Below are 55,088 nucleotides of genomic sequence, written 5' to 3'. Positions count from 1 at the left end.
TCCTTCGAGACCGGCTGGACCCCCAATTCCTCGAGCGGGGCGCTGCCCGCGGGCGTCGTCGCGCCGGGCGCGACCGCCTGCGCAGTGGGGGCGGCTTGCTGCGCGGCGCTTTCGCGGGCGCGATCGCCGATCAGCCCCGCCATGCCGACGAGCAGCAAGACCGTCAGCACACCCGCAATGCCGATCTGGAGCCGGCGCACCGAATCGCTGACCTGCACCGGCGGCGATTCGACGCCCGACCGGGCTGCGGTTGTCTTGTTAGTCATGCCGCCAGCCCCTTGCTTGCCAGCCATTCGGGATTGTAGAGCGTCGACAGATAGCGAAAGCCGCTGTCGCAGAGGATCGTCACGATCCGGTTGCCCGGCCCGAGCTTTCGCGCGAGCGCCATCGCGCCGGCGACATTTATCCCGGACGATAGGCCGAGGCACAGCCCCTCTTCGTCGAGCAGCTGGCGGACGATCTTCAGCCCCTCCTCGTCCGAGATGCGGAACTGCGTATCGATCGGCGCGCCTTCGAGGTTGGCGGTAATGCGGTTCTGGCCGATACCCTCGGCCACGCTCGACCCTTCGGGTTTCAACTCGCCGCACTGGTAATAATTATAGAGTCCGGCGCCGTGCGGATCGGTGAGCGCAACGGTGATAGTCTGGTCCTTGGCCTTGAGCCCAAGCCCCGTCCCCGCGATGGTACCGCCGGTTCCCGCGGCGCATGTGAAGCCGTCGATGCGCCCCTCCATCTGTTCCCAGATTTCCTCGGCGGTGCCGAAAATATGCGCCTTGCGGTTCGCGATATTGTCGAACTGGTTCGCCCAGATCGCATTGTCGGTTTCCTCGGCGATCCGGCGCGAGGTGTGGACGAAATGACCGGGGTTGGCGAAGGGCGCGGGCGGCACCAGCACCAGTTCGGCACCGAGCGCACGGATCGTCGCCATCTTCTCGGCACTCTGGTTGTCGGGCATGACGATGATCGTCTTGTACCCCAGCGCGTTGCCGACGAGCGCGAGCCCGATCCCGGTATTGCCCGCGGTTCCCTCGACGATCGTGCCGCCGGGGCGCAGGCTCCCGTTCGCCTCTGCATCGCGGACGATATAAAGCGCGGCGCGATCCTTCACCGATCCGCCGGGGTTTGCATATTCGCACTTGCCCCAGATTTCGCACCCGGTGGCTTTGCTCGGCCCTTCGAGCAACACCAGCGGGGTGTTGCCGATCAGCTCGAGGCTCGTTCTGGCAATGGTCATGGCCCTGATCTAAGGTGCAGCCCGCGGCGCCGCAAGACAGCTTCTCTAGGAAGCGCCATCGCGCGCCTTTGTCGACCAACGGAGCACGAACGCCGACGAACGGCATTTCGGGCGAAGCGCGGCGGGTTGCGTTTGTGACAGTATAACATTACTGCGAGCCCGAATTCACGTCACGAACAACAGGATCTCCCCTACATGCGACTGCTCTCCGCCGCCGGTCTCACCCTTGCTGTCCTGATTTCCGCCCCCGCCTTTGCCCAGGATACGGCGCCGCAGACCGGCGACGACGATTATCATACCGACCAGGCGATCGTCGTCACCGCGCCCTTCGTGCGCAGCCTCGACATCCTCGGCAACGTCTCGGTGATGGAAGGCGAAAAGCTGGCGCAGGACATCCGCGGCCAGATCGGCGACACCCTCGCCTCGCAGCCCGGCGTGTCGTCGAGCAGCTTCTCGCCCGGCGCCTCGCGCCCGATCCTGCGCGGTTTTTCGGGTGAGCGCGCCGCCGTGCTCGTCGACGGGCTCGGCGCGATCGACGCCTCCTCGACCTCGGCCGACCATGCGGTGTCGATCGACCCGCTGACCGCCGAGCGCATCGAAATCCTGCGCGGTCCCTCGGTCCTGCTCTTTTCGAGCCAGGCGGTCGGCGGCGCGGTCAATGTCTTCGACCGGCGAATCCCGCGCGGCATCCCCGAAGCGCCGCTCCATCTTGATGCGCTCGCAAGCTATGGCACCGCTGCCGACGACAAAAGCATCGGCGCGTCGGTCGACGTGCCGCTGGGCGAGCGCTTCGTCGTCCATGCCGACGGCAATTACCGCGATTCAAACAATGTCCGTGTCGGCGGGCTGATTTATGCACCCGAACTGCGTGCACATCTGCTCGACCTCGCCGCCGACGCAAACGCCGATGGCGACGCTGCCGAAGCGACGCGTCTGACCGATGCCGCGAACAGCCGCGGCAAGGTGCCAAACAGCCAGAGCACCAGCAAGAGCGCGGGCGTCGGCGCCGCCTTCATCGACGACGGCGGCTCGCTTGGCATCAGCTTCGGCTATCTCGAGGATGATTACGGCATCCCGCCGCGCGCCGACATCGACGAAGTGCCGACGATCAAGGCGCGGCAATATCGCGTCGACCTGCGCGGCGAGGTCGAGCTGGGCGACGGGCTGTTCGAAAAGCTGCGCGTGCGCGGCGCCTATGCCGACTATGCCCACACCGAATTCGACGATGGCGAGCCGGGAACGCGCTTCACCAACAAGGGGATCGAGGCGCGCGCCGAACTGGCGCAGAACGACCGTGGCGGCTGGCGCGGGGCGAGCGGCATCCAGTACAGCTTCCGCGACTTCGCGGCGATCGGCGACGAAGCGTTCCTGCCGGCGAACGAGACGACGCGCATCGCGGCGTTCACTTTGCAGGAACTCGAACGCGGCCCCGTCACGCTGGAGGGTGCGCTGCGCTTCGAAAATTCGAAGGTGACGGCAAACAGCATCGGCTTCGATCGCTCGTTCGACAGTTTTTCGGGTGCGGCGGGTCTGTCCTACCAGCTCGCCGACGGCCTGAAGGCGAGCTTCTCGGTCTCGCGCAGCGAGCGCGCGCCGTCGGCGGAAGAGCTGCTGTCGGACGGTCCGCACGCCGCGACGCTGACCTATGAGCGCGGCAACCCCGACTTCGCCAAGGAAACGAGCTGGGGCGGCGAAGCATCGCTGAAATTCAAGCGCGACGGCTGGTCGGCGGGGATCACCGGCTATGCGAGCTGGTTCGACAATTTCATCTATGAAACCGACACCGGCCTGATCGCCGATGACCTGCCCTTGTTCGAATTCCGCCAGAACAAGGCGCGCACCTGGGGCTTCGAGTTCGAGGGCGCCGCCCCGATCGCGCAGGTCGGCGGCTTCCACATCGCCGCCGATGCCACGGCCGACATGACGCGCGCGAAGATCGTCGACGGGCCCTATGTGCCGCGCATCCCGCCGCTGCGCATCCGCGGCGGGCTCGAAGCATCGAGCGAACGCATCGACGCGCGCGCCGAGGTCGAATGGACCGACGACCAGACCCGCATCGCGCCGTTCGAGACGGCGACGAAGGGCTTCACGCTCGTCAATGCATCGCTGACCTGGCGACCGCTGCCCGACACGAAGAATCTGTCGCTGACACTCGCCGCCGACAATATCTTCGACGTCGACGCCCGCCGTCACGCGAGCTTCACCAAGGATTATGTGCCGCTCGCCGGCCGCGATATCCGCATCACCGCCCGGGCGAGCTTCTGATATCGGCGCGCCCGGCGGCGGCCGGGTCCGGCGCCGCCGCCGGACCCGGCCACTGTCGAAGGTTCAAAAAGGCAGGCGCTGGCGCTTGTTCCAATAGATCGAGGTAGCCGCCGCATAGGCCCCGACCTTTTCCCAGACCGACTGGTCGACCTTTTCGATGTCGACCCCGGCGTTGACATAGCCTTGAACGATCAGGACGATCTGGTCTTCGGTCATGTCGCCCGACAGGTCGGGGTTCGCGCGGCCCGGCCCGAAATCGAGCGCCTTATCCACGATTTCCGTCTTCAGGTTCGCTCGGGCAATGGCGCCGATCAGCCATTCGCGCGAAATCCGCGCGAGGCTATAATCGAAATAATCGGCTTTCTGCGCTTCGGCGACCCCCTGGCTGGCGACGCAGCCATCGACGGTCTTGCGAAGCTGCTCGACCAGCGCGCTTCGCACGGCAGGATCGCCCTGCCCCACCATCGCTTCGCCAAGCGAAGCGCGGAAGGCCGGTGCCGATGCGGCGAACGGGCAGTCGAACTTTGCGCCTTCCTGCGCCGACGCCGCTCCTGAGATCGCCGCCAGCACCAAAGCCGCGCTTCCCGCCAAAGTCCTGAACATCAACCTGTTCCTTCCACCCCCACGGATCAATCCGTCAGGAGAGCATGGCCAAGCCGCCGTTCACATGCAAGGTCTGGCCGGTAACATAGCCCGCTTCCTTCGACGCGAGATAGACCACGGCGGCGGCGATATCGCTCCCCTCGCCCATCCGGCCCGCGGGGATGCGCTGATTCAGCGCCTCCTTCTGCGCCTCGGGCAGATCGTCGGTCATCGCGGTGGCGATGAAGCCCGGCGCGACGCAATTGGCGGTGACGCCGCGGCTTGCCAGTTCCTGCGCCAGCGCCTTCGTCATGCCGGTCACCCCCGCCTTCGACGCCGCATAGTTCGCCTGCCCCGGATTACCGGTCGCACCGACGACGCTGGTGATCGAGATGATGCGCCCGAAGCGCGCTTTCATCATCGGCTTGGCGGCGGCGCGCGCGAGACGGAAATTCGCTTCGAGATTGATGCGGATGACATCCGACCACTCATCGTCCTTCATCCGCATGATCAGGTTGTCGCGCGTGACCCCCGCATTGTTCACGAGGATATCGAGCCGCCCCAGCGCATCGACCGCCGCAGGAACGAGCGCATCGACCGCGGCTCCGTCGCCGAGATTGCACGGGAGCGCGACATGATCGCCGCCGAGCGTGTCGCGAAACGCGTTCAGCTTTTCGGCGTTGGAGCCTGAAACCGCAAGCCGCGCGCCCTGCGCCGCAAGCGCCTGCGCGATGGCCGAACCGATACCGCCAGAAGCGCCGGTGACGAGGGCGGTCATGCCGGTGAGATCGAACATGTTATTCTCCTGAAATCTGAAGCTTAGAGCGTTTTTAGCAGCGCCTCGATATCGTCCATCGAAATCACGCTGACCGTCTCCACCTCGCCCGACGCGCTGCGCTTGACCATCGGCGAAAGCACCTTGCCGCCGAACTCGACGAACTGTGCGACGCCGATCTCCTCCATCGCGCCGACGCTTTCGCGCCAGCGGACGCGGCTGGTGACCTGGCTGACCAGCAGGTCGCGAATCGTGCCGGCATCGCTGACCGGGCTCGCGGTGACATTGGCGACGACGGGTACAAACGGTGCGGCGGGCGGGTTCGTGCCCAGCGCTTCGGCCATCGCATCGGCGGCGGGCTGCATCAGCGGGCAGTGGAAGGGCGCCGACACGGGCAGCAGCACACCGCGCTTGATCCCGAAGTCCTTGACCAGCGCCACCGCACGCTCGACCGCACCCTTGTGGCCCGAGATCACGACTTGCGACGGGTCATTGTCGTTGGCGACGGTGCAGACCTCGCCCTCGGCCGCGGCATCGGCGAGCTTCTGCGCGGTGTCGATATCGGCGCCGAGCAGCGCCGCCATCGCGCCGACGCCGACGGGCACCGCCGCCTGCATCGCCTGCCCGCGCGTCTTGAGCAGCCGCGCTGTCGTCGAAAGGTCGAAGGCACCGGCGGCGCAGAGCGCGCTATATTCGCCGAGGCTGTGGCCCGCGACATAATCGGCCGTGGCGGCGAGCGTGACGCCGCCTTCCTTCTCCAGCACGCGCAAGGTCGCGATCGCGTTCGCCATGATCGCGGGCTGGGCATTTTCGGTAAGCGTGAGCTGGTATTCGGGGCCTTCGCTCATCAGCTTGAACAGCTTCTGACCGAGCGCCTCGTCGACCTCCTGAAACACTTCGCGGGCGACCGGCGATGCATCGGCGAGCGCCTTGCCCATGCCAACCGACTGGCTGCCCTGACCCGGAAAGATGAATGCGCGCATGACCCTGTCCCTATATCGTCGCCCCCGCGAAGGCGGGGGCCGCTGGAGGTTTATACTTCGCCGTCGGGTTAGGCCGACAACGGCGCCCGCCTTCGCGGGGGCGACGAGTGGGCGCCTATGCGCTCACCCCGCGCGATGCAAGCCGAAGGGTACGACCTTGTTCGCCGCGTCATGGCCGATGTCGGCGCGGCCGAGATACGGAATGCCGGTGCGGGCGCACCAGTCGCGGGCGATGTCCTCGGCCTCCACCCCGAACGGCCGGTCGTTCTCGGGCACGTCGCTGACGCGGCCGAGCCGGATCCCCGCGAGCCCGCGCGGCGCGAGATAGGTCGCGACATGAAAGAAGGCGCGGTCGAAGGCGTAGAGATATTCGCTCACCTCCTCGACAAGCAGGATATGCCCAGACAGATCGGGCTCGAGCGGGGTGCCGAGCAGCATCGACAAGGTCATCAGGTTGAACGCCGCGTGGCGTGCGCCGTGCCCGAGCCCCGGCTCGCACGCGGCGGGATCGCGCGCGACGAGCCAGTCGAGCGCGCGCGCGATCGCAGCATCGCCCCCGGTGCGGCGGATGTCGGCGACCATCGGCCCGTGCGCGACATGGTCGAAGCCGTCGCGATAGAGCGCGCCGAGCAGATTGCCCTGGTCGGAATAGCCGAGGAACGCCTTGCCGCGCGCCGCCGGAGTCATCGCAGCGACCGCATCCTCGGCGATGCGGCAGGCGCCATAGCCGCCGCGCGCAAACCAGATCGCCTCGATATCGGGCCGGTTCGCCATGTCGACGAGCGCCGCAAAACGGTGCCCGTCCTCACCCGCGAAATGGCCGTGGACCGCGAAACATTGCGGGTCGAATTCCAGCTCGACATCGGGATAACCAATGCTGGCGATCGCGCGCACCGCCTCGGCATCGTCGGGCAGGATGGGGGTACTGGGGGCGACGATTCCTATACGCATGAATCCCCCATATCCGTTCGCATCGAGCGAAGTCGAGATGCCCTTCAGCCTTGCGCCATCCCGACAGGTGTCTCGACCTCGCTCGACACGAACGGAAATCGGGGCGAGTGCCAGTTGCAAACCCTCCCTCAAGGCCATAACGCCGCGCCATGTCGGAAAACAAATCCTATTTCTTCTGCGGCGTCGGCGGGTCGGGAATGCTGCCGCTCGCAATGATCGTCGCGGCGCGCGGAAGCGCGGTCGCGGGCTCCGATCGCAGCCGCGACCAGGGGCGCTCGCCGGACAAGTTCGACTGGATCGAACGGCAGGGTATCGCGCTCTTCGCGCAAGACGGCAGCGGCGTCGCCGCAGGGCAGACACTTGTCGCTTCGGCCGCTGTCGAGGACAGCGTGCCCGATGTCGCCGCCGCGAACGCGCTCGGCTTGCCGCGCCTGACCCGCGCCGACCTCAATGCCGCGCTCTTCAACGAGGCCGAACTGGCGATCGGCGTCGGCGGCACCAGCGGCAAGTCGACCGTGACGGGGATGATCGGGTGGATTCTCGAAAGCGCGGGCCGCAAGCCGACGGTGATGAACGGCGCGGTGATGCGCAATTTCGCCAGCGACGCGATGCCCTTTGCGAGCGCGCTCGTCGGCGATGCCGCCACCTATGTCAGCGAAGTCGATGAAAGCGACGGGTCGATCGCGCTTTACCGGCCCGACGTTGCGGTGGTCACCAACATCAGCCTGGACCACAAGAGCCTCGAAGAGCTCCACCAACTCTTCGGCGACTTCGCCGCGAAAGCACGCGTCGCGATTATCAACGCCGACGACGCCGAATCAGCGCCGTTGCTCGTCGGCGCCAATGTCGCCACCTTCGGCTTCACGGACACGGCGCACGTGCGGGGCAGCGACTTCGAAGCCCTTCCCGATGGGTGCCGCTTTACCGTGAATGTCGAAAGCACCGCGCGCGCCGCGGCCCTGCGGATGCCCGGCCGCCACAATGCCGCCAATGCGCTCGCCGCGATTGCGGCGACGCACGCCGCCGGCGTTCCCGTCGCAGAGGCGGTGGCGGCGCTCGCAAGCTTCGCGGGCCTCGCCCGCCGCTATGAGGTGCTCGGTCAGGCGAACGGCGTCACCGCGATCGACGATTTCGCGCACAATCCCGACAAGGTTGCCGCGACCCTCGCCGCGGTCGCCGAACTGCCCGGCCGCGCGTTGCTCTTTTTCCAGCCGCACGGCTACGGCCCGCTCCGCCAGATGGGCGCCGAACTCGCGGCGAGCTTTGCGAAGGGCATGCGCGAAGGCGACAAGCTGTACGTCAGCGACCCCGTCTATTTCGGCGGCACCGTCGACCGCAGCGTCGGCAGCGAAAAGCTCGTCGCCGATATCGTCGCAGGCGGCGGCGACGCGGTGCATCTCGCCACCCGCGCCGAATGCGGCGCCGCGATGCTGGGTGAAGCGAAGCCCGGCGACCGCATCCTGATCCTCGGCGCGCGCGACGACACGCTGACCGAATTCGGACGCGAGTTGCTGGAAAAGCTCGGCCAAGCTTGATTTCCGCGCGCGAATCTGTATAGGCGCGCTCATCCGGGGCGAGGCCACGTTGCCATCGCCCCGTTTGCTTTGCACCAATACGCAAAGCCGGACGACAGCCGGAGGGGTTTCGCGATTGGCGCGGAATCAGCGATCGGCCAAATCGAAGGACGCAAACCATGCCGTTTTACGAGCATGTCTTTATCGCGCGTCAGGACCTGAGCCAGGCTCAGGTCGATGCGCTCGCCGAAGGTGTCGCGGGCATCGTGACCGAATATAAGGGGCAGGTCCACAAGACCGAAACCTGGGGCCTCAAGCAGCTCGCGTACAAGATCGCGAAGAACCGCAAGGGCCATTATGTGATGGTGTCGGCCGAAGTGTCGGGCGAAGCCATCGCCGAGATCGAGCGTCAGGCGTCGATCAACGAAGATATCATCCGCTGGCTCACCATCAAGGTCGACGAACTCGAAAAGGGTCCGTCGGTGATGATGCGCAAGCAGGAACGCCGCGGCGGCCGTGGCCGTGACCGCGACGGCGAAGAATAAGGATAACGACAATGGCACGACCCTTTTTCCGCCGCCGCAAGACCTGCCCCTTCAGCGCGAAGGACGCACCGGTCATCGATTTCAAGGACGTCCGCCTGCTCCAGGGTTACCTGTCGGAGCGCGGCAAGATCGTCCCGTCGCGGATCACCGCGGTGTCCACCAAGAAGCAGCGCGAGCTGGCGAAGGCGATCAAGCGCGCCCGCCACATCGGCCTGCTCCCCTACATTGTAAAGTAAGGAGCGCGGACCGATGGAAATCATCCTGCTCGAACGTATCGAGAAACTGGGCGGTATCGGCGATGTCGTCACCGTCAAGAACGGCTTTGCCCGCAACTTCCTGTTGCCCAACAACAAGGCGCTGCGCGCGAACGAAGCCAACCGCAAGCTGTTCGAAGCCAACCGCTCGAAGATCGAGGCCGACAACGCCGAACGCCGTACCGCCGCCGAAGGCCATGCCAAGGATGTCGACGGCAAGCAGGTCGTCCTGATCCGTCAGGCGTCGAACACCGGCCAGCTTTATGGTTCGGTCTCGGTGCGTGACATCGTCGACGCGCTGGTCGAGGACGGCGCCGCGAACATCACCAAGGCGATGGTCGAGCTCGAACGCCCGATCAAGTCGCTCGGCCTGTTCGACGTCAAGGTGAAGCTGCACCCCGAAGTCGTCGTGACCGTTCAGGTCAACGTCGCGCGCTCGCCGGACGAAGCCGAAATGCAGAAGCAGGGCATCGACGTGATCGCCGCCATGTTCGAGGAAGAACAGGCCGAAGCGGTTGCCTCGGCCCTCGAGCCCGACAGCGAAGACGAGTTCGAGGACGCCACGCCCCCGTCGGAGCTGGCTGCCGAAGCGCCCGCCGCGGACGAAGGCGAGGAAGCCTAAGCTCCCTCTCCTCTCGCAAGAGACAGGAAAGGCCCCGGGACAAGGTTCCGGGGCCTTTTTCTTTGCCGGCAGAACCGGGCTGGGCCGAACCCCGCCCCCTACCTAAAGCAAAGCCTCGATCGCTTCGGCGAGCGCGACGTCGCGTTCCGACAGTCCTTCTGCGTCATGCGTCGTCAGCAATATGTCGACCCGATTATAGACGTTCGACCATTCGGGATGATGGTCCATTTTCTCTGCAATGATCGCGACGCTCGCCATAAAGCCGAACGCCTGCGCGAAATCGTCGAACCTGAACCGGCGGGTGATGCCGTCGCGCACCGGCTCGTGGGTCCATTCGGGAAAGCGCGCGAACAGCGCCGCGCGCTCCGCATCGTCGAGTTTCCGGACCATCGCATTTTCTCCCGCTGGTAAAGGCCGAGCCGCCGCCATAAGGAAGGGCGCGATGAGCGACAAGAGTGCCACGACCCGACTTCCGCCCGGCTGGACGGGAACCGCCCCCGATGCCGATGCGATCTTCGCGATGGCCGAGGTGGCGCTCGAGACCATGCCCGCCGTCTTCAAGCCGCACATCCGGGACGTCGTGATCGAGATTGCGGAATTCGCCGACGACGAAACGCTTGCTTCGCTCGATATCGAGCATCCCTATGACCTCACCGGCCTGTACGAAGGGCGCCCGCTCACCGAGCGCAGCATCGACCAGAGCGGCGGGATGCCCGACCGGGTGACGCTCTACCGCATCCCCATTCTCGTCGAATGGATCGAGGGCGGCGAGCGCCTCGACTGGCTGGTGCGCCATGTGCTGATCCACGAGATCGGCCATCATTTCGGCTTTTCCGACGACGACATGCACGCGCTGGAAGACATGGCGTGACCGAGCTTTTGCGGCTCGACGGCGTGGCATGCATCCGCGGCGACCGGCTGTTGTTCGAGGGGCTGTCGCTGGCGCTGGGCCGTGGCGAAGCGCTGTGGCTGCGCGGACCGAATGGAGCCGGCAAGTCGAGCCTGATCCGGCTCGCCGCGGGGCTGCTGCGGCCCGCGGCCGGCACGGTAACGCGCCGCGAGCGCATCGCGCTGATCGACGAGGCCGCGGCGCTCGACCCCGAGCTGCCGCTGCGCAAGGCGCTCGATTTCTGGGCGCGGGTCGATACCGTCGACGGTCCTGCCGTCACTAGCGCGATGGACGACATGGCGCTGGCTTCGCTCGCCGAAGTGCCGGTCTCGATGCTCTCGACCGGCCAGCGCAAACGCGCCGCGATGGCGCGCGTCATCGCCAGCAGCGCGCCGATCTGGCTGCTCGACGAACCCGCCAACGGCATGGACGATGCGGCGCAGGCGCGGTTGGTCGCGGCGATCGCGAAGCATCGCGCCAACGGCGGCGCGGTGTTGCTCGCCTCGCATTTCACGCTCGGCATTTCCGATCTGGCCGAACTCGACATGGGCGCGCTCGCATGACGGCGCTCATCGCCCTGTTCTGGCGCGACCTGCGCCGCGCGTGGGGCAGCGGGGCGCTGTGGCTGCCGGTCGTCTTCTTTTTGCTCGTCGCGACCGCCTTTCCCTTCGCGGTCGGACCCGACGCGCCGCTGCTCGCGCGGACCGGCGGCGGGATGATGTGGGTCGCGGCCCTCCTCGCCGCGCTGCTTCCGATCGACCGCCTCGTGCGTCCCGATCGTGAGGCAGGAGTGCTCGACCAGCTGGCGGTGCGCGGTTTCGCCGACGAAGCGGTCGCAGCGGTCAAGATCGCGGCTCATGCCGTCGGCTTCGGCCTGCCCCTACTCGTCGCGCTGCTCCCCGCCGCCGCGCTGCTGGCGCAGGATGCGACGCGGGTCCACACGCTCGCAACGGGCCTTGCCCTTGCGATCCCGGCGCTTGCCTCGCTCGCGGTGCTGAGCGCGGCGCTGACCGCCAACCTCAAGGGTGGCAGCGCGATCGGCGGCCTGCTCGTTCTGCCGCTGGCGGTCCCGATGCTGATCTTCGGTGCGGGGATGCTCGACCCCTCGGGGCGCGGTGCGATGAAGCTGCTCGGCGCGGCGAGCCTGCTGTTGACGGTGATCGGCCCCTTCGCGGCGGGCGCGGCGCTCAGGGGTTTGCGCGAATAGGAGCGGCGCCCCCTCAATATCCCATCAGCGCGAGCACTTCCTTGCGGCTGCGCTCATCGTCGAGGAAGCAGCCGAGCAGGCGGCTGGTGACCATGCCCACGCCCGGGGTGCGGACGCCGCGCCCGGTCATGCAGCCATGCTGCGCGTCGATCACCACCGCAACGCCGTGCGGGTGCAAATTGTCCCAGATGCATTTGGCGACTTCGGCGGTCAGCCGCTCCTGCACCTGCAGGCGCCGCGCGAAACCGTTGAGCACGCGCGCGAGTTTCGAAATGCCGACGACCCGGTCGCGCGGCAGATAGGCGATCGACGCCTTGCCGGTGATCGGTGCCATATGGTGTTCGCAATGCGACTGGAACGGAATGTCGCGCAGCATCACGATCTCGTCATAGCCGCCGACCTCCTCGAAGGTGCGCGACAGATGGATCGCCGGATCTTCGGCATAGCCCTGGCAATATTCGAGCCACGCGCGCGCGACGCGCCGCGGCGTATCGACCAGCCCCTCGCGCGTCGGATCGTCGCCGGCCCATTCGATCAGCGTGCGCACCGCCCCCAGCACCTCGTCCGGGACCACGGGCTTGCCGTCCGCGCCCAGTTCCACCTTTGCCATCCACCCTGCCTTCACTGTTGCATCAATGCCGCACATTTCGGCGCGAAGCGCGCGATGCGCAACCCCGGTACGTCAATAATTTATCGGCCCCTGCCAAGTTTACGTTGCGGAATCTGCGCTTTTTCCATTTCGGGACTCGCCTGAATTTCCGACGGTTTTTGGCGTAACAAGTGACTTGACGCTTTCGTCAACTCGGCGCACCTTCGGGGCATTACAGAGTTCGCTCGAGCGGGCCGTAATCAGGAGATGCCGGCGTACTTCCCCGACGCCGGTGGGAGAGGACGATGACCAGCCTTGCTGGCAAGCGGGATACACGCAGGCACTTGGCCGTTCCGGCCCGGCGCGCTTTGCCACGTCTGGTCTCAGCCCCTCCCCTTTAGCACAATTCAGTTTGGGCGGCCCGCAGGCGCGGGTTCGAAAAAGGGAGGATGTTGATGAAGTTCAAGGCACTGATCGGTTCGTCGGTCGTTGCGATGGCGGTGGCGACACCAGCCCATGCGCAAAACGCGGACAACGAAAGCAGCAATGCGTACGGAAGCGAGATCGTCGTCACGGCGCAGCGCCAGGCCGAACGCCTGCAGGACGTGCCGATCGCGGTCAGCGCTTTTTCGGCCGAGGCACTGGAATCGCAGCAGATCGAGAATGCGTCCGACCTTCAGCTCACCCTGCCCAACGTCACCTTTTCCAAGGGCAATTTCACCGGCTCGAGCTTTACCATCCGCGGCATCGGCGACCTTTGCGTCGGCTTCAGCTGCGACAGCGCGACCGCTATCCATGTGAATGGTTCGCCGCTGTTCGGTACCCGCCTGTTCGAGACGGAATATTTCGACCTCGAGCGCATCGAGGTGCTGCGCGGACCGCAGGGCACGCTGTTCGGCCGCAACGCGACCTCGGGCGTCGTCAACTTCGTCACCGCCAAGCCCAAGCCCGGCGAGTTCCAAGCGTCGGTCGACGGCGAATATGGCAATTTCGATGCGTGGAAAGTCAAGGGGATGGTCAACGTCCCGCTGGGCGACACGCTGGCGGTCCGTGCCGCGGGCTTCTACCTGAAGCGCGGCGGCTATACGAAGAACCTGTTCGACGGCAGCCACATCGACGGCCGCGAAATGTACGCGATCCGCGGTTCGCTGCGCTGGGAGCCGGGCCCGGACACGACGCTGGACCTGATGGGCTATTATTTCCGCGAAAAGGATGACCGCCTTCGTATCCAGAAGCAGCTCTGCCAGCGCGATCCGACCGGCGTGCTCGGCTGCCTCAACAACCGCCGCGAATATGGCAAGGTCAACGGCAACGCGACCTTCCCCAGCGTGCTGGGCTCGCGCGAAGTGTTCGGCCTCAACGGCATTTCGCCCGCGCTCGGGCTTGGAACCGGCAGCCTCTACGGCGCCGACATCAACGCGACATCGGTCGAGCCGGCCGATGTGCGGACGGTCAACACCGACTTCACCCCCGAATATTTCACCGACGAAATCCAGGCGCAGGCGCATCTCGACCATAGCTTCGGGACGATCAATCTCGGCCTCACGGGTATCTATCAGCGCACGCGGATCGATTCGCGGCAAGACTACAACCTCGACGTCGCCAGCCGCGCGCCGCTGCAACAGGGCCTGAACTCGCTGGCCTTCCTCGCGGCCAACGGCATCCCCGGCCTGCCGGGTACGAACGCCTATTTTGCGCCGATCGCGGCCGCGCTGATCCCGAACGGACCGGCGGGCAATGTCTGCACGTCGAACACAAATCCGAACGGCCTCGGCGTCTTCGGCGGCGACGCCATCTGTGCGGCGACCCCCCTGTCCTTCGACCGCTCGGTCGCGAAGAACGAGAGCTGGGCAGGTGAAGCCATCATCACCAGCGACTTCGACGGACCGCTCAACTTCCTGCTCGGCGGCATCTATTCGCAGTCGAAGACGACCGACGGCGACTATTATGTCAATTCCTTCTCGATCGACTATTTCGCATCGCTGTTCGGCACCTTTACCGCGCTGTCGCGGGGCCTGCCGCCGTCCTACCTCGGCTCGCCCTACTTCCGGAACCATGACGAGGTGTTCAAGCTGACTTCCTACGGGATTTTCGGCGAGGCCTATTTCGAGGCGAGCGACCGGCTGAAATTCACCGTCGGCCTGCGCTACAACAACGACAAGAAGCGCGACATCTCGAACTCGACGTTGGCGAACTTCCTGGTGCCCTACTCCACGACCGGCGACATCTTCCAGTCGCCCTATTCGGGGACGTTCGACGCCGACACGGGCGCGACCGGGCTGCCGGGGCCGCAGCGGTTCCGCGACCGGACCTTCAAGTTCGACGAATTCACCGGCCGCGCCGTCGTCGACTTCAAGATCACCGACGACAATCTCCTCTATGCGTCCTACTCGCGCGGCTACAAGTCGGGCGGCATCAACCCGGCGCTGCAGGTGATCATTCCCGGCGTGACCGAAACCTTCGATGCCGAAATCGTCGACGCGTTCGAGATCGGTTCGAAAAACACCTTCGGCGGCGGCCAGCTGCAACTGAACCTGACGGGCTTCTATTATAAATATAAGGGCCTGCAGCTCAGCCGCATCGTCGCGCGCACCTCGCTCAACGACAATGTCGACGCCGACATCTGGGGCGTCGAGGTCGAAGGGATCGTCCGGCCCGACCCGGACTGGCTGATCAACCTCGGCTTCAGCTACCTCAACACCAAGGTTACCGACGACACGCTGTTCATCAACCAGCGCGATCCGTCGGGCGGCCTGCCGAATTCGGTGATCATCAAAGATATCGGCCAGGCGTTCAACTGCGCCATCGTCGCCAATGTCGGCGGCCAGGCCGCTGCCGATGCCTTCGTCACCGCGGTGAACAACGGCATCAACGCCAGCCGCGGGCTGACCGCAGCCAACGGCCTGCGCGGGCCGACCGCCTTCCCGTCGGACTCGGGGCTCGGTGCCGGCAGCGGAGCCTTCTCGAGCTGCGACGCGCTCGTTGCTGCGGCTGCGGGCACCGGCGGCGCGATCACCGCTTATGGCGGCGGCGTGCCGATCAGCATCAAGGGCAACAAGCTGCCGCAGGCGCCGAACGTCAAATTCTCGGCCGGTGTCCAGCACACGATCAACTTCGACAGCGGCATGTCGCTCGTCCCGCGCATGGATCTCACCTACACCGGCGACAGCTATGGCAATATCTTCAACGGCCGGGTGAACAAGGTGAAGGGATATGCGCAAGCCAATGCCCAGATCCAGCTCAACGGCAGGGACGACCGCTGGTATGTGCGTGGTTTCGTGCAGAATATCTTCGACAGCAACGCAACGACGGGTCTGTACCTGACCGACCAGTCGTCGGGCCTGTTCACGAACATCTTCACGCTCGAACCGCGCCGTTACGGCATCGGCGCCGGGGTCAAATTCTGACCCTGCGCACAGCGTAAACAAAAAGGCCCGGCCTCTCCATTGAGAGCCCGGGCTTTCTTTTTCCGCAGCAAGAAACCAAAAAGGGCGCGCCGGAACGACGCGCCCTTTTCTATTATCCGTCCCTTAGAAAGAAGCGCGAAGCTTCACACCATAGAAGCGCGGCGGCGCGGGATAGACCGCGAAGCTCGTGCCCTGCTCGGGAACCGGGAACGACGTGATATTATAATATTTGTTGAACAGGTTCTCGACATAGGCCTCGATACCGAACTTGTTGTCGTTGAAGTTCAGACCGACGCGCGCGTTGACGATCGAATAGCCGTCATTCTTCGTGAACGGCACGCCGAGCGGCGAGTTGAGCGTATTCGAGTCGCTGTTCGTCCGCGCATCGATGTGGACGAGACCGCCGACCGAGCTGCTGAGCTGCGGCGTCCAGGTCATTGCCGAGGTAATGACATGGCGCGGCGAATTGGTCAGCGGCTTGCCATTGTCGCTGCCCGCCAGCGGATCCTTCACCTCGGTGTCGAGGTAGGTGTAGCCGAACTGGAAGGTCAGGTCGCTCACCGGCCGGATGATCGTGTCGAGCTCGACGCCCTGCGAGATCACCTTGTCGAAGTTGCGGACCACGAAGCGCGTCCCTTCGAACGCGTTGTTCTGATAGCCCTTGAACGTCGAGTGGAACAGCGAGGCGTTGACCTGGAAGGCGTGGCCGAAATTGCTCTTCACGCCGACCTCGAACACGTCGGCCGTTTCGTTGCCGAATTCCAGATCGGTGATCTGCGCACCGTTGCCGCCCAGCAGCACGCTGTCGAACGAGCCGCGGTCGAGGTTGTAACCACCCGACTTGTAGCCACGGTCGTAACCACCATAGAGCAGGACATCGTCCGTGACCTTGAACGACAGCTTCGCCGTGCCGGTGAACTCGCTTTCGCTGCGGTCGCCGGTGTAGTTGCCGTTGAACTCCGAATTGACGGTCGGGTTGCAGGCATAGAGATAGACCAGCGGGAAGCGCGCACCAAGACCGGCGCGATAGGCGGCAGCGCCAGGGCTCTGCAGGAAGGAGCAGGCCGGAACAACCGAGTTCAGGTTGGCCTTGATGTCCTTGTTCTCGTGGTTGTAGCGCAGGCCGAGCGTCAGCGAGAGCTGGTCGGTGAAGTTGACGATATTGTGCGTGAAGAGCGCGAAGGCTTCGGTCTTGACGCTATACTGGTCGGCAACCTGACCACCACCGTCGGGCGTGCGCGGCAGCGGCACCCCGCCATAGACCGGCACCAGCGGCCCGAGCGTGCCGTAAAGCTGCAGGCCTTGCGCCGGCAGGCCCGGCTGACCGGCGGTCAGCGCGTTGAACATGCCGTCGACGAACTGGTCGGCCTGGGTGCCGAAGCGCACCCGGTCGGTGAGCGTCGTCTTTTCGTTCAGGTAGAAACCGCCGACCAGCCAGTCGAGACCACCGTCGAACGCCGAACCGTTGAAACGGATTTCCTGCGTGAAGTCGGTCAGACCGGTGCGATAGCCATCGCGATAGGCGCGATCGAGACCCGAGAAATCGATATCCTGGTTACGCAGCGCCTTCCAGTCGCGGTAGGCGGTGATCGAGGTCAGCGTCACATCGCCCAGATTCCAGTTCAACTCGCCGGAAACGCCCCATTCCTTGACCTTTTCGGACAGGTCGCGGTTCGGCGACGTCGCCATCGTGCGCGACTTGGCGTCGAACGGCCGGACGATGCCGACGCGGCCGACCGCTCCGCCGAGCAGCGGGTTGGCCGAAAAGGCCTGGATGACATTGCTTGCAGCAAAGCCGAGCACGGTGTTGATGTCAGCCGGGTTGGGAGCGATCAGGAAGCCCGAATTGGTGTTGATCGCGCCGCAGCACTGTTCGTCGGTCTTGGCATAGTCGCCGATGACGCGAAGGCTGATGTCATCTTTCTCGAACAGCGCCTGACCGCGAACGAACCAGCGATCGACATCGTTGAAGCGACGATCCGAATTGGCGTCTTTGATATAGCCGTCGCGCTTGTGATAGCCACCGTCGAGCCGGAGCGCGACCGCCTCGGAAAGACCGCCGGTGATGCCCGCCTTGGCTTCGATCTCGTCATAATTGCCATAGCTGAGCTCGGCATAGCCACCGAGGTCGAACGAGGGCTTCTGGGTAATGATGTTGAGCGCACCGGCCGAAGTGTTGCGGCCGAACAATGTGCCCTGCGGACCGCGCAGCACTTCGACGCGATCGATCGGGGGCAAGTCGGCCAGCGCGACGCCGGCACGCGCGCGCAGCACGCCATCGATGAACACGCCCACGGCAGGCTCGAACCCGGGGTTGTCGCCAGCGGTACCGATACCGCGGATGCGCAGCACGACGCCGGTCGCCGACGATTGACCCGTCGTTACCTGAAGGCTCGGCGCCACCTGACGGAGACCGCGAATGTCCGAGATGCCGGCGTTCGCAAGCTGCTCGCCGCCAACGACGCTCAGGGCAATCGGCACATCCTGTGCGATCTGCGAACGGCCGGTGGCGGTAACGATGATCTCGTTACCATATTCGGCCTCGTCATTGGTGGTCGCGGTGTCGGCAGACGCGTCGGCGTCCTGGGCAAAGGCGTAAGCAGGGGTGGTCGCGGCGCACAGCATGGTGGCGCCCAACAGGATGTTGCGCAAAGTCATGATGTCTCTCTCTCTCCAAACCGCCGGACGCAGCCCAAAGGCCTAAGTGGGAGATGCCCGGCAGCAACGTGTCGCTGTAGCGACCGCAACCGGCGCGTCAACGCGCGCAGGCGAAAATTGGCAAAATTTCGTGGATTCGTGGCCGAATAGCAACAGTTTACGTTACGGAAGCGAGCGCCGCTTCCTATTTCCGGCGCCGCGCGAGCTGATAATCGTAGAGCGACGGCGCGCCTGCCACGGCCTCTCCCGTGCCCTCGATATAGGGTGCCGGATCATAGTGGACGCTGATCCGGCGGTTGGCGTGAAGCCCGACGATCCGTTCGCCCGGCCCCTCGATCCCGCTGGTGATCGCGACCGTCGCGTCGGCCGGCACACTTTCCGGAATCACCAGCCGCGCGTTCCACAGCGTGTTGTAGAGCCCGTGCCCCGGCTTCCAATAGGGCGCGCCGCCACCGACCCACAACCGATAGACCCAGCCGTCCTTCCCCTGCTCGGGGTCGATATGAAGCGTGATCTGATCGAAGAGATTCTGGTGGTTGGAGCCGCTATGCTGGTCGAGCACCGCCCCGGCCGCGACGTCGGCGCGCAGGAAGACCGAGCGCGTCGAGCGCGTGTTGACACTGAGCGGATGGATGACCGGATTTTCGACCTTCAGATCCTTGACCAGGACATTATGCACCGCGCCGACATGCACCGAGTAATGCGCGCGCCGCGCGCCCGTCGTCGTGACATTCGCAATCGTCAGGCTCGCGGCATTGTCGGTCAGGATGCCGCTGTCGGACTGGTCGATAACAAGGTTGCGAACCCAACCGTCGAACACGCCGGTCATGTAGATGCCGTTATAACCCTGCTCGAGATGATGTCCGAAGGCAGGCGCGTCGGGAAACTGGAAGCGCAGATTCTGGATGCCGACGTTCGTGAGGTGCCGCCACTCGGCAAGCACCGCGGGCTGGTCGGCGCGCACGTCGTGGAGCAGCGGATCGCCCAGCGTCACCGTCCTGCCTCTGACCGCCGTCACGCGGGTCGCCTGCACTACGACCGGCCGGTCGGGCGAGGTCCAGTGGTGCGATCCGATCGGCAGGTCGGTGTTGCCATAGAGGGATTTCAGGATCGCGCTCTTCGGCCCGTCGACCGAAAACCACTGGAGCTGGACGACATCGCCGACGCGCAGCTTCGACGCGGTGTCGACGGTCAGGGTGCGGGCGAACTGCGTGCCGGCCACGCCGTTCGCAAGCACCGGGTCGCGGACATCCTTCGCCGCGTCATAGGGAACCGGCCGGCTTCCTTCGGGCGCGACGAAGATCATCCCGCCCGCCCAGCTATATTCGGTGAAGAGATAGTCGATATTATGTTCGGGCTCGACCTGCTGCTTCTTCTCGCGGACGAGATATTCGCGCAGCTCGTCATAATCATGGCTCTTGTCGATCAGCTTCAGCGGCCGCGGGAACCAGAGCTCGCTGCCCCCTGCCCCCGCGCCGGCGCCGTCGAGCGTGATGTCGCTGCGGGTGATGCGCAGCACCTCGGTGATCTGCGTGCGTCCCCTGGGAAAGCGCAGCGTCACCTTGCCCTTGACGGCATTCGCGGCGGCCAGCGCGCGCAGCACCGCCTTCGTGTCGTCGAGCCCGTCGTCAGGGATCGCGCCGAAGCTGGTCACGTCAACGACCGTGCCGTCATCCCCGGGGATCGGCTGCGTCCCGAAACCATAACCCGCATAGGAGAAATCGGGCAGCGGGTTCGCGGCCATCGTCGCGCGGTCGGAGACTATCCTTGGCAGATCGCCCGGCCGAGCCTGGGCCATCGTCCCGCAAGCTGCCGCAACCGACAGGAACAGGGCGAGACGGAGAGGGCGTCCGGCCCGGCCAGGCAATCGCATACAATTCATTCCCATATCGTCCGTGGACAGCGCGGCCCTTGTGGACGGGCGCCGCGCCGTTCTCAAGGAATCAGAATTTGGCGCGGAGCCCGACCGAGAAGCGCCGCTCCGACAGGGCGTAGCTGTTCAGGGCGACTTCGTTCACACTATATTCCTTCGTCGCCGATTTCTTCGGCATCAGATTCTGCGCCTGCAGCGACAGGGCGAAATTCCTGGTGATGTCGAAACCGACCTGCGCGTCGAGCTGCGAGCGCGAGCCGATGAAGCTCGGCCGCCCTTCGGAGAATTCGAACACCGCCTCGTCGCGATAGTTGTACGCCAAGCGAGCCGAGAACGGCCCCTTCTCGTACAAGCCGACGAGGTTGTAGCTGTTCTTCGACACCGCTACGAGCGGGAAGCCGGACTGGTCCTCCGAGTCCGAATAGGTATAGTTCGCGATGATGCCGAGGCCGTCGAGCGGCGACGGCAGGAAATCGGCGAACTGCTGGATGCCGATTTCAAAGCCCTTGATCTTCGCGCTCGCCAGATTCTCCGGACGCGAGAATACGAGCACCCGGCCCTGCGGATCGAGGTTGGTGTCGACCCCCGAGGTCACGAAACTGGCGATGAAATCCTTGACGTCCTTATAGAAGACAGCGCCCGAGATCAGCGAACTTTTGCCCGTATAATATTCAAAGCTGACGTCGGCCTGCGTCGAGATCGGCGGCTTCAGGTTCACATTGCCTCCGGTAACCGACAGGTTCGTCGCGTTGAAGAAGGTCGATGGCGCGAGGTCGGCGATCGACGCGCGCTGCATCGTCTGCGACCCCGACACGCGGACGAGGAAATTGTCGGTGACGTTGAACGCGATGTTCGCGCTCGGCAGCACGGTGGTGTAGCGGTTCTTGTCGTTGCGGAGCGTGCTGACCGCCCCGACGTTGACATAGCTGTCAACCGACAGGCGCGTCGCCGCGATGCGCACGCCGCCATTCGCCTTGTACGGCACACCGAGGATCTCGCCCTCGCCCGACACCATCAGATAGCCCGCGATTGTCTTTTCGCTGAGATCATAGTCGCGCTGCAGATTGGGAAGCAGCGTCGAACGGCCATTCGGATCGGGGTTGGGCTCGGCCGCCTGCGCGCGGTTGAAGACATAATCGAAGGTCGGCGCGGTGCTGAGGAAGCTGCGCGGGAAGCTGCCCGGGATATCAGCCAGGATATCGCCAGCATTAATGAGCTTCAGATAGGGCTCGATCTCGGTCCGGGTCGGGGTGACCTGGCTGCGGAATGCGTTCGACCGCGCATGAAGGTCGGTATAGCGCACGCCCGCCGAAATGGTGACGCCGCTGTCGGCCTCATAGCTGACGTCGAGCTTGCCGGTCCATTCCTCGAGCAGACCGATCAGCCGGTTGCTGCGCACGCCATTGTTCGCGGGATTGTAGGAGGCATAGTTGGTCGGATTGAAGGTACCGCCCAGCGTCAGCGACGGGACCGTCTGGTCCCGGAAATCGAACGCTCCCGGAACTGCGGCGGTCGCCTGCAGCGTGATGATCTGGATCGTCTGGTCGATCGTGCCCTTGCTGTAATAGCCGTCGGCCTCGACCGTCAGTCCGTCATTCTCGTACTTGCCGTTGAGCCCATAGAGGAAGCTCTCGGTCGGCTCGTTGCGGATCTGCCCCGCGGTCGTCACCGTGCCGTTGGCGTTACCCGCGACGACCATGCCGTCCTCGACGACGCGATTGGTGACGGGGTTGCTGCCCGTCGGCAGGCGAAAGGCAAAGAAATCCTGGTGCCGTCCAGTCTTGAGCTTCGAATAGAGCGCGTCGGCGGTGATCGTGAATTCGGGGGTCACCTCGAACTGGATCGCGCCGTTGAGGCCGAGCCGCGAACGATCGACGACGAACTGTTCATATTGCAGCAGCACCGGGGTCGGGATCGCCCCCCCGCCCGTTCCGGTATAGTTGCGGTTGAGGAAATTGTTGCGCTCGAACGTCTGGGTCGTCGAGGTGCGCTTCTGATATTCGCCGGCGATCATGACGCCGATGCGGCCGTCGGCGAACTTGGTCGTCGCAAAGCCGGTGATCGCGGGTTCGAACTTGTCGGTGTTTTCGGAATAGACGCCCTGCGCGCGCACCGAAATCGTCGGCTCCTTGAACGACAGCGGCTTCGGCGTGACAAGATTGACCGTACCGCCGAGCCCACCCTCGGCCTGGCTGGCCAGCGGCGATTTGCGGACTTCGAGGCGCCCGAACAGGCTGGAAGGCACCGAATCGAGCCCCGAAGAGCGGCCAAGCTGGTCGTTCTCGGGCGGCGACAGGCGCGCCGACCAGCCGAGCAGGGTACGGCCGTCGACCTCGACGCGCACCTGCTGCAGGCCGCGCACCGATACCGACTGGCCTTCGCCGAAGACGCGGGTGATCTGGACGCCGGTGACGCGCTGCAGTGCCTCGGCAACGTTTGAATCGGGGAGCTTGCCGACGTCCTCCGCCGTGATGACATCCATCACCTGCGGCGCATCGCGCTTGATGTCGGCGGCTTGTTCGAGCGAAGCGCGGATGCCCGTGACGATGATTTCTTCGCCTGGCGGATCGGCGGCATTGCCGCCCGCCTGATCCTGCGCGAGCGCCGGGGTCACCGCCAGCACCGCGAGCGACGCGCCGCCCGCCAGCCGCGCCCAGATTCCGACGCCGTATTTCGCCCGATTTGCCATCTAATCCCTCCCACTTTTTACAATGTATTCCCGCGCTGGCAACGAATGACACCGGTTACTTTTGCGGACAAATGAAGCGGCGCGCGCCATTTGTCCTCATTTCGGGGAATGTCCGGGCGCCCGCTATCGACGCGGCGGGCCGAACGCACCCTCTCCCTTCTTGTCTCGGTTCCATTTTGGTAACCGGTGTCATTATTGATCGCCCTTTCGCCACATCATGTCAAGAAAAATGTCAGACATCTTTGGTCCGCGCCGCGGGCATCAACGCTTATAACCAGAGCAAAGGTTGGCGGACCGGGAAATTGCGGACAACTTCGCCAATCCGGGGATCGGGATCGAGGCGTTGCCACAATGCGGTCCAGTCGCGGCGGCCAAGCGCGAGTCCGCCGAACAGCAGGCTCGGCTGGCGCACCGGGAAGCCATCGCAATATTCGATGTCGCGCGCGAAGGGCCAGCGCGCCTTGTCGGCGACATAAGGCGCCATGAAGGCGATCGCCTTCGCGATCGAACGCCCGTCGCCGGTTTCCCACGCGACGAGATCGCGACCGCCGAGCAGCCAGGCACTCGCGGCAAGCACGTCGAGGTTGAACAGCGAATAGGCATAGGGCTTGGTCCGCGCGAGTTCCAGCGGCTGGCGGCCGTCGAGTGCGACCTGCGTCGGGACGATCACGGTCCTGAGATGCGACCGCGCCGCCTCCAGCACATCGCCGCGCCCGAGCAGGGCCGCAAAGGCCGATGCCTGGAGCAGCCAGCAGCTCCCGTGATTATTCTTCTCGTCGCGCTCCTGCATCCCGAAGGGCGAAGTCGTCAGCCAGTCGAGATAGGCGACGAACCACCGCTCGACCTCGGCCCGAATCGCGGCATAGCCGGGGGCGTTGCGGCGCGCGAACAGCTCCGCAGCGCGCGCAACCTCGACGATCTGGAGCGTATCGATCACCCCGATCGCGCGCCCGCTGTTCACGCCGATGATCGCCTGCGCATGGTCGAGGTTCGGGTTCATCCGTGTCGCCGGGTCGACGAACCAGGCGCGAAGATGCCGCATTGCCGCCTCGGCATAGCGTGGATCGCCGGCGAGATCCCAGACAGCGGCGAGCGCGGGAACGGTACGGCCGAAGACGATCAGCGCGTCGCGGTGCCCGTCAAACTTGTCAGGGTTCGAACGCCCGTCGCGGCGTACATAGGCACCGCCCGGATTATCAGGATCGGGCCACCAATAGTCGCCCTCGGAATAATAGTCGTGCGGTCCCGCGGGGCTGCGCGGCGCGGGGATGGCGGCGATCGTCCGGGGTTCGATCGCCAGCAACGCCGGCCCCTGCGGCAGCAGCCGCTTGCGCTCGATCGCGCGAATGTCGAACGCCCCCGAATTGCGCGCCCATGCCGCCGGCGCTGCCAGCAATAATGCCAGAAGCAGGGTGCGCCGCGCAATCATGGCACCCGATAACGGAGCACGAGATCTGCAGGAATGTGCCGCGGATAGACCCCCGGCCCCCACGCCCGGTCAGCACGCACCAGCAGGCCATCGAGCATGTCGGCGGGCCAGTCCTTTTCCTTGTACGGCCAGTCCGCGGCGCGCCCGCGATAGGCCGCGAGATAATCGGTCGCCTGGCGGAGCGAGTGCCCCTTTGGCCCCGTTTCCGCGTACAGGTCGATGCCGATGCACGCCGCGCTGTCGGCGACCGTATAGGCGGCGTCGAGCGCATAGAGCGAATAATGGAAGCTGCGGGTGCGCGTCAGCTCGGCGGGCATCGCGCCCGATCCATCGACCTGCCTATCGATGCGCCCCTCGGTAAAATGCAGCGCAATGTCGCGCGCAATATCGGGGCGCCGCGCAAACAGCGCAAAGCGCGCAAGCTGGGCGTCGTACCAAAGGCCGTGATTATTCCTCGCGGCCGCTTCCGCCCTCCCGTTCGCGCTGTTTTGCATCCAGTCGACATAGCGCGCGAACCAGTTTTCGAGCGCGGCGTTTTCGGCGGGCGAGAGCGATCCCGCAGGTGCGATCAGCCCCGCCGCGTCGATCACCCCGATGAACCCTGCACCGTCGAGCACGCCCTCGGCGCGGCCGTTCGCGACCCCCGGCACCGCCTGCGCGAAATCCATGTTCGGGTTCATCGCGGTCGCCGGATCGAGGAACCAGGTCCGGATCGCCCGCGCCGCGCCATCGGCATAGCGGGTGTCGCCGCTGTAATAATAGGCGAGCGCCAACGTCTCCGCCTCGCGTGCCATGCGGGCGAGCGCGATACGATCGAAGCGGTTCGTCTCGATCTCGGGATTGGTGTCGCCGTCGCGGCGGACGTAGGGGCCTGCGGGATTGGCGGGGTCGGGCCACCAATAACGCGCGAGGCTGACATAATCGTGGCGGTCGCCCGATGGCGGATCGGCCTGCTTGTCCATCACCGATGCGGGCCTGGCAGCCAGCGCATGGTCGGCCCGCGCGATCAGGTCGCGATAGGCCGCGGCGACGACCGGGTCGTTCGTCCGTTTCGCCTTGATCGCCTCAAGGTCGGTGGGCGTCAGAGCGAAGGTTCGCCGTCCCCCAAAACTGGCGGCATAGCCCTCGCTGCCTTCGCAGACCGGGTGATCCGATGGAGCAGAAACGGCGGGCGAAGCCAGCGACAGCAACGCGAGCGAGACGGGGACAAGAAGCTTCATTTCGTTTTCAGCCGGCGCGTCTCCGCAAGGTCGGCCATCGCCGTCCCCGCGAGCAGAAAGGCCCCGGCGCCGTAGAATTGCGTCTCGCGCGCCGATACGCTGTCGGGCCTGTCGCCCACCTGTTGCACCCAGCCGAGCATCCCGTCGGGCTGCACCGCACGCGTCAGCGCGTGCCACCCGCGCACCGCCGCCGGTTCATATCTCGTGCGGTCGAGCAGCCCGGCCTCGATCCCCCATGCGAAGGCATAGGTGTAGAAAGCGGTGCCGCTTGTTTCGGGAGGCGTCGCCGGACCCTGGTCGAGCAGCGACGCGGGCCAATAGCCGTCGGCCTTTTGCAGCGTGACGAGCCGTGCCGCCATGTCGCGGAACAGCCGTTCATAATAGCCGCGCTTCGGATCGTCCTTGTCGAGCGTCTTGAGAATACCGACCAGCCCCGCCATCACCCAGCCGTTGCCGCGGCTCCAGAACAGCTTGCGCCCCTGCGCGTCGCGCTGGTCGAAGAAGCGGCTGTCGCGGAAATAGAGCCGCTCTGCCGGATCGTGGAGATAGTCGGTCGTCGACTTGAACTCGGCGTGGGCGAAATCGGCGTAGCGCTTGTCGCCGGTCGCCTTCGCGAGCTTCAGCAGCGTCTCGGGCGCCATGAACAGCGCATCGCACCAGCACCAGCGATCGGTGCAGGAGGGATCGCCCTGCCCCGAGGCATTGGAAACAAAAACGAGGTCGGTCGTCGGCCGGTTCGCGAGCACATGGTCGTAATAGGCGCGCGCAGGCGCCAGCGCCTTTCCCCCCTCGCCATTCTTCGCCGCCCAAATCCAGGCGCGCGCGATGAGTTGGTCATCGGCATGATAGGGCTTGTCACCGAGCTTCCAGCCAAGCTCGCGACCCAGCTCGATCAACGGCTTGCCATAGCGCGGATCGCGGTCGGCAAGCGCGGTCAGCGCGACCCAGAAGGTCGCCTGCTGCCAGTCGCGCGGGTTGCGAACGCTTGGCCGCGCCGCCGGCATCGCCCCCCAGTTGGTGCGGTTGGTCAGCTGCCAGTCGGCAACCCGCCGCGTCTCGGCGAGGATCGCCGCCGCAGTCGGCATCGCCGGTTCGGCGTCGGCGACCGCTGCGGGCGCAGCGACCAGCATCAGGGGCGCGAAGAAGTTCATCGGCACCGCTCTCTCCCGCGAGGCTCGCTCGCCAGTCCTTACCGCCGGCGACTTCTCTCTTTCCTTTTACGTCGAGCATGTCAATAAGGTTGTCATACAACTATAGACGAATGGAGAGGCCATGCCCAAGATCGTGTCCGCCCGGGTGATCGTGACGAGCCCGGGACGCAATTTCGTGACGCTGAAGATCGAATGCGATGACGGTACGACCGGCGTCGGTGACGCGACCCTGAACGGCCGCGAGCTTGCGGTCGCAAGCTATCTCGCCGACCATGTCGTGCCCTGTCTGATCGGCCGCGACGCGCACCGGATCGAGGATATTTGGCAATATCTCTACAAGGGTGCCTATTGGCGGCGCGGCCCGGTGACGATGGCGTCGATCGCCGCGGTCGACATGGCGCTGTGGGATATCAAGGGCAAGGTCGCGGGGCTGCCCGTCTATCAGCTTCTCGGCGGCGCCTCGCGCGAGGGATGCATGGTCTATGGCCATGCCAACGGCGCGACGATCGAGGACACGATCGCGGCCGCGCTCGATTATCAGCGCCAGGGGTACAGGGCGATCCGGCTGCAATGCGGGGTGCCCGGCATGGCGTCGACCTATGGCGTCAGCGGCGACAAATATTTCTACGAGCCCGCCGACGCCGATCTGCCGACCGAGAATATCTGGTCGACGGCCAAATATCTGCGCATCGTCCCCGAACTGTTCGCGGCGGCGCGCGAGGCGCTCGGCTGGGATGTCCACCTGCTCCACGACGTCCACCACCGCCTGACCCCGATCGAGGCGGCGCGGCTGGGCAAGGATCTGGAGCCATATCGGCCTTTCTGGATCGAAGACGCGACTCCCGCCGAGGATCAGGAGGCGTTCCGCCTGATCCGCCAGCACACGACGACACCGCTCGCCGTCGGCGAAATCTTCAGCTCGGTCTGGGACTGCAAGGCGCTGATCGAGAACCGGCTGATCGACTATATCCGCGCGACCGTGCTCCACGCGGGCGGCATCACGCATATGCGCCAGATCGCCTCGCTCGCCGACCTGCACCAGATCCGCACCGGCTGTCACGGCGCGACCGACCTGTCGCCCGTCACGATGGCGGCGGCGCTGCACCTCGGGCTCGCGATCCCCAATTTCGGCATTCAGGAATATATGCGCCACACCCCCGAGACCGACGCAGTCTTCCCGCACGCCTATCGCTTCGCGGACGGGATGCTCCATCCCGGCGACGCCCCCGGACTCGGCGTCGACATCGACGAGGCGCTGGCCGCCGACCATCCTTATGCCCGCGCCTATCTGCCGGTGAACCGGCTCGAGGACGGGACGATGTGGAGCTGGTGATGCGCCGGGTGCTCCTCGCCGCCCTGTTGATCTCGGCGCCCGCACTCGCGCAGGATCATGCGCCGCTGCGTCCGGCCACGCCGGACGAGCAGCGGGCGCGGGCCGCGGTCGTGATCGCCGATTATCGTTACGGCGACCTGCTCTGGGAGAATGACCGCATCGCGCACCGTATCTATTCGCGCGCGCTCGAAACTGCCGAACCGCCCTCCTCGTCGGGAATCGACGCATGGGGCAAACGCGTCCGCTGGCCCTATATGGATCGCCAGCTCCGCACCGGTGACCAGCACGCCGACCATGGCGAGGGGCTCGATTTCTATAATGTCGGCACCGGGCGCGGCACGGGCGGGCTCGGCATCTGGTACGACAACAAGCTCTGGACCTCGCGCAACTATGTCCGCCCGCATATCCTGACCGCCGGACCCGAGGTCGCGGACTTCACGGTCGACTATGATCCCTGGCCGGTCGATACGCTACGCACGGTGCGCGAGACGCGGCGCTTCACCCTGCCCGCGGGAACCAATTTTACGCGGCTGACCTCGACGCTGACGTCGAGCAGCGACGCCGAGCTGATCGTCGGGATCGGCCTCTCAAAGCGCCCGATAAACGGCGGCGCGCTCGGCGAGATCAGCAAAGACGCGGCAAACGCGCGAATGAGCTGGTGGGGTCCGCCCGATGGCGCCAAGGGCCGCATGGCCGCCGCGGTGATCGTCGATCCCGCCGCGTTCATCGGCTTCGCCGAGGACGCCGACAATTATCTGGTCCTGATCCGCGTCACGCCGGGCAAGCCGTTCGTCTATTATAGCGGCGCGGCGTGGGACCGCCGCGGCGATTTCGCGACGCGCGAGGCATGGGAAAGCTATGTCGCGGCACAAGGTCCGGCTTTCCGGCCCTAGCCAGAGTCGCGGCGCTTTGATAACCCTGCCCGCCATGGCGACCAAGGCAGCGTCGCTGGCCGACGATCTGGTCCAGCGCTTTGAACAACAGATAGAAAAGGGCGACATGCCCCCCGGCGCGCGCTTTCCGACCGAGAAGGCGATCACCGAGGCGTTCGGCGTCAGCCGCACCGTCGTGCGCGAAGCCTATTCGCGCCTCGCGGCGCGCGGCCTGCTGGTGTCGCGGCGCGGCTCGGGCGCCTATGTCCCCGACGGCGCGCAATATCGCGCCTTCCAGATCGCCGCGGACGAGGTCGGCGAGATCGAGGATGTCCTGCGCCTGCTCGAAATGCGCATGGGGTTCGAGGCCGAAATGGCGGACCTCGCGGCGCGGCGCCGCACCGACGCCGACCTCGCCGCGCTGCGCGGTGCGCTCGAGGCGATGGAGGCGAGCACCGACGTCGACGCGTCGGTCGCCGCGGATACCGCCTTCCACGCCGCGATCGCCGGGGCGACGGGCAATGACTATTTCCTGCGCTTCACCCAGTTTCTCGGCGTCCGTCTCGTCCCCTCGCGCAAGCTGTACCTGCAGGGCAGCGACCCCGAGCGGCACCAGCATTATGCGCGCACGATCAATAACGACCACCGCGCGATCTATGCCGCGATCGAAGCGCAGGACCCCGCCGCCGCCCGCCGCGCGGCGCGACGCCATATGGAGAAATCGGCCGCGCGATACCGCGCAATTCAGCAGGCGCTGCCGAAGGATTGATGGACGATTTGACGACGCTCACCGCTCATCCACGGAGAAAAAGATGACGCTGCCACGGCCCTTCGTCCTTTCGCTGATGCTGCTGAGCGGCGCGATACCGGCGGCGGCGCCCGCGGCCGCAGAGGGTGCGAGCCCCGCCTATGACCTGATCATCCGCGGCGGCACGATCTACGATGGATCGGGCGCCCCGCCCGTCACAGGCGACGTCGCGATCAAGGGCGACCGCATCGTCGCGGTCGGCACAGTCGACGGCACGGCGAAGCGCGAGGTGCAGGCGCGCGGCATGGCGGTGGCCCCGGGCTTCATCAACATGCTGAGCTGGGCGACCGAATCGCTGATCGCCGATCCGCGCAGCGAAAGCGATATCCGGCAGGGGGTGACGCTGGAGGTGATGGGCGAAGGCTCGTCGATGGGCCCGTACAACGCGACGATGAAACGTCAGGAGACCGAGCGGCAGGGCGATATCCGCTACAAGATCGAATGGACGAGCCTTGGCGACTATCTCGGCTGGCTCGAAAAGCGAGGCATCTCGACGAATATCGCGAGCTTCGTCGGCGCGGCGACAGTGCGCGTCCACGAACTCGGCGAGGATGACGTCGACCCGAATCCCGAACAGCTCGCGCGCATGAAGGCGCTCGTCCGGCAGGCGATGAACGAGGGCGCACTCGGCGTCGGCAGCTCGCTCATCTATGCGCCCGGTTCCTATGCCGAGACCGACGAACTTGCGGCACTGATGACCGAGGCGGGCAAGTGCGGCGGCATGTACATCAGCCACATGCGGTCGGAGGGCGACCGGCTGGAGCAAGCCGTCGATGAACTGATCGAGATCGCGCGCCGATCGGGTGCGCCCGCCGAAATCTATCATCTCAAGATGGCGGGCCGCTCGAACTGGGGCAAGCTTGACGCGGTCGTGAAGAAGATCGAGGCGGCGCGCGCCGCGGGGCTGCGCATCACCACCGACATGTACACCTACACCGCCGGGGCGACCGGGCTCGACGCGGCGATGCCGACCTGGGTGCAGGCAGGCGGCCTCGAAGCATGGATCGAACGGCTGAAGGATCCCGCGACGCGCGCGCGCGTTGCCGCGGAGATGCAGAAGCCGGGCAGCGACTGGGAGAATCTCTATTTCGGCGCCGGCGCCGACAAGATGATCCTGACGGGGTTCAAGAATGAGGCGCTGAAGCCGCTCACCGGCAAGACGCTCGCCGAGGTCGCGGCGATGCGCGGCAAATCGCCCGAAGAAACGGCGATGGACCTCGTGATCGAGGACGGGTCGCGCGTCGGCACCGTCTATTTCCTGATGTCGGAAGACAATGTCCGGAAGCAGGTGCAACTGCCGTGGATGAGCTTCGGGTCCGACGCGGCGTCGCAATCGACCGAGGGCGTATTCCTGAAATCGGGTGCGCATCCGCGTACCTACGGCAATTTCGCGCGTCTCCTCGGCCGCTATGTGCGCGACGAGAAGCTGATCACGCTCGAGGAAGCGGTGCGCCGTTTGACGACATTGCCCGCGACCAATCTCGGCATCGCCGAACGCGGAGCGCTGAAGCCCGGCTATTACGCCGATGTCGTTGTCTTCGATCCGGCGGCGGTCGCCGATCGCGCGACCTTCGAACAGCCGCATCGCTATGCGGTCGGCATGCGCGACGTCTATGTGAATGGCATTGCCGTCCTCAAGGACGGACGGCACAGCGGCGCGACGCCGGGCCGCGCGGTGCGCGGCAAGGGGTTCGGCCGCTGCAGCTGAGGCATCGCTGATCAGACCGCGTCGGGCTGCGCGTCCGGATGCGCCTGACGAAACGCATCGAGCCCGGTGCAGCGGGCGTCGATCGCGACCAACGTCGGAATGGTCGCCAGATCGCACGCGAGCCGACGCGCGTTGAAAAGCTGCGGAACAAGGACGCAATCGGCCATCGTCGGCGCGTCGCCGAACAGGAAGCGCCCACTCTTTCCTTCCGCTGCCACGAAAGCCTCGAGCCGCGTGAGACCGTCCTCGACCCAATGCCGGTACCAGTCGTCGATCGCATCCTGGCTCTGCCCCAGATCGCGCTTGAGATATCGAAGCACCCTGAGGTTCGCGAGCGGATGGATGTCGCAGGCGACGAGCTGCGCGGCGGCGCGGACATAGGCGCGGTCCGCGGCGCGTTTCGGCAACAGCGCGGGTTCCGGATGCGTTTCGTCGAGATACTCGATGATCGCGAGCGACTGGACGATCAGCCCGTCGGCGTCGGTGTCGAGCGCGGGGACGAAGCCCTGCGGATTGACCGCCTGCCGATAGCCCGGCAGCGGCTCGCGCGCGAGCAGGTTGATCGCGACCTGGTCGGCGGCGATCCCCTTGAGCCCCAGCGCGATCCGCACGCGATAGGCGGCCGATGACCGGAAATAGCTGTAGAGCTTCACCGCCCGTCCCCTTCGATCAATAGCGTCCCGAAAGCAGCGCGCCGGCACCCGGCACCCGCGCTTCGAGCCCGAGCCGCTTCAACATCTGGTGCGTCGTGCAGACCGCCGCGGAAACGACGGGTAGCCCGACCTCATCCTCGACCTTCTGGATCGAGGGCAGCGAGGGCATCTGGACGCAGGCCGACAGCACCAGCACATCGATCCCCGCAAGGTCGAGCTTCTTATAGTGAGCCAGAAGGTTCGCGGGATCCTGCGCCGCGACCTCGAGATTGTCGGGAATCTCCAGCGCGAGCGAATCCTGCACCGCGATCCCCTCGCCTTCGATGTACGAAACGACGAGCTGGGTGAGCGGCTTCATATAGGGCGCGACCACCGCGATCCGCTTCGCGCCGAGCGCGTGCAGGCCGTCGACCAGCGCCCCCGCGCTCGTCACCACCGGCGCGGCGTGGCCGTTTTCGACGGTCCGCCCATGCAGCCGCTTTTCCGACACGCGGTGATAGCCTGGGCCCATGCTCATGATCGCGACGAGGCAGGCATAGCCCATTACGTCGACCGCAGCGTCGGACAGCTCGAAGGCACAGCGGTCGGAATCGGCGTCCATCGCCGCCAGTTCCTCCTTCGTCACCTTCTTCATCCGCATGCGCGCGCTGTGGAAGGTAAAGCGGTCGGGCAGGATCGCTTCGCGGGCGCGGAGCATCGCGGGGATTTCGGTTTCCATCGTGACGTTCGAACTCGGCACGATCTGGCCGACGCGGAAAGGGCGGGTCATGGTTCGGTCTTTCAGATGGCGACGATCGGGTTGCGCAGCGTGCCGATGCCCTCGACATGGCATTCGACGACGTCGCCCGGCCACATGAACTCCTGCGGGTCGCGGCCCGCGCCGACGCCGGCGGGTGTGCCAGTGGCGATGATGTCGCCGGGCTCCAGCGTCATCACGCCCGATATGTCGGCGATGAGCTGCGCGACGTTGAACAGCATGAAACGCGTGTTGCTGTTCTGCTTCTCGACCCCGTTGACCCTGGTCCACATATTGAGGTTCTGCGGATCGGTGATTTCGTCGCGGGTGACGATCGCGGGGCCCATCGGCGCGAAACTGTCCTGCCCCTTCGACACGATCCACTGCCCCGCACGGCGGCAGTCGCGCGCCGACACATCGTTGATAACGGTATAGCCGAACACATGGTCGAGTGCGTCGGCCTCGGCCACGTGGCGCGCCGTACGCCCGATCACCACCGCCAGCTCGGTTTCCCAGTCGAGCTGCTGCGTCACCTTCGCATTGTGGCGGATCGGGTCGTTCCACGCGACCACGGCGGTCGGCGGCTTCGAGAAAATCACCGGCTCTTTCGGCAGCGCGTCCGACGTGTCGAGCGCGCGCGCCGATTCCGCGACATGCTCGGTATAGTTCAGCCCGATACCGAAGATATTCTTGCGCGGGCGCGGGATCGGCGCGAGCAGGGTCACATTGCCCTCGGGCAGCGACGTGCCGACCAGATCGGCGGGCGTCGCAGCCGCGACGGCCTCCTGCAGGAAGCCGAGCGCGACCGGACCCAGATCGATGAAGTCGAGCATCGTCGCGGGCAGATCATGCCCGATCGCGTCGCCGAAATATTCGACGTCGATGACGAGTCCCTGGTGGACGAGTCCGAGGCGCGGCCCGGTTTCGGCCGTGCGATAGGTCACGAAGCGCATGGTTGTTTTCCTGTTATGGGTTGCGATGAGGGTTCAGGCCTGAACCTGCTGATGGCCGTCCTTGTCTTCGAGCGCTTCCTCGATCCGGACGCCGAGCGCCTCCATCACGGGGAAGTCGTTGAACGAGAAGAGGAACGCCTCTTCCGACGGGTCGAGATTGACATGCTCGTGCCAGGTCCAGGCGGGCACGCAGAAAATGTCATGCTCCGCCCAATCGAAGCGCCGCCCGCCGATCACCGAATAGCCGCGGCCCTGCGCGACATTATAGACGACGTTGCCGGTGTGCCGGTGCGCGCGCGTATGCAGCCCGCCCTTCAGCATCTGCATGTGCGCGCCCATCGTCTGGAGCGCCCAGCCGCCGGTCTGCGGGTTCGAATAGCGCATGATATGCCCGTCGAAGGGCGAGCCGCCCGACACCTTGGCGAAATTCCAGATCGCGTCGCGCACCTGTTCCCAGCGATAGACCATCGTCGGCGAAAAGGGCCGCGCCCACGCCTCGACGCCGTCGGGTTGCATCGCACCGCCATAGGAAAGCGGCAGATCGTCGGCGGGAAAGCCCGGGGTCTGCGCCGGGGCGTCATAGACCGCATAAAAATTGCTCTCCATGCAGTTCATGAGCGGGATATCGAGCCCGTCCTGCCAGATCGAAAGCTGGCCGTCCGCGGCGACGCCATGATCGTGCCAGCACCCGTTCGGCGTCAGCACATAATCATTCTTGCCAAGCGTGACATGATGCCCGTCGACAACTGTATAGGCACCGCCGCCTTCCATGATGAAGCGGTGCGCCGAGGCGGTATGCTTGTGCGCGGGGGTGATCTCGCCGGGGCGCATCGCCTGCAGGCCGCTGAACAGCCAGCCGCAGACCGCGGTGTTCGCACGCCCCGCATCGCTGTCGTTGAGCAAGGTCACGACGCGGCGCCCGGCATCCTCGGGCCGCACCAGCTCGACCGCGCGCAGGCATAGCTCGCGCATCTCGGCATATTTCCACAGCGTCGGATTGTACCGGCTCTGCGGCTCCCACGGCTCGATCGCGTTGGCGCGGTTCCAGAAGGCGTCGGCATTATGCGCGCCAAGCTCGGCGTAGAATTGCCGGAGCTCGTCGGTATCGGTGACACGCGAGCGCCCCAGCTGCGCATCGCGGGGATCGGGTTTTGACACGACGCTGGCCATCTTGCCTCTCCTTGCCAATCTCAAGCCGTGGGCGGCTCCGCACCGCCGTCGTCGGCGGGCGGCACTTCGTCATCGCGCCAGCTTGCGCTCGTACGCGGGCGCCGGTCGATGCGCAGGTCGAAAATGTCGAAGCGGTTATAGGCGCCGATAATATCGTGCATCTGCTTGGGCTGGATGCAGCGCGAAAGGTCGATCTCGGCATAGACGATGCCTTCGTCGTCGATCAGCGGGTCGCCGACGAGATTGCCGTCGGGGCCGATCACGCCCGAAAAGGCGCTCTGCCGCCGCTCGAGCAGCGCGCGGTTTGCGGGCCGCCCGGCGCTCATCGCCGCGATGATCTCCTCGCTGACGGTCGAGCAGGCGACGATCGTGAACAGCTTGCCTTCGAAGCTGTGCGCGGTCGCGCGGATGCGGATCGCGTCGGCCATATTGTACGAAGCAGGCGCGACGGGCAGCGAGATATAATTGGCGACATGGACCAGCTCGCCCGCCGACAGCAGCGCGAAGCGCGCGAGCGTATTGGTATTCTCCCCGCACGCGAGCGTCCCGAGCGGGCCGACCGGCGTGTCATAGACGCGCAGGCTCGCGCCGTCGCCGCCCGCCCAGGTCAGCTTCTCGGCCCAGGTGGGCACGAGCTTGCGATGCCGGCCGAGCAACGTCCCGTCAGCGCCGATGACGAGGTTGGTGTTGTAGAGCGTACCGAGCGCGCGCGGGTCGCGTTCGTTGACGCCGATCACCACGGTGCAGTCGTGCGCGCGCGCCGCCGCGCATAATTGCTCGACCTCGGGCCCCGGCACGGTGATCGCGGCGCGGCAGAGCCGTTCGAACCATTCGCTCCCCTCGACCGGCGTCATCAGCCAGTTCCAATAGGGATAGCCCGCGACGAACACTTCGGGAAAGGCGACGAGCTTCGCGCCATTGCCCGCCGCCTCGGCGATCAGCGCGCACGCCTTGTCGACCGTCGCCGCAGGATCGAGGAAGACGGGGGCGGTCTGGACCGCGGCGACCTTCGATTTGGGGAGTTCGAGCATCGGCGCCTCCTCAGGTCACGGCCGCGCGGACGCGATATTCGGGCTTGTCCCACGCGCGCGTCACGCAAATGTCGCGCAACCGCTCGACCGCCTCGACGACGTCGGCGTAGCGCAGATAAAGCGGCGTCAGGCCGAATCGCAATATGTCGGGCGCGCGGAAATCGCCGATCACGCCGCGCTCCTTCAGCGCCTGCACCATCTCGTAACCATGGGGGTGTGCGTAGGAAATCTGGCTCCCCCGCAGCTCGGGATCGGCGGGGCTCGCAAGTTCGAAGCCGAACTCGCCGCAGCGCGCGGTCATCCGCTCGATGAAGAGCTGGCCGAGCCGGACCGACTTCTTGCGCAGCTCGCGCATGTCGGCGCGCGCCATCAGGTCGATGCCGCATTCGAGCGCGGTCAGCCCCAGCACCGGCGGCGTCCCGCAGAGGAAGCGCGTCACGCCCGCGGCGGCGCGATAATCCTCCTCGAAGGTGAAGGGGCTCGCATGACCGAACCAGCCCGACAGGACGGGCATCGCGTCATGGTGGCGCTCCGCCGCGAACAGGAAGGCGGGCGCGCCGGGGCCGCCGTTCAGAAATTTATAGCCGCAGCCGACCGCGAAGTCGGCTTTCGCACCGTTGAGGTCGACCTCGATCGCGCCGGCGCTGTGGCTGAGATCCCAGACGATTAGCACGCCCTTTTCGTGCGCGCGGCGCGTCACCTCGGCCATGTCGCGGATCAGGCCGGACTTGTAGTGCACCTGCGTCAGCAGCAGCACCGCGACATCCTCGTCCAGCCGGCCCAGCACGTCGGCGGGATCGACCGTCACCGATTTCAGCCGCCCGCCGCTGAATGCCTCGATCCCCTGCATCATATAGACGTCGGTCGGGAAATTGGTCGTCTCCGACAGGATCACCGCGCGGTCGGGGCGGAGCGAGGCGGCCGCGGTCACCGCCTTGAAGATGTTCACCGAGGTCGAGTCCGCCGCGATCACCTCGCCGGCCTTCGCGCCGAGCAGCGCCGCGATCTTGTTGCCGATCCGCTGCGGTGCCCCGACCCAGTCGGCGCCGAGCCACGAGGTGATCAGCCCCTCGCCCCATTCCTCGGTCACCGTCGCCGCGAGGCGCGCCGCGGTCGCCTTGGGCAGCGCGCCGAGCGAATTGCCGTCGACATAGATCAGCCCGTCGCGCAGCCGGAACTCGTCGCGAAACGGCGCCAGCGGATCGCGCGCGTCGAGATCGGCGACTTCGGCGAGAATTTCCTTCACTTCGCAAGCTCCCGCAGGATCGCCCGGACGGGGCTGGCATCGGCGGCCGCGATCTTCAGCGGCAGCGCGATCAGTTCATAGTCACCTGGCGGCACATCATCGAGTACGAGTCCCTCGAGGATGCGCATGTCGCCCGCGAGAATTTCGTGATGCGCGTCCATCGTCTTCGATGTTTCGGGATCGAGCGACGGCGAGTCGGTCCCGACCAGCCGGACCCCGCCCTCGCGCAGCCTGGCGACAACCTCGGGCGCGATCGCGGTGAAATCGCTGTCCCAGACGTCGGCGGGAAAGCGATCATAGGTCCGAAAGATCACCCGCTCGGCGCCCGCGACCGCATCCCAGTCGACGTCGCCCATCTCGATCCGCGCCGCCGCATGGCGCACGTCGACGAGCACGCAGCGGCCGATGTACGGCGCCAGGTCGCAATCGGCGCTCGCGGCGCCATCGGGAGCATAATGCAAGGGCGCATCGGCATGGGTGCCGGCGTGGAGCGGCGCGTCGATCTCGCCGACGTTGACCGGGCAGCCGTCACCGATCTCGACGTTGCGCATCACGCGGACCGGCGGCTCGCCCGGCCAGACCGGCATGTCGGGTCGCACGACCTGCGAGATATCCCATATTTTCACGAGGCATCTCCGTCGGCATAATTGCCGCCGGCCTTCGGTGCGACCATGCGCGTGCGCATCGCCCAGAGTTCGGGGAAAAAGCTGAGGTTCAGCGCCTTGACCAGATAATTGACCCCGGCCGATCCGCCGGTGCCCTGCTTTTGCCCGATCACGCGCGCGACGGTCTTCATGTGCTTGAAGCGCCATTCCTGGAAATAATATTCGAGCGCGGTGACCTTCTCGGCCAGCATGTAGAGATCCCAATAGTGCTCGACGTCCGAATAGACGGCGAGCCAGGCATCCTCGATCGCCTCGGACGCCTCATAAGGCCGGCTCCAGTCGCGTTCGAGATGCGAGGCGGGGATCGCGAAGCCGCGTCGCGCAAGCAGTTTCAGCACCTCGTCATAGAAAGACGGCGCGTTCAGCACCGCGCTCAGCCGCGCATGGGTTTCGGCATCGTCGGCGTGGACGAGGAGCAGATCCTCGCGCTTGTTGCCGAGCAGATATTCAAGCTCGCGATACTGGTGCGACTGGAACCCCGACGCTTTGCGCAGATAGCCGCGAAATGTCAGGAAATCATGCGGGGTCAGCGTCGCCAGCACCTCCCAGCTATGGATCATGTGGCGCTGGATCGTCGCAATGCGGTCGAGCGTCTTGCCCGCATGATCGAGGTCGTCGGCCTGGATCGCGGCGACCGCGATCCGCGCCTCGTGCAGCACCAGCTTCAGCCACAGCTCCATCGTCTGGTGCATGATGACGAACAGCATCTCGTCGGGCTTGTCGGTCACCGGAACCTGCGACGAGAGCAGCTTTTCGGTTTGCAGATGCCGGGCGTATGACAATCCCTTGTCCCACTGGATCCTCTCGCCGTCGATCTCGGCCTCGAAGCTTTCGATCCCGTCCTCGACAAATCGCCTGATGCTCAAGCCGTCCTCCCCGCGCGCGTCACGCCCGCGCTCCTTCCGATGCCCATGGTGTCAGGGGCGCATGTTGTTTGATCGTCTTCAGGCAGACGGTCGTCGACAGCCGGTGGACGCCCGGCAGCTTCGACAGATCGTTGCGAAGCAGTTCGTCGAGATGTTCGACCGAACGCGCATAGATGCGCAGCAGATAATCGCTATCGCCCGCGGTGGTGTGGCATTCGATGATCGCCGGATGCGCGAGCGCCGCCGCCTCGAACGCCGCGTGGCCGTCGAACTTGATCCGAACATCGGCATAGCATTGGACCGCGAGCCCGAGCGCCGCGGGGCTGATCCGCGCGTGATAACCGCCGATCACGCCATCGGCCTCCAGATCGCGCACGCGCGACCAGCAGGGCGATTTGGAAAGGCCCACGCGTTCGCTGAGGTCGGCGAACGACAAGCGTCCGTCACCCTCGAGCTCGGTCAGGATTTTCCAGTCGATCTTGTCCATCTTCCCTGCTCCGGCTGCACACCGGCCAGTCCGCCCCACAGGAAAACAACCAACTTTCCCGCAAAAGGTCAGAACAGCCTTTGTTGTACTTCAAACTGGACAGAACATTGTTCTGAAATGCGCGCAAGATCAATGCGGGTTCGGGACAATGTTCGCCGCCTCGCGCGCTATCCTGCACAGCCGAAACACAAGGGAGCCCGGCGATGGCCGCAACACATGTTTTCGAAGCGCCGCCTGCGGGCGTCGCGGCCGACTGGACGATGCCGCAGAACTGGAGCCAGTTCAGCGCCGACGACCATCGCACGTGGGAGCAGCTCGTCGCGCGCCAGTCGCAGGCACTGGGCGGTTTCGCCTCACAGGCCTTTCTCGACGGGCTCGACATATTGCACCTCGCGGGGCCCGGTATTCCCGACCTCGCCGACCTCAACCCGCGTCTCAAGGCGACGACGGGGTGGGAGATCGTGCCGGTCCCGGGCGTGATCCCCAACGAACCCTTTTTCCGGCACCTCGCCGAACGCCGCTTCCCCGCGGCCAACTTCCTGCGCGGCGCGGATTCGCTCGACTACAGCGAGGAACCCGACATGTTCCACGACCTGTTCGGGCATTTGCCGATGCTCACCAACCCGGTCTTCGCCGACTTCCTCGTTGCCTATGGCAAGGCGGGGCTGCGCGCCGAAACGCTGGGCGCCGCCGACTATCTCGGGCGGCTCTACCTCCACACCGTCGAATTCGGGCTGGTGCGCGAGGCGGGCGGCATTCGCGCCTATGGCGCCGGCCTCCTGTCGAGCATCGCCGAAACCGTCCATGCGGTCACGTCTCCCGACGCGCGGCGGCTGTCGTTCGACCTCGCGCGCGTGATGCGCAGCGACTATCTCTTCGACGAGTTCCAGCCGACCTATTTCGTGATCGAGAGTTTCGAGCATCTGCTGAAGGAAACCGACGAGACCGATTTCACGCCGATCTATGCGCGGTTGAAAGCGCTTCCGCTGCTCGCGCCCGGCGAAACGGCCGAGGGCGACATTCCCTTCATCACCTGACCGCGATTCCCGGGCGGAAACGGAAAAGGCCGGCCCGCGCAAGGTGCGGACCGGCCTTTCGGACGGAACGGGATCGGCCGGTTTACTGGGCCTTCTTGTCGGTCTTCTTCGCGGCGTGCGTCGGGGCCTTCTTCACCGGGGCCTTGACCGCCTTGTGCGACTGCGCCGGCGTGGCTGCCGGGGTCGCGGCAAAGGCGGATCCGCTGATCATCGCCAGCGACAGGGCACCGGCAGCAACGAGCTTTGCATAGTTACGCATGATTGGACTCCTAAGACAGTTGATCCACCCTTTTGGGGGGCGTGTCAGGGGGAGCCGGTCCATTGCCAGGGTCAGGGGGATGGAGCGGACCGGCTCAACCCGACGCCCGAGGAATAGACGCCCGCCCCTGCCCGTCCGATGACCGCCGGATTACGGATTCGTCATCTTGGCCGGCCGCGGAAACCCGAGGCGCCAACACCGACGGGGATGCCCTTCGGCGCGCACGCCTGCTTGGTCGATCGCGCTCAGGCTTCGATGTCCCGCTTGTAGGTTTCCGGCAGGAAGAAAATCCCGACGACTGCGGTGACTGCGGCGATCGTCACCGCATACCACAGCCCTTGGTAGATATTCCCCGTCGCCGCGACCATCGCAAAGCCGATCGTCGGCATGAAACCGCCGATCCAGCCATTGCCGATATGATCGCAGCGACAGCGCTTTCAATGTTCGCTCACGCGCGCGTGAATAGAAGAACGGCAGCCTTTCCGGCCTCGTGATGGCGGCGCAGGGCAGAACCGCATCTACCGCCCGGTGAGGTTCCGATGATCGGCCCCGGCAACCGTCAGGCGAAAGCCGCAGCCCCGATCTCCCGCGCCGCCTGCTCGAGATAATGGACGGTCCGCTCGGTCGTCATGCGCCGCCCCGGCCGCTTCGGCCGGGTGACCGAAATCGCGGCAAGCACGCGATCGTCAGCGGCGCTATGGATCGGCACCGCAACGCAGAAAATGCCATCGTGGATCTCGCCATCGTCGGTAGCGAAGCCATGCTGCCTGACGTGCCGAAGCGCCATTCGCAGCCTGTCGGGGTCGACGATCGTGTTCGGGGTGAGCGCGGGAAAGGGGCCAGCCGCCAGATAATCTTCCCGCTCCCCTTCCGGAAGATGCGCGAGGAGCACCTTCCCGATTCCCGAGCAATAGGCCTCGAGCTGCATTCCCACTTTGGTGAACAGGTCGCTGGCCCCCTGGCCGGTCTTGATCCGGTAGGTCACCATGTCGTTCTCGAACGTGCCGAGCTGGACGACGCAGCCAAGCCGGGAGGCAAGGCGATGCAGGACCGGAGCCGCCGCGCTGGCGATCAACTGCTTCTCGTCGACATGGCCCAGCATACGGGCGAGCCGCGCTCCGGCGGCATAATGGCCATTCGCGAGGCGGACTAGAAAGCCCTCGGCCACCAGCGTCGTTACCTGACGATGGACCGTCGCCACAGGCATGCCGAGATCGCGTGCCACGTCGGACAGGTTGCGCGTTCTGCCCCCGGAAATCATGGCCTCCAGGGTCAAGAGCGCCCGGGTGAGCGAAGCAATCTGCGGCGTCCCATTTCTCATATGGTAAGAACATATCCGGCCCGGCGGCTGGTGCCAAGGGGCGTATCGCGCTAGCACCGCGCAGACAGGAAGAGGATATCGCCGATGACCAGACCGACCCGGGACGAACTCGCGCTGCGGCTGCGCGACGCTTATCGATCGGGCGCGGTGCCGCCGATGCGCGACGGACTCGATCCCGTCGACGCCGAGGGCGCCTATGCGGTGCAGACGATCAACACGCGCTTCTGGGAAAGCGAAGGACGCCGGATCGTCGGCCGCAAGGCCGGACTGACCGCCAGGGCGGTCCAGATCCAGCTTGGCGTCGACCAGCCCGATTTCGGGGTATTGTTCGACGACATGCGGATTGCGGACGGCGGCAATCTGGATCCGGCGCGCACGCTTCAGCCGAAGGCCGAGGCAGAGATCGCCTTCATCCTCGCCGACGATCTGCCCGACCCCGCCACCACGCCCGAACAGGTCGCCGCCGCGGTCGCCAGCGTTCATGCCGCGATCGAGATCGTCGACAGCCGCATCGCCGACTGGAAAATCAGCTTTGCCGACACCGTGGCCGACAATGGTTCGTCCGCCTTCTTCGTCCTGGCGGATACCGGCCGGTCGCTCGACGGTCTCGATCTCGAGCGCGCGCCGATGGAGATGCGGATCGACGACGCGGTCGTTTCGACCGGGATCGGCGCTGCGGCGCTCGGCAATCCGCTCAATGCCGCCGCGTGGCTCGCGCAGACGCTCGCGGCGCGCGGCGAACCGCTCAAGGCGGGCGACATCCTGCTGGCGGGCGCGCTCGGCCCGATGGTGGCGCTGACGCCGGGCGACCGGGTTCACGCCTCCGTCGGCGGGATCGGCGCGTGCAGCTTTTCCTACAAGGGACACTGAACGATGGGCAAAACCAAGGTCGCGATCATCGGTTCGGGCAACATCGGCACCGACCTGATGATCAAGGTTCTGCGCCTTTCGAACGCGCTCGAAATGGCCGCGATGGTGGGAATCGACGCAGCATCGGACGGACTGGCGCGCGCGCAGCGGCTCGGCGTCCCGACCACCGCCGAAGGGATCGACGGGCTGGTCGCGATGCCCGAATTCGCCGATATCGAGATCGTCTTCGATGCGACGTCCGCCGGGGCCCATCACCGTCATGACGCGATATTGCGCAGCCATGGCAAGCGCGTGATCGACCTGACCCCCGCCGCGATCGGTCCCTACACGATCCCGCCGGTCAACGGCGGCGCCCATCTGGACGCCCCGAACGTCAATATGGTGACGTGCGGCGGTCAGGCGACGATCCCGATGGTCTATGCCGTCAACCGCGTCGCCAGAGTCCACTATGGCGAAATCGTCGCATCTATCGCGTCGAAAAGCGCCGGCCCCGGCACGCGCGCCAATATCGACGAATTCACCGAGACGACCAGCCGTGCGATCGTCGAGGTCGGCGGCGCCGCGAACGGCAAGGCGATCATCGTCCTCAATCCCGCCGAGCCGCCGCTGATCATGCGCGACACCGTCTATTGCCTTTGCGACGACGCCGACCAGGACGCTATCCGGCAGAGCGTGCTCGACATGGTCGAGGAGGTCAAAACCTATGTCCCCGGATACCGTCTCAAGCAGGCAGTGCAGTTCGAGCACCTCGGATCGAACAAGCCGCTGCACATCCCCGGCCTGACGGCGGGAGATCGTTCGGACTTTACCGGGCTGAAAGTCAGCATCTTCCTCGAAGTGGAAGGCGCCGCGCACTATCTGCCGGCCTATGCGGGAAACCTCGATATCATGACGTCTGCCGCCCTTCGCACCGCCGAACGCATGGCCGCAACCCTGCATGTGGGGGCACCGGCATGACCCTCGATCCGACGCAGACCAAACTCTATATCCAGGACGTGACGCTGCGCGACGGGATGCACGCGGTTCGTCACCAATATGGCCTCGACCATGTGAAGGCGATTGCGAAGGCTCTCGACCGCGCCAAAGTCGACGCGATCGAGATTGCCCACGGCGACGGGCTCAGCGGATCGTCCTTCAACTATGGCTTTGGCGCCCATACCGACTGGGACTGGATCGGCGCGGTCGCCGAGGTGCTGGAGCATAGCGTGCTCACGACCTTGCTGCTGCCCGGCATCGGCACCGTCCACGACCTCGAACATGCCTATGACATGGGCGTGCGCTCGGTCCGGATCGCGACCCATTGCACCGAGGCCGATGTATCGAAGCAGCATATCGAGGCGGCGCGGACGCTCGGCATGGACGTGTCGGGCTTTCTCATGATGGCCCACATGTCGGACCCCGGGGCGCTCGCGGGCCAGGCAAAGCTGATGGAGGACTATGGCGCGCACTGCGTCTATGTCACCGACAGCGGCGGCGCGATGAACATGGACCAATATGCGGCGCGGCTGCAGGCGTATGACCGCGTGCTCAAACCCGAAACCCAGCGCGGCATCCACGCGCACCACAATCTCTCGCTCGGCGTCGCCAACAGCCTCGTCGCGGTGCAGAATGGCGCGATCCGCGTCGACGCGTCGCTCGCGGGCATGGGCGCCGGCGCGGGCAACGCGCCGCTCGAAGTCTTCATCGCCGCCGCCGACCGTTATGGCTGGCAGCATGGCTGCGATCTCTACGCGCTGATGGACGCCGCCGAAGAATTGGTGCGCCCGCTGCAGGACCGGCCGGTTCGCGTCGACCGCGAAACGCTGACCCTCGGCTATGCCGGCGTCTATTCCAGCTTCCTTCGCCACGCCGAAAAGGCCAGCGCCGAATATGGCATCGACACGCGCTCGATCCTGGTCGAACTCGGTCGCCGCAAGATGGTCGGTGGACAGGAGGACATGATCGTCGATGTCGCACTCGACATGCTGGCGAACGCGAGGGCCGGCTGATCGCGTCGCCTTTGGCGGCGACGCCCCCCGGACGAACGAGTGTCGCCAATGCTGTCCGGCTCGCGGCAAACCGGTGCGAACTGCGAACGGAGGATGGTGCGCCCGACAGGATTCGAACCTGTGGCCCCCAGATTAGGAATCTGATGCTCTATCCTGCTGAGCTACGGGCGCGCCGGGGTCCGTCTAGCGGTATCGGGCGGCCAGCGTCAATCGGCGGATCAATTCGCCGCTTCGGGCGGAACGAAAGGGACAAGCAGAGGTATTGCCGCGATACCGTCGTCGCGAAGCGCCTGCGCCTCTTCGGGAGAGGCTTGCCCGTGGATCAGATCCTCGGCCGCGCGGCCTTCGTGCATCGCGCGCGCGGCGTCGGCGAACTCGCGGCCGACCCAGCGCGACCGGGGCAGCATCTCGGCCTGTTTCGCGGCAAGGTCGGCCAGCAGCTTGCGGACGATTTCCGGTCCGGGGCCGCTGTCGTCGGCAACCGGCGCCGACGACAGCGCGCCGCTCGTCATCTGGTTCGACTTCGCACCGACGCGCGGCGCCATCACCGCCTTGCGGACATCGGCGTCGCCGCAGACCGGGCACGCGATCAGGCCGCGTCGCTGCTGGTCGGCAAAGCTCTCGCTGCTCGCAAACCACGCCTCGAAGCGGTGATCGCCCGCGGAACAGCAAAGGTCGAAGACGATCATTCTCACCCCGTGCCGAGCAGCGCGTCGAGCTCGCCCTTCGCTTCCAGCTCGGCGAGATCGTCGCTGCCGCCGATATGCTTTCCATCGATGAAGATTTGCGGGACGGTGCGGCGTCCGTGCGCGCGATCGACCATCGCGTCGAAGCCGGCGCGATCCATCGTCACGTCGATTTCCTGAAAACCGGCCCCCTTGCGATCGAGCAGCGACTTCGCGCGCGAGCAGAATCCACAAAAGGCCTTCGTATAGATTTCGATCTTTGCCATGCGGCTATCCTGTCATCTCTTTACCACCATATCGGAATCAACGTCCGCAAAGTCAAATATGTTGCCCGTCGTCAGCGCATCGGGAACGACCCGCGCCCAGGTCAGCGCCGAAACCTGCGCCGCGCCGCCGCGGTGGAGCACCTTCGCCGCCGACCGGAGCGTCGCGCCGCTGGCATGGACATCGTCGATCAGGACAAGATGGCGCCTCGCGACACGCGCCCTGGCATCGGCGGCCAAGCCGAACGCTCCGGCAACGATCTTCTCGCGCTCGCGCCGCCCCTTGCCGCGCAGCGCGGCCGTCGACTTTTTGCGCAGCAGCAAATGGTGATCGCGCGGCACGCCGGTCTGCCGCGCCAGCGCGTCGGCGATCATCGCCGCCTGGTTGAAGCCGCGCGACCAGAGCCGCCAGCGGTGCAGGGGCACGGGGATCAGCAGCATGTCGGCGGGATCGCCGAGCGCGAGCAGCTTGCGCGTCATCAGCCCTGCCATCAGCCGCGCATGGCCGGTGCGCCGGCCATATTTGAGCCTGAGCGCCACGGTGCGCGCGACGGGACCATAGGCAACGGCCGCGGGCGCGCCCGAAAAGGAAGGCGGATCGGCCATGCACGCGCCGCATTCGACACCCGTACCAGCCACCGCGGTCGGCAAGGGGATCGAACAGCGCGCGCATGCGGCGCCGTCGAGAAAATCGAGCGAGGACCAGCAGCCAAGGCAGAACTGCCGGTCGCCGTCGACGATCGTCCCGCACCCTGGACACCGCGGCGGTAGCGCATAGTCGACGACCGCTCGCCCGACCCTCCGCAACAGCCGCAACGGGGCGATGCCTTGTCCGGCTCGCCCGTCGATACCTGCGTCCCCCGAAGCCGCGTCCATGACGGACTTGTGCCGCATCGCGCGGGACGGCACAAGCGCGCCCATGTCGACCCCCACGATGCTCTTTTCCCCCGCCCGCCACGCAGCCCAGCGCGACCGCATGGGACGATTGCCCGCGGATGCGAATTTCCTGGCCCCGATCATCGCCGAAACGCTGCTCGACCGACTGGCGATGGTTACCCGCGAATTTGAACGCGTGCTGCTCATCGGCGCGCATGACGCGGCGCTCACCGGCGCCTTACGGGTGCGAGGCGGCAACCTCACCATCGTTGAAGCCGGGCCAAAACTCGCCGCTGCATCGGGCGCGATCGTCAGCGAGGCCGACGCGATCGACCTGCCGCTCGCCAGTTTCGACCTGATCGTCTGGCCCGGCGGGCTCGACGCGGTGAACGATGTTCCCGGCGCACTCGTCCGGCTGCGCGCCCTGCTTGCTCCCGACGGGCTCCTCCTCGGCGCCTTCGTCGGCGACGGCAGCCTGCCGCGCCAGCGCCGCGCGGTGATGAGCGACGGCGTGCGGCCGGTCGCGCGGCTGCATCCCCAAATCGACCTCGCCGCGATGGGCAATTTGCTCCAGCGCACCGGTTTCACCCTGCCCGTGGTCGATGTCGACGCGCTGACCGTCCGCTACGGCAACTGGTTCGCGCTCGTCCGCGATCTGCGCGCGGCGGGCCTGTCGAGCCGGCTGACCCCCGCCCCGGCGCCGCTGACGCGCGAGGAAGCGGCGCGCATCGCCGCCGCCTTTGCGGCGCAGGCCGATCCCGACGGGCGTGTGGCCGAAAATTTTCGCATCATCCACTTCAGCGGCTGGGCCCCGCACCCGGACCAGCCGAAGCCCGCGCGGCGCGGCAGCGCTGCAGCTTCGCTCGCCGATGCACTGAAACCCAAGGACTAGGCCGGACGGCCGGTCACACCAGCGCCTCGAGCAGGCCGATCAGCGGCTTGTCGGCGGGCGGCATCGCGAGCCCGTGAAGCTCGACCGGCCGCACCCAGCGCAGCGCACTCGCATGCTGCGCCACCGGCGTGCCGCGCCACTTACGGCAGACAAAGAGCAAGAGCAGCAGATGCCGGTCGTCGATCCGGTCGCTCGCAAAACAGGCGGGGGCGAGGCACGCCTCCTCGACGTCGATCGCCAGTTCCTCGGCCAGCTCGCGGATCAGCGCCTGTTCCGGCGTCTCGCCGGGCTCCAGCTTTCCGCCCGGGAATTCCCACAGCCCGGCCATGGCCCCGCCTTCGGGGCGTTGCTGGACGAGCAGCCGACCGTCGCGATCGACCAATGCGGCCGCCACTACGAACAGGCCCGGCATTGCCGATTTCATCGGATCGGACACGGACAATTTCTTAACCTTCCTGTGCGACGCTCGCCATCCTCGGGAACTATAACTTCAGTAGGGGCGGAACAATGAACAAGTTTCAGGGGCTGCTGCGGTCGACCAGGGCCGCCACAGCCGTCGAATATGGGCTTCTCTTGGCCCTGATATTCCTTGCCGCGCTCGGCGCGATGGGAGCGGTCGGAACCTCGACCATCAATATGTGGAATGACGTGTCCTCGTCTGCGGGTGCGGTGCTTTAAAGCCCTCACGTTGTTCGAATTCGGGACTCGATCAAGGCGTTTTACAGCGTTCCGGCATTAAGATTTTCAAAACCTATTTCACCTAAACCCGTCGATGTTGACCCAGACCAGACCGTCAACAGGGTAAGTGAAGCATCAGGAGACCAGTCATGAAGTTCATCAAGAAATTCGTCCGCGACACCAAGGCCGCGACCGCTATCGAATATGGCCTGATCGCCGCTCTGATCGCCGTCGCCGGCATCGCCGCGATGGGTGCCGTCGGTAACGGCGTGAAGCAGACCTTCAACGACGTCAGCAAAAACCTGGGCCAGTAATCCCGGTTTTCGTCGTCGGCCTTGCCGGCAGACCGAAAAAGGAAAGGGGCGGTGGTTTCCACCGCCCCTTTTTCGTGTCCGCCTTATCGATTCGCGTAAACGACGATCTTGACCTTCCGCCCCGACGTCAGCCGGCTCGACGCGGTCAGGCGGTTGAGTACCTGGAAGCGTTCGGTCTGCAGGTCGGTATAGGCCATGCGCCGCGCCAGCGTCGCCACCGTGTCGCCGCGCGCGACCGTCACGACATCGACCCGCCGCGGCCGGATCGCCGCCGCCTCGCTCGCGGTCAGCCGCCGGACGCTCTGGAACATCGGGTTGAACACGCCCGCTCCGCCCGCCTGCGTCAGCGCGACGAAGTGGAACGCGCTGGTCCGCGAAAACTCATAGGCGAAGACGGTGACGTCGACCTGCCCCGACTGGGTATTGGCACGCGCGACCGAATAATAGGCCGGGATGCCGTTCACCGTAGTGCGCTGGATAGAGCCCGGCGACAGGTTCGCATTCCCACCTATCTCCTTGAAAATCGATGCAATATAGATGTTCATATCGCCATTATAGGCGGCGGTCGAAAATTGCGCCTGCCCGCCATTGCCGCTGACGAGCACCGCGCTCGTCCCATTCTGCATGCCATAGCCGTTCGGCACGGTGAACTTCAGCCGCAGGTCCGGGTGCAGAAAGTCGCGGCCCTCGACGACGCCCTGCGCGGGGTCGTCGCCATAGAGCACGCCATCGACCGAGGCGAGGAAGGCGTCGGCGTTGCGCACGCCACCCGTGCCGACCTTGGATGCGAGGCTCTGCGCATTGCGGACGCGCGACGCCGGGTCGGGGTGGGTGCTCGCCCATTCGGGGATCGAGCGCGCGTCGCCGCCCGACAGCCGCGCCTCGAGACTGGTCTGGTTGGCGAGGCTCGCGAGCATCGTCGACAGCGCAAGCGGATCATAGCCCGCCTTCTTCAGATACTGCACGCCGAGTTGGTCGGCCTCCAATTCCTGACTGCGCGAGAATCCCAGCGTCGCAAGCTGCGCGACCTTCATCGCATTGTTCTGGAGCAGGCCGCCGAGTCCGCCGAGCAGCCCGCCACTGTCGCCGATCGCGCCGCCAAGCACCGCGCCGAGCACACCAAGGATCGTGTTGCGCGTCGCCGCCGACTGGCGCTTCTTGCTGTGCTGCGCCGCGACATGGCCGACCTCGTGGCCCAGCACACCCGCGAGTTCGGCCTCGTCGTTCATCAGCGCCATCAACTGGCGCGTCACATAGACATAGCCGCCCGGGATCGCGAAGGCGTTGTTCACCGGCGAGTTGAGCAGGGTGACGGTGAAATCGCTCGGGCTCCGCGAAAGGCCCGACTGGACGGCGATATTCTGGCCGATGCGGTTCACATAGGCGGCCTGCGGCCCGGCATAGGCGCCGCCAAACTCCTGCAAAAGCTGCGGATGCGCCTCGTCGCCCTGCTTGCGCTCCGCCGGCGTGATCGCGGTCTGCGTCCGGATCGCCTTGAGCTGGGCGTCCGCCACACCCGTCAGCGCGACGCTGGCCGCGAGCATGATCCCCAGCCTGCTTGCCGTCTTTCGCTTCATCGATCGCCTCCCACTTATGCGCCCATCGGGGATAAACCCGAAACAGGACAAGGCAAGCCGTCTGGTGGACGACTGGCCGGACCAAGTGGAATTTCAACGCGATGACGTCGCTTCAGGTTCCCGCGACTATGCTCGCCCCATGGCGAGAAACTTTTCCTCGCGTTCGTTGAGCAGCGCTTCGGATGGCAGCTTCGCCAGCGCGTCCAGTTCGTGCGCAATCGCATCGCCGAGCGCCTTGATAGCGAGTTCGGGGGCGCGATGCGCGCCGCCAACCGGCTCCGGAACGATGCGATCGATGATCTTCAGGCCAAGAAGATCCTGCGCCGACATCTTCATCGCGGTCGCGGCATCGGCCGCCTTGTCGGCGGTGCGCCACAGGATCGACGCGCATCCTTCGGGCGAGATCACCGAATAGACGGCATGTTCGAACATCAGCACGCGGTTCGCCGCGGCCAGCGCGATTGCGCCGCCCGAGCCGCCCTCGCCGACGATCGCCGCGACCATCGGCACGCCGAGCGCGAGACATTGCTCGGTCGAGCGCGCGATTGCCTCGGCCTGCCCGCGCTCCTCGGCCTGGATGCCGGGAAAGGCGCCCGAGGTGTCGACCAGTGTCACCACCGGCAGCCCGAACCGGTCGGCGAGTTGCATCAGGCGGATCGCCTTGCGATAGCCCTCGGGCTTCGCCATCCCGAAATTATGCTTCATGCGCGACGGAATATCGTCGCCCTTTTCATGGCCGATCACCATCACGCGGCGGCCGCGAAAGCGCGCGAGGCCGCCCAGGATCGCCTGATCGTCGCCGAAATTGCGGTCGCCCGCCAGCGGCATCCAGTCGTCGAACAGCCCCGCGACATAATGTTTGAAATGCGGGCGGTCGGGATGGCGCGCGACCTGCGTCTTTTGCCAGGGGGTCAATTTGCCATAGATATCGCGCAGCAATTTCGAGGATTTATCCTCAAGCCTGGCAATGTCGCCCTCGATATTGAGCGAGGGGTCTTCCCCCATTTCGCGCAGTTCGGCGATCTGCCGATCCAGCGCCGCGACCGGTTTTTCAAAGTCCAGAAAGGCTGTCATGCGCAGTCGCTAGGACGATGATGCCGCAACGTCAACGGTCGCGGCGCCAAGCTCCATTTGCGCGAGCGGGTGACGCCTGTTCACCAGCTCGACGAGGCGGCGGCTATCGACATGCGTGTAAATCTCGGTCGTCGCGATATCGGCATGGCCGAGCATCAGTTGCAGCGCGCGCAGATCGGCTCCGCCTTCGAGCAGATGCGTCGCAAAGGCGTGGCGCAGGACGTGCGGGCTGATCGCGGCGGGATCGATCCCCGCGCGCCCCGCCAGCTCGCGCAGCATCTGGAACAGCCGCACGCGCGAAAGATGCGCCTTGCCCGACGGAAAGAGCCATGGCGACCCGTCGGCAAGCAGCGGCAGCCAGCGGTCGAGCACTGCGCGCGCGCGGTCCGAGAGGGGCACCAGCCGTTCCTTGTCGCCCTTGCCCCGGATAATCAGAAATTCGCGTCCGCCCGTGACCGCGCGGCGCGGCAAGGACACGAGTTCGCTCGCACGCAGACCCGAACCGTAAAGCAGTTCGAGCAGCAGCAGCAGCCGCACCGCATTCGCGGGCGGAGCCTTGCCTGCCGCCGCCTCCCCGGCCTGCGCGAACAGGCGTTCGACGTCGTCATGGGTCAGGATGCGCGGCAACGGTCGCCGCGTGGCCGGGCGCGCAATGTCGAGCGCGGGATTGTCGCCACGCTCGCCCTCGTCGAGCAGGAAGGCATAGAATTGCCGCAGCGCGGACAGCTTGCGCGCCGCGCTGCTCGCCGCAAGCGAGCGATATTCGGCCATCAAGGCCCGCAAATCGTCGGCGCCCGCCCGTTCCAGCGATCCGCACACCAGTTCGGCCGCCTGGACCAGATCGCGGCGATAGGCCGCCAGCGTGTTGCGCGATGCGCCGCGCTCGGCGGCCATCATTTCCAGAAAGCGGTCGATCAGCGGCCCGTCAGACATCGTCTGACAAATCCCGCCCGTCAGACATAGTCTGACAAATCTCGAACGTCAGACACGCACCAGCGCCTCGGCAGCGATCATCCGCGCTTCGGCATCGAGCCCGACCTCGCGCAGCGCGCGGACGATATAATAGAGATGATATGGCGGAACCTTCGACCATTCGCCCTGCATCCCCGCGGCCGCGATCAGCGCGACCATCCCCGGCTCGCGCCGCTCGGCCGCCGCCATGATCGCACGCGACCAGCGCGTCTGTTTGCCGAGATTGAGGTCGAGATCGCCCGCCGCCGATGCGGCCTGCTCCGAACTGAGCCGGCCAAGCCCCGCAAGCCCGGCGACGAGGAATTTCGAGCGCAGATAATCGGTGCTGTCGTCGTTGCCCGCGAAGCTGCTGACGCTGCCGGCGCTAACGCCCGCAAGCGGCCGCGGCGAGCCCACCGCCATCACGCCCCACGCGCGGCTTCCCGAATTCAGCTGCGACGCCCAGTCCATCGCGTTGCGATCGTAGCCGCCGGCGAACATCGAGCCCAGAAGCTGCCACGGATCGTCGCCGACCTTGGTCGAAGTCGGCAGTCCCGCCGCGGCGCGCGCCGTTGCGACCAGCGCGGCATAGCCTTGCACCGGATTGTCTCCCGCGCCCCAAAGTGCCTGCATCGCCGTATAGCGATCGGCGCCGCTCGCCGCGCCGAAGGCATTGCGCAGTTCGTCGATCTGGGCGGCGAGCGCCTCGGGCGGTTCTTCCTCTCCCGATGCGGCGCTGAGCAGCGACACATAGGCCTCGCTCGACAACACGCCGCGCGCCGCCGCATCGGGCGCCGCGGCGACGCGATCGGCCATGTCGGTCATCGGCGCAAGCACGGTCCACCCACGCATATAGGCGGGTTCGGTGCTGCGCAGTTCGGCGGGAATGGCAATCGCGGTCGCCGTCGCCATGCCGAAGCGCCAGCTCGTCAGCGTATCGACCTTGTCCCATTCGATCGTGGTCGAGCGGCGCCCGGCGCCGGTCGCGCCAAGCACCCGCTCGGTCAGCAGGATGTCGAAATTGTTGATGCGGCCGCTCGACCGGACGCGGCCGATCGCCCAGCCTGCGGGCCCGGCATCGCCCGACAGCCCCGAACAGATCGCCGAGGCGAGCCGCCACGATTGTTCCTCGCCATGCGCGAGGCCCGCCGGGACATAGGGACAGAGCCCCGCAGGATCGGCGGTGGCAAGGAAAGTCTGCAGCGCGACCTGCAGCATCCGCGGGCTCGCGCGGTCATAGTCGACCGATTGTACGATCCAGCGAGCCGCGGTCGATTCGCCCATCCTGAGGAGCAGGCCCGCGCGATCGGCGGCGAGGTCGGCGCCATTGATCGTCTCGGGCGTATCGATCGCCGACGACAGCGCGCGGCGCAGCAGGATCTGGCCCCAGCGCGAGGCAAGCGCGCCGTTGGTCTTGCGCATGATCGCAGCGGCATATTGGCCGCGCACCCCGAAAGCATCGGGGGCGAGCCCGCCGGTCTCAGGCGTCAGCGGCCCGATCCGCGTCAGCAGGCGGCGCGCGCCCGGTGGCAGGTCATATTTGAGGCCACCCGCGGTCTCCTCCTCACCCTCAACAGCGTCCTCGCCTTCCTCATCACTGGCCGCGCTCGTTGTCGGCACGACCGATGGCGGCGTCACGCCCGGCGAAGAGGATGATGACGAGGGCGACGGCGTCGTCGCAGAGGTCGGTGACGGTGTCGGCGACGATTTGGGCGCCGGCGTTTCGGCGGGGTTGCCGAAGCCTTCGGGCAACAGCGATTCCTGTGCGAGCGCGGGCAGCACCAGCGCCGCGGCGATCGCGGTGCCCGACAGGCCCAGCGTCAAGGTCAGCCATTTCCTCGTCATCGTTCGTCTCTGGGTCCGTCCCTGGTAGCCGCGGTTTCGGCAATCTTGTCGGTCACATCCACCTCAATCGTCCGGGGCTCGACCGGTCGGCCCAGATAGAAGAGCAACAGCAGGAAAGCCAGCAGCGCGAGCAGCAGCCAGGCGAGCCGCCGCCTCCATCGGCCTTTTCCCGATCTGCCCGTTTCGCGCAATATGCAATGCCCGCCGTTCGTCCCATAAATGCGCGGCGAAAACCATTGTCCCGCGCGGCCTGCGCGGTATAGCCGCGCGCACCATGTCGCGAAACCCGAAAAGCCCGGCGCCTGCCGCCCCTGCGACGCTTCCCGCTTCGATCCGCGAGCGGTCGATCGTGCTCGTCGGCCTGATGGGATCGGGCAAGTCGACGATCGGACGCCGCCTCGCGCAACGGCTCGGCATGGCCTTTGCAGACGCCGACGACGAGATCGAGCGCGCTGCGGGGATGACCATCTCCGACATTTTCGCCAAATTCGGCGAGGCGCATTTCCGCGATGGCGAGCGCCGCGTGATCGCGCGGCTGCTCGCGGGAAAGCCGCACGTCCTCGCAACCGGCGGCGGCGCCTTCGTCAACGAAGAGACGCGCGCGCTGATCCTCAAGGACAGCCTTTGCATCTGGCTCGACGCCGATATCCCGACGCTGGTCGAGCGCACCGCCCGACGCGGCCACCGCCCGCTACTCAAGGGCCGCGATGCCGGCGCGGTGCTGCGCGAACTCGCCGAGGTGCGCAATCCGATCTATGCCCAGGCGCATATCCGCGTCAGTTCGGCGTCGAGCCCGCACGAGCATACGGTGCGCGCCATCATGGAGGAATTGTCGCAGTGGAACGCCTGACCGTCGACCTCGGCAGCCGCAGCTACCCGATCCTGATCGGCGACGGGCTGATCCGCGACATCGGCGCGCACGTCGCGCCGCTGCTCCGCCGGCCGCGCACGATGATCGTCACCGACAGCAATGTCGCGCCCCACTATCTGGTCGGGGTCGGCGCATCGCTCGCGAACGACAATATCTCCTTTTCCTCGCTCGTCCTGCCCGCCGGTGAGGGTACCAAGAGCTGGGAGGGACTGGCGCGCCTC

At 65.8% G+C, this 55,088-nt stretch carries 55 protein-coding genes, 1 tRNA gene and 1 pseudogene (2 of these 57 running past the window's edge); 22 read left to right on the top strand and 35 right to left on the bottom strand.

Annotated elements, in window-relative coordinates; all coding sequences use genetic code 11:
• Positions 1-266, bottom strand: the 5' portion of a protein-coding gene (locus ATE64_RS01695; RefSeq protein ID WP_058454635.1) for a hypothetical protein. It extends 118 nt beyond the left edge of the window; only the first 266 of its 384 coding nucleotides appear in the window; the start codon lies at positions 264-266; its stop codon lies off the left edge, out of view.
• Complete coding sequence (locus ATE64_RS01690) at positions 263-1,234, bottom strand: cysteine synthase A (RefSeq protein ID WP_058454636.1); 972 nt, start codon at positions 1,232-1,234, stop codon at positions 263-265. The genes ATE64_RS01695 and ATE64_RS01690 overlap by 4 nt, the downstream gene beginning before the upstream one ends.
• A gap of 195 nt (positions 1,235-1,429) precedes the next feature.
• Here ATE64_RS01690 and ATE64_RS01685 point away from each other — a divergent pair, with 195 nt between their 5' ends.
• Positions 1,430-3,499 (top strand): TonB-dependent receptor, encoded by a 2,070-nt coding sequence (locus ATE64_RS01685; protein ID WP_058454637.1) that lies wholly within the window; start codon positions 1,430-1,432, stop codon positions 3,497-3,499.
• A gap of 63 nt (positions 3,500-3,562) precedes the next feature.
• Here ATE64_RS01685 and ATE64_RS01680 read toward each other — a convergent pair whose 3' ends face one another.
• From ATE64_RS01680 to ATE64_RS01665, 4 genes are all read right to left on the bottom strand, one after another.
• Positions 3,563-4,102: a hypothetical protein gene (locus tag ATE64_RS01680; RefSeq protein WP_058454638.1), complete on the bottom strand. Its 540-nt coding sequence runs from the start codon at positions 4,100-4,102 to the stop codon at positions 3,563-3,565.
• A 34-nt stretch (positions 4,103-4,136) separates the two neighbouring features.
• Positions 4,137-4,877, bottom strand: coding sequence for a 3-oxoacyl-[acyl-carrier-protein] reductase (gene fabG, locus ATE64_RS01675; protein WP_058454639.1), 741 nt, complete (start codon positions 4,875-4,877; stop codon positions 4,137-4,139).
• Between the two features lie 23 nt (positions 4,878-4,900).
• The gene (gene fabD, locus ATE64_RS01670; protein ID WP_058454640.1) at positions 4,901-5,839 is read right to left on the bottom strand and encodes an ACP S-malonyltransferase; all 939 of its coding nucleotides are present in this window, start codon (positions 5,837-5,839) and stop codon (positions 4,901-4,903) included.
• Positions 5,840-5,962: 123 nt separating this feature from the next.
• Entirely contained in the window at positions 5,963-6,790 is an 828-nt protein-coding gene (locus ATE64_RS01665; protein ID WP_058454641.1) for an LD-carboxypeptidase, read from the bottom strand.
• Between the two features lie 149 nt (positions 6,791-6,939).
• On the opposite strand from ATE64_RS01665, the gene ATE64_RS01660 reads away from it, so the two are divergent.
• The 4 genes from ATE64_RS01660 to rplI all read left to right on the top strand — a co-directional run bounded on the left by ATE64_RS01660 (position 6,940) and on the right by rplI (position 9,725).
• On the top strand, positions 6,940-8,325 hold the full coding sequence (locus ATE64_RS01660) for a Mur ligase family protein (protein ID WP_058454642.1): 1,386 nt from the start codon (positions 6,940-6,942) through the stop codon (positions 8,323-8,325).
• A 158-nt stretch (positions 8,326-8,483) separates the two neighbouring features.
• Entirely contained in the window at positions 8,484-8,849 is a 366-nt protein-coding gene (rpsF, locus tag ATE64_RS01655) for a 30S ribosomal protein S6 (protein WP_058454643.1), read from the top strand.
• Between the two features lie 11 nt (positions 8,850-8,860).
• On the top strand, positions 8,861-9,085 hold the full coding sequence (gene rpsR, locus ATE64_RS01650) for a 30S ribosomal protein S18 (protein ID WP_058454644.1): 225 nt from the start codon (positions 8,861-8,863) through the stop codon (positions 9,083-9,085).
• A gap of 13 nt (positions 9,086-9,098) precedes the next feature.
• The gene (rplI, locus tag ATE64_RS01645) at positions 9,099-9,725 is read left to right on the top strand and encodes a 50S ribosomal protein L9 (protein ID WP_058454645.1); all 627 of its coding nucleotides are present in this window, start codon (positions 9,099-9,101) and stop codon (positions 9,723-9,725) included.
• A 102-nt stretch (positions 9,726-9,827) separates the two neighbouring features.
• On the opposite strand, the gene ATE64_RS01640 is transcribed toward rplI, so the two are convergent.
• Positions 9,828-10,115 (bottom strand): 4a-hydroxytetrahydrobiopterin dehydratase, encoded by a 288-nt coding sequence (locus ATE64_RS01640; RefSeq protein WP_058454646.1) that lies wholly within the window; start codon positions 10,113-10,115, stop codon positions 9,828-9,830.
• Positions 10,116-10,167: 52 nt separating this feature from the next.
• Here ATE64_RS01640 and ATE64_RS01635 point away from each other — a divergent pair, with 52 nt between their 5' ends.
• From ATE64_RS01635 to ATE64_RS01625, 3 genes are read left to right on the top strand one after another with little or no spacing between them, the layout of a single operon-like run.
• Entirely contained in the window at positions 10,168-10,596 is a 429-nt protein-coding gene (locus ATE64_RS01635; protein ID WP_058454647.1) for a metallopeptidase family protein, read from the top strand.
• Positions 10,593-11,177 (top strand): heme ABC exporter ATP-binding protein CcmA, encoded by a 585-nt coding sequence (ccmA, locus tag ATE64_RS01630; protein WP_058454648.1) that lies wholly within the window; start codon positions 10,593-10,595, stop codon positions 11,175-11,177. The genes ATE64_RS01635 and ccmA overlap by 4 nt, the downstream gene beginning before the upstream one ends.
• The gene (locus tag ATE64_RS01625) at positions 11,174-11,821 is read left to right on the top strand and encodes a heme exporter protein CcmB (protein ID WP_058454649.1); all 648 of its coding nucleotides are present in this window, start codon (positions 11,174-11,176) and stop codon (positions 11,819-11,821) included. The genes ccmA and ATE64_RS01625 overlap by 4 nt, the downstream gene beginning before the upstream one ends.
• Before the next feature lie 13 nt (positions 11,822-11,834).
• Here ATE64_RS01625 and folE read toward each other — a convergent pair whose 3' ends face one another.
• Complete coding sequence (folE, locus tag ATE64_RS01620) at positions 11,835-12,431, bottom strand: GTP cyclohydrolase I FolE (RefSeq protein WP_058454650.1); 597 nt, start codon at positions 12,429-12,431, stop codon at positions 11,835-11,837.
• 434 nt (positions 12,432-12,865) lie between these two features.
• Here folE and ATE64_RS01615 point away from each other — a divergent pair, with 434 nt between their 5' ends.
• Positions 12,866-15,817: a TonB-dependent receptor gene (locus ATE64_RS01615; protein WP_058454651.1), complete on the top strand. Its 2,952-nt coding sequence runs from the start codon at positions 12,866-12,868 to the stop codon at positions 15,815-15,817.
• A 123-nt stretch (positions 15,818-15,940) separates the two neighbouring features.
• Here the strand turns inward: ATE64_RS01615 and ATE64_RS01610 are convergent, their stop codons facing one another.
• From ATE64_RS01610 to ATE64_RS01585, 6 genes are all read right to left on the bottom strand, one after another.
• Positions 15,941-18,475, bottom strand: a complete 2,535-nt coding sequence (locus ATE64_RS01610) for a TonB-dependent receptor (RefSeq protein ID WP_058454652.1) — start codon at positions 18,473-18,475, stop codon at positions 15,941-15,943.
• A 184-nt stretch (positions 18,476-18,659) separates the two neighbouring features.
• Positions 18,660-20,273 (bottom strand): hypothetical protein, encoded by a 1,614-nt coding sequence (locus tag ATE64_RS01605; RefSeq protein ID WP_156416439.1) that lies wholly within the window; start codon positions 20,271-20,273, stop codon positions 18,660-18,662.
• 145 nt (positions 20,274-20,418) lie between these two features.
• A complete protein-coding gene (locus tag ATE64_RS01600; protein WP_058454654.1) occupies positions 20,419-23,037 on the bottom strand; it encodes a TonB-dependent receptor in 2,619 nt (872 codons plus the stop codon).
• A gap of 268 nt (positions 23,038-23,305) precedes the next feature.
• The gene (locus ATE64_RS01595) at positions 23,306-24,466 is read right to left on the bottom strand and encodes an alginate lyase family protein (protein WP_058454655.1); all 1,161 of its coding nucleotides are present in this window, start codon (positions 24,464-24,466) and stop codon (positions 23,306-23,308) included.
• Positions 24,463-25,686 carry an alginate lyase family protein gene (locus ATE64_RS01590; protein ID WP_058454656.1) on the bottom strand — a complete coding sequence of 408 codons (1,224 nt, stop codon included), beginning with the start codon at positions 25,684-25,686 and terminating at the stop codon, positions 24,463-24,465. The genes ATE64_RS01595 and ATE64_RS01590 overlap by 4 nt, the downstream gene beginning before the upstream one ends.
• Entirely contained in the window at positions 25,683-26,837 is a 1,155-nt protein-coding gene (locus tag ATE64_RS01585) for a glycoside hydrolase family 88 protein (protein ID WP_058454657.1), read from the bottom strand. The genes ATE64_RS01590 and ATE64_RS01585 overlap by 4 nt, the downstream gene beginning before the upstream one ends.
• Before the next feature lie 121 nt (positions 26,838-26,958).
• On the opposite strand from ATE64_RS01585, the gene manD reads away from it, so the two are divergent.
• From manD to ATE64_RS01565, 4 genes are read left to right on the top strand one after another with little or no spacing between them, the layout of a single operon-like run.
• Positions 26,959-28,170 carry a D-mannonate dehydratase ManD gene (gene manD, locus ATE64_RS01580; RefSeq protein ID WP_058454658.1) on the top strand — a complete coding sequence of 404 codons (1,212 nt, stop codon included), beginning with the start codon at positions 26,959-26,961 and terminating at the stop codon, positions 28,168-28,170.
• Positions 28,170-29,063 carry a DUF4861 family protein gene (locus tag ATE64_RS01575; RefSeq protein ID WP_058454711.1) on the top strand — a complete coding sequence of 298 codons (894 nt, stop codon included), beginning with the start codon at positions 28,170-28,172 and terminating at the stop codon, positions 29,061-29,063. The genes manD and ATE64_RS01575 overlap by 1 nt, the downstream gene beginning before the upstream one ends.
• A gap of 34 nt (positions 29,064-29,097) precedes the next feature.
• Positions 29,098-29,811 (top strand): FadR/GntR family transcriptional regulator, encoded by a 714-nt coding sequence (locus ATE64_RS01570; RefSeq protein WP_058454659.1) that lies wholly within the window; start codon positions 29,098-29,100, stop codon positions 29,809-29,811.
• 43 nt (positions 29,812-29,854) lie between these two features.
• Positions 29,855-31,558 carry a D-aminoacylase gene (locus ATE64_RS01565; RefSeq protein WP_058454660.1) on the top strand — a complete coding sequence of 568 codons (1,704 nt, stop codon included), beginning with the start codon at positions 29,855-29,857 and terminating at the stop codon, positions 31,556-31,558.
• 11 nt (positions 31,559-31,569) lie between these two features.
• Here the strand turns inward: ATE64_RS01565 and maiA are convergent, their stop codons facing one another.
• The 9 genes from maiA to ATE64_RS01520 are packed head-to-tail and all read right to left on the bottom strand — an operon-like array spanning position 31,570 to position 39,365.
• The gene (gene maiA, locus ATE64_RS01560) at positions 31,570-32,211 is read right to left on the bottom strand and encodes a maleylacetoacetate isomerase (RefSeq protein ID WP_058454661.1); all 642 of its coding nucleotides are present in this window, start codon (positions 32,209-32,211) and stop codon (positions 31,570-31,572) included.
• A 16-nt stretch (positions 32,212-32,227) separates the two neighbouring features.
• Positions 32,228-32,980 (bottom strand): Asp/Glu racemase, encoded by a 753-nt coding sequence (locus ATE64_RS01555; protein WP_058454662.1) that lies wholly within the window; start codon positions 32,978-32,980, stop codon positions 32,228-32,230.
• Positions 32,981-32,991: 11 nt separating this feature from the next.
• Positions 32,992-33,900: a fumarylacetoacetate hydrolase family protein gene (locus ATE64_RS01550; protein WP_058454663.1), complete on the bottom strand. Its 909-nt coding sequence runs from the start codon at positions 33,898-33,900 to the stop codon at positions 32,992-32,994.
• Positions 33,901-33,933: 33 nt separating this feature from the next.
• Complete coding sequence (locus ATE64_RS01545; protein ID WP_058454664.1) at positions 33,934-35,070, bottom strand: cupin domain-containing protein; 1,137 nt, start codon at positions 35,068-35,070, stop codon at positions 33,934-33,936.
• A gap of 20 nt (positions 35,071-35,090) precedes the next feature.
• On the bottom strand, positions 35,091-36,101 hold the full coding sequence (locus ATE64_RS01540; protein WP_058454665.1) for a carbon-nitrogen hydrolase family protein: 1,011 nt from the start codon (positions 36,099-36,101) through the stop codon (positions 35,091-35,093).
• Between the two features lie 10 nt (positions 36,102-36,111).
• Positions 36,112-37,347, bottom strand: a complete 1,236-nt coding sequence (gene kynU / locus ATE64_RS01535) for a kynureninase (RefSeq protein ID WP_058454666.1) — start codon at positions 37,345-37,347, stop codon at positions 36,112-36,114.
• Complete coding sequence (gene kynB / locus ATE64_RS01530) at positions 37,344-37,973, bottom strand: arylformamidase (RefSeq protein ID WP_156416440.1); 630 nt, start codon at positions 37,971-37,973, stop codon at positions 37,344-37,346. Before kynB ends, kynU begins: the two co-directional genes overlap by 4 nt.
• Positions 37,970-38,878 (bottom strand): tryptophan 2,3-dioxygenase family protein, encoded by a 909-nt coding sequence (locus tag ATE64_RS01525; protein ID WP_082657532.1) that lies wholly within the window; start codon positions 38,876-38,878, stop codon positions 37,970-37,972. The genes kynB and ATE64_RS01525 overlap by 4 nt, the downstream gene beginning before the upstream one ends.
• A 19-nt stretch (positions 38,879-38,897) precedes the next feature.
• Positions 38,898-39,365, bottom strand: a complete 468-nt coding sequence (locus tag ATE64_RS01520; RefSeq protein ID WP_058454667.1) for an Lrp/AsnC family transcriptional regulator — start codon at positions 39,363-39,365, stop codon at positions 38,898-38,900.
• A gap of 203 nt (positions 39,366-39,568) precedes the next feature.
• On the opposite strand from ATE64_RS01520, the gene phhA reads away from it, so the two are divergent.
• Complete coding sequence (gene phhA, locus ATE64_RS01515) at positions 39,569-40,402, top strand: phenylalanine 4-monooxygenase (RefSeq protein WP_058454668.1); 834 nt, start codon at positions 39,569-39,571, stop codon at positions 40,400-40,402.
• Between the two features lie 82 nt (positions 40,403-40,484).
• On the opposite strand, the gene ATE64_RS21430 is transcribed toward phhA, so the two are convergent.
• The 3 genes and pseudogenes from ATE64_RS21430 to ATE64_RS01510 all read right to left on the bottom strand — a co-directional run bounded on the left by ATE64_RS21430 (position 40,485) and on the right by ATE64_RS01510 (position 41,982).
• Complete coding sequence (locus ATE64_RS21430) at positions 40,485-40,661, bottom strand: hypothetical protein (protein WP_156416441.1); 177 nt, start codon at positions 40,659-40,661, stop codon at positions 40,485-40,487.
• Positions 40,662-40,906: 245 nt separating this feature from the next.
• A pseudogene (locus ATE64_RS21425) lies at positions 40,907-41,080 on the bottom strand (MFS transporter); the annotation flags it as partial.
• 140 nt (positions 41,081-41,220) lie between these two features.
• Positions 41,221-41,982, bottom strand: coding sequence for an IclR family transcriptional regulator (locus ATE64_RS01510; RefSeq protein WP_058454669.1), 762 nt, complete (start codon positions 41,980-41,982; stop codon positions 41,221-41,223).
• Positions 41,983-42,066: 84 nt separating this feature from the next.
• On the opposite strand from ATE64_RS01510, the gene ATE64_RS01505 reads away from it, so the two are divergent.
• From ATE64_RS01505 to dmpG, 3 genes are read left to right on the top strand one after another with little or no spacing between them, the layout of a single operon-like run.
• Positions 42,067-42,852 carry a fumarylacetoacetate hydrolase family protein gene (locus ATE64_RS01505; protein WP_058454670.1) on the top strand — a complete coding sequence of 262 codons (786 nt, stop codon included), beginning with the start codon at positions 42,067-42,069 and terminating at the stop codon, positions 42,850-42,852.
• A 3-nt stretch (positions 42,853-42,855) separates the two neighbouring features.
• Positions 42,856-43,809: an acetaldehyde dehydrogenase (acetylating) gene (locus ATE64_RS01500; RefSeq protein ID WP_058454671.1), complete on the top strand. Its 954-nt coding sequence runs from the start codon at positions 42,856-42,858 to the stop codon at positions 43,807-43,809.
• Positions 43,806-44,840: a 4-hydroxy-2-oxovalerate aldolase gene (gene dmpG, locus ATE64_RS01495; RefSeq protein WP_058454672.1), complete on the top strand. Its 1,035-nt coding sequence runs from the start codon at positions 43,806-43,808 to the stop codon at positions 44,838-44,840. Before ATE64_RS01500 ends, dmpG begins: the two co-directional genes overlap by 4 nt.
• A gap of 94 nt (positions 44,841-44,934) precedes the next feature.
• Here the strand turns inward: dmpG and ATE64_RS01490 are convergent.
• From ATE64_RS01490 to ATE64_RS01475, 4 genes are all read right to left on the bottom strand, one after another.
• A tRNA-Arg gene (locus ATE64_RS01490) sits at positions 44,935-45,011 on the bottom strand.
• Between the two features lie 47 nt (positions 45,012-45,058).
• Positions 45,059-45,529: a DUF1178 family protein gene (locus tag ATE64_RS01485; protein ID WP_058454673.1), complete on the bottom strand. Its 471-nt coding sequence runs from the start codon at positions 45,527-45,529 to the stop codon at positions 45,059-45,061.
• A gap of 2 nt (positions 45,530-45,531) precedes the next feature.
• Positions 45,532-45,792 carry a glutaredoxin 3 gene (grxC, locus tag ATE64_RS01480; protein ID WP_058454674.1) on the bottom strand — a complete coding sequence of 87 codons (261 nt, stop codon included), beginning with the start codon at positions 45,790-45,792 and terminating at the stop codon, positions 45,532-45,534.
• A 12-nt stretch (positions 45,793-45,804) separates the two neighbouring features.
• The gene (locus ATE64_RS01475) at positions 45,805-46,710 is read right to left on the bottom strand and encodes a ComF family protein (RefSeq protein ID WP_231729204.1); all 906 of its coding nucleotides are present in this window, start codon (positions 46,708-46,710) and stop codon (positions 45,805-45,807) included.
• On the opposite strand from ATE64_RS01475, the gene ATE64_RS01470 reads away from it, so the two are divergent.
• The gene (locus ATE64_RS01470) at positions 46,709-47,557 is read left to right on the top strand and encodes a hypothetical protein (RefSeq protein WP_058454675.1); all 849 of its coding nucleotides are present in this window, start codon (positions 46,709-46,711) and stop codon (positions 47,555-47,557) included. The genes ATE64_RS01475 and ATE64_RS01470 overlap by 2 nt on opposite strands.
• A gap of 13 nt (positions 47,558-47,570) precedes the next feature.
• Here the strand turns inward: ATE64_RS01470 and ATE64_RS01465 are convergent, their stop codons facing one another.
• Entirely contained in the window at positions 47,571-47,981 is a 411-nt protein-coding gene (locus ATE64_RS01465) for a (deoxy)nucleoside triphosphate pyrophosphohydrolase (protein WP_058454676.1), read from the bottom strand.
• 83 nt (positions 47,982-48,064) lie between these two features.
• On the opposite strand from ATE64_RS01465, the gene ATE64_RS20965 reads away from it, so the two are divergent.
• Together ATE64_RS20965 and ATE64_RS01460 are read left to right on the top strand one after the other, a co-directional pair.
• The gene (locus ATE64_RS20965) at positions 48,065-48,235 is read left to right on the top strand and encodes a Flp family type IVb pilin (RefSeq protein ID WP_082657531.1); all 171 of its coding nucleotides are present in this window, start codon (positions 48,065-48,067) and stop codon (positions 48,233-48,235) included.
• Between the two features lie 149 nt (positions 48,236-48,384).
• Positions 48,385-48,549 carry a Flp family type IVb pilin gene (locus ATE64_RS01460; protein ID WP_058454677.1) on the top strand — a complete coding sequence of 55 codons (165 nt, stop codon included), beginning with the start codon at positions 48,385-48,387 and terminating at the stop codon, positions 48,547-48,549.
• An 83-nt stretch (positions 48,550-48,632) separates the two neighbouring features.
• Here the strand turns inward: ATE64_RS01460 and ATE64_RS01455 are convergent, their stop codons facing one another.
• The 4 genes from ATE64_RS01455 to ATE64_RS01440 all read right to left on the bottom strand — a co-directional run bounded on the left by ATE64_RS01455 (position 48,633) and on the right by ATE64_RS01440 (position 53,996).
• Positions 48,633-50,093, bottom strand: coding sequence for a M48 family metalloprotease (locus ATE64_RS01455; protein WP_058454715.1), 1,461 nt, complete (start codon positions 50,091-50,093; stop codon positions 48,633-48,635).
• A gap of 159 nt (positions 50,094-50,252) precedes the next feature.
• Positions 50,253-51,200: an acetyl-CoA carboxylase carboxyltransferase subunit alpha gene (locus tag ATE64_RS01450; protein ID WP_058454678.1), complete on the bottom strand. Its 948-nt coding sequence runs from the start codon at positions 51,198-51,200 to the stop codon at positions 50,253-50,255.
• Between the two features lie 9 nt (positions 51,201-51,209).
• Positions 51,210-52,133, bottom strand: a complete 924-nt coding sequence (locus ATE64_RS01445; protein WP_058454679.1) for a tyrosine recombinase — start codon at positions 52,131-52,133, stop codon at positions 51,210-51,212.
• Between the two features lie 48 nt (positions 52,134-52,181).
• Entirely contained in the window at positions 52,182-53,996 is a 1,815-nt protein-coding gene (locus ATE64_RS01440; RefSeq protein WP_058454680.1) for a hypothetical protein, read from the bottom strand.
• A 274-nt stretch (positions 53,997-54,270) separates the two neighbouring features.
• Here ATE64_RS01440 and ATE64_RS01430 point away from each other — a divergent pair, with 274 nt between their 5' ends.
• Positions 54,271-54,846 (top strand): shikimate kinase, encoded by a 576-nt coding sequence (locus ATE64_RS01430; protein ID WP_082657529.1) that lies wholly within the window; start codon positions 54,271-54,273, stop codon positions 54,844-54,846.
• Positions 54,834-55,088, top strand: partial view of a 3-dehydroquinate synthase gene (gene aroB / locus ATE64_RS01425; RefSeq protein ID WP_058454682.1) — the beginning only. It continues 840 nt past the right edge of the window; 255 of the gene's 1,095 nt are visible here — the first part of the coding sequence; the start codon lies at positions 54,834-54,836; its stop codon lies beyond the right edge, outside the window. The genes ATE64_RS01430 and aroB overlap by 13 nt, the downstream gene beginning before the upstream one ends.

The organism is Sphingopyxis sp. H073, from assembly GCF_001468395.1.
Classification (GTDB): Bacteria; Pseudomonadota; Alphaproteobacteria; order Sphingomonadales; family Sphingomonadaceae; genus Sphingopyxis.
The sequence above is the reverse complement of the archived record's forward strand: the minus strand, read 5'-3'. Positions and strand labels throughout refer to the sequence as shown.

What these genes read in the sequence shown, in the direction of transcription:
- ATE64_RS01475 (WP_231729204.1), bottom strand. Translation starts at nt 46,710, where the DNA reads ATGGGCGCGCTTGTGCCGTCCCGCGCGATGCGGCACAAGTCCGTCATG.
- ATE64_RS21430 (WP_156416441.1), bottom strand. Translation starts at nt 40,661, where the DNA reads ATGCGTAACTATGCAAAGCTCGTTGCTGCCGGTGCCCTGTCGCTGGCG.
- ATE64_RS01510 (WP_058454669.1), bottom strand. Translation starts at nt 41,982, where the DNA reads ATGAGAAATGGGACGCCGCAGATTGCTTCGCTCACCCGGGCGCTCTTG.
- ATE64_RS01640 (WP_058454646.1), bottom strand. Translation starts at nt 10,115, where the DNA reads ATGGTCCGGAAACTCGACGATGCGGAGCGCGCGGCGCTGTTCGCGCGC.
- grxC (WP_058454674.1), bottom strand. Translation starts at nt 45,792, where the DNA reads ATGGCAAAGATCGAAATCTATACGAAGGCCTTTTGTGGATTCTGCTCG.
- fabD (WP_058454640.1), bottom strand. Translation starts at nt 5,839, where the DNA reads ATGCGCGCATTCATCTTTCCGGGTCAGGGCAGCCAGTCGGTTGGCATG.
- ATE64_RS01545 (WP_058454664.1), bottom strand. Translation starts at nt 35,070, where the DNA reads ATGGCCAGCGTCGTGTCAAAACCCGATCCCCGCGATGCGCAGCTGGGG.
- ATE64_RS01500 (WP_058454671.1), top strand. Translation starts at nt 42,856, where the DNA reads ATGGGCAAAACCAAGGTCGCGATCATCGGTTCGGGCAACATCGGCACC.
- ATE64_RS01445 (WP_058454679.1), bottom strand. Translation starts at nt 52,133, where the DNA reads ATGTCTGACGGGCCGCTGATCGACCGCTTTCTGGAAATGATGGCCGCC.
- rpsR (WP_058454644.1), top strand. Translation starts at nt 8,861, where the DNA reads ATGGCACGACCCTTTTTCCGCCGCCGCAAGACCTGCCCCTTCAGCGCG.
- ATE64_RS01565 (WP_058454660.1), top strand. Translation starts at nt 29,855, where the DNA reads ATGACGCTGCCACGGCCCTTCGTCCTTTCGCTGATGCTGCTGAGCGGC.
- ATE64_RS01595 (WP_058454655.1), bottom strand. Translation starts at nt 24,466, where the DNA reads ATGATTGCGCGGCGCACCCTGCTTCTGGCATTATTGCTGGCAGCGCCG.
- ATE64_RS01450 (WP_058454678.1), bottom strand. Translation starts at nt 51,200, where the DNA reads ATGACAGCCTTTCTGGACTTTGAAAAACCGGTCGCGGCGCTGGATCGG.
- ATE64_RS01665 (WP_058454641.1), bottom strand. Translation starts at nt 6,790, where the DNA reads ATGCGTATAGGAATCGTCGCCCCCAGTACCCCCATCCTGCCCGACGAT.
- ATE64_RS01440 (WP_058454680.1), bottom strand. Translation starts at nt 53,996, where the DNA reads ATGACGAGGAAATGGCTGACCTTGACGCTGGGCCTGTCGGGCACCGCG.
- ATE64_RS01465 (WP_058454676.1), bottom strand. Translation starts at nt 47,981, where the DNA reads ATGAAATCGGCAATGCCGGGCCTGTTCGTAGTGGCGGCCGCATTGGTC.
- ATE64_RS01590 (WP_058454656.1), bottom strand. Translation starts at nt 25,686, where the DNA reads ATGAAGCTTCTTGTCCCCGTCTCGCTCGCGTTGCTGTCGCTGGCTTCG.
- ATE64_RS01585 (WP_058454657.1), bottom strand. Translation starts at nt 26,837, where the DNA reads ATGAACTTCTTCGCGCCCCTGATGCTGGTCGCTGCGCCCGCAGCGGTC.
- dmpG (WP_058454672.1), top strand. Translation starts at nt 43,806, where the DNA reads ATGACCCTCGATCCGACGCAGACCAAACTCTATATCCAGGACGTGACG.
- ATE64_RS01470 (WP_058454675.1), top strand. Translation starts at nt 46,709, where the DNA reads ATGTCGACCCCCACGATGCTCTTTTCCCCCGCCCGCCACGCAGCCCAG.
- folE (WP_058454650.1), bottom strand. Translation starts at nt 12,431, where the DNA reads ATGGCAAAGGTGGAACTGGGCGCGGACGGCAAGCCCGTGGTCCCGGAC.
- ATE64_RS01485 (WP_058454673.1), bottom strand. Translation starts at nt 45,529, where the DNA reads ATGATCGTCTTCGACCTTTGCTGTTCCGCGGGCGATCACCGCTTCGAG.
- ATE64_RS01430 (WP_082657529.1), top strand. Translation starts at nt 54,271, where the DNA reads ATGTCGCGAAACCCGAAAAGCCCGGCGCCTGCCGCCCCTGCGACGCTT.
- manD (WP_058454658.1), top strand. Translation starts at nt 26,959, where the DNA reads ATGCCCAAGATCGTGTCCGCCCGGGTGATCGTGACGAGCCCGGGACGC.
- phhA (WP_058454668.1), top strand. Translation starts at nt 39,569, where the DNA reads ATGGCCGCAACACATGTTTTCGAAGCGCCGCCTGCGGGCGTCGCGGCC.
- ATE64_RS01690 (WP_058454636.1), bottom strand. Translation starts at nt 1,234, where the DNA reads ATGACCATTGCCAGAACGAGCCTCGAGCTGATCGGCAACACCCCGCTG.
- ATE64_RS01610 (WP_058454652.1), bottom strand. Translation starts at nt 18,475, where the DNA reads ATGACTTTGCGCAACATCCTGTTGGGCGCCACCATGCTGTGCGCCGCG.
- ATE64_RS01455 (WP_058454715.1), bottom strand. Translation starts at nt 50,093, where the DNA reads ATGCTCGCGGCCAGCGTCGCGCTGACGGGTGTGGCGGACGCCCAGCTC.
- ATE64_RS01615 (WP_058454651.1), top strand. Translation starts at nt 12,866, where the DNA reads ATGAAGTTCAAGGCACTGATCGGTTCGTCGGTCGTTGCGATGGCGGTG.
- rplI (WP_058454645.1), top strand. Translation starts at nt 9,099, where the DNA reads ATGGAAATCATCCTGCTCGAACGTATCGAGAAACTGGGCGGTATCGGC.
- ATE64_RS01660 (WP_058454642.1), top strand. Translation starts at nt 6,940, where the DNA reads ATGTCGGAAAACAAATCCTATTTCTTCTGCGGCGTCGGCGGGTCGGGA.
- ATE64_RS01550 (WP_058454663.1), bottom strand. Translation starts at nt 33,900, where the DNA reads ATGCGCTTCGTGACCTATCGCACGGCCGAAACCGGGCCGCGCCTCGGA.
- ATE64_RS01685 (WP_058454637.1), top strand. Translation starts at nt 1,430, where the DNA reads ATGCGACTGCTCTCCGCCGCCGGTCTCACCCTTGCTGTCCTGATTTCC.
- ATE64_RS01625 (WP_058454649.1), top strand. Translation starts at nt 11,174, where the DNA reads ATGACGGCGCTCATCGCCCTGTTCTGGCGCGACCTGCGCCGCGCGTGG.
- ATE64_RS20965 (WP_082657531.1), top strand. Translation starts at nt 48,065, where the DNA reads ATGAACAAGTTTCAGGGGCTGCTGCGGTCGACCAGGGCCGCCACAGCC.
- ATE64_RS01570 (WP_058454659.1), top strand. Translation starts at nt 29,098, where the DNA reads ATGGCGACCAAGGCAGCGTCGCTGGCCGACGATCTGGTCCAGCGCTTT.
- ATE64_RS01575 (WP_058454711.1), top strand. Translation starts at nt 28,170, where the DNA reads ATGCGCCGGGTGCTCCTCGCCGCCCTGTTGATCTCGGCGCCCGCACTC.
- ATE64_RS01600 (WP_058454654.1), bottom strand. Translation starts at nt 23,037, where the DNA reads ATGGCAAATCGGGCGAAATACGGCGTCGGAATCTGGGCGCGGCTGGCG.
- ATE64_RS01520 (WP_058454667.1), bottom strand. Translation starts at nt 39,365, where the DNA reads ATGGACAAGATCGACTGGAAAATCCTGACCGAGCTCGAGGGTGACGGA.
- ATE64_RS01505 (WP_058454670.1), top strand. Translation starts at nt 42,067, where the DNA reads ATGACCAGACCGACCCGGGACGAACTCGCGCTGCGGCTGCGCGACGCT.
- ATE64_RS01460 (WP_058454677.1), top strand. Translation starts at nt 48,385, where the DNA reads ATGAAGTTCATCAAGAAATTCGTCCGCGACACCAAGGCCGCGACCGCT.
- ATE64_RS01635 (WP_058454647.1), top strand. Translation starts at nt 10,168, where the DNA reads ATGAGCGACAAGAGTGCCACGACCCGACTTCCGCCCGGCTGGACGGGA.
- ATE64_RS01540 (WP_058454665.1), bottom strand. Translation starts at nt 36,101, where the DNA reads ATGCTCGAACTCCCCAAATCGAAGGTCGCCGCGGTCCAGACCGCCCCC.
- ATE64_RS01605 (WP_156416439.1), bottom strand. Translation starts at nt 20,273, where the DNA reads ATGGCCCAGGCTCGGCCGGGCGATCTGCCAAGGATAGTCTCCGACCGC.
- fabG (WP_058454639.1), bottom strand. Translation starts at nt 4,877, where the DNA reads ATGTTCGATCTCACCGGCATGACCGCCCTCGTCACCGGCGCTTCTGGC.
- ATE64_RS01555 (WP_058454662.1), bottom strand. Translation starts at nt 32,980, where the DNA reads ATGACCCGCCCTTTCCGCGTCGGCCAGATCGTGCCGAGTTCGAACGTC.
- ATE64_RS01680 (WP_058454638.1), bottom strand. Translation starts at nt 4,102, where the DNA reads ATGTTCAGGACTTTGGCGGGAAGCGCGGCTTTGGTGCTGGCGGCGATC.
- rpsF (WP_058454643.1), top strand. Translation starts at nt 8,484, where the DNA reads ATGCCGTTTTACGAGCATGTCTTTATCGCGCGTCAGGACCTGAGCCAG.